Here is a 57,671-nt window from a genome sequence, read left to right on the forward strand (position 1 = left end):
GAAGTGATCCACCGCCGCACAACTTCGGCAATAACCTTCTGTTTGGCTTTATCGATTTCAGCCATGTTCGGGCCTGCATGCTTAAAAGGACCGAACTGCACCGCGAGCGGATTTGTTCCTTTGAATGATGGGCGGAATGTTTGGTAGAAATTTCTCAGCAGGGGATCGGATTACTGGCTCGCGCGAGGCCCCCCTGCCCTCTCGACCCTATAGAGCGCGCCTCGATCCGCCTTTGGTCCCACAACCCCGGATCGGTCGTCCCGACGTACACCTGAGGCCGAACCAATGGGCTGCCGGGAGGACTATTCGTGGAGGTCGAACGCGACTGACAGTCCGAAGGCCGGGGCCGCAGTGACTATAAGGTAGACCAGCTCATCGTCAGCTTAGCGCGCTGTTTCCGCCCGGGTGGAGCTAGGCTGTCAGTTTAGTGAAGTCGTGGCGCCGCGCGCGAACATGTGCCAGCAAATTCGTTTCGTTTACGACCCCTGATTGAAAGAGATTCAGCGTGGTCGAGACCAGAATCTGACCGTCTATCGAAGTGCTGTACCATTTAGCGTCGGCGGTTATCTGGTCGACAACCCGCTGGCAAATCGCCCGATCTTTAGGTCTAAGGAACTGACTTTTCAGCGCTCGTAGCATCTCGATGCCTTTAAAGGGGAGTCACTTGTCTCCCACGCGACCACGCGTGGGTCTCCCGAGAATGGATACTAAACGCATCTGGACAGAAAATTGCCATTCGTTTGAGCGGTACCGATGCGGGGCGTTGGGTCGATGACGTGGTTGCGATCCCGGCCGCGGTACGGAGGCGGGTCACCGACGACCGCCTCAGGGATACACGCACTTCCTTAGGGGGCGGCCCAGCAGCTTGGGTTAGGGGGCCGCTTGGCCTGACCAGCGAGCGTTCGGGAATGCTCGACTGACTGGTTAGTACATTAGACAAATCTAATGTACTTGAACCATGCGAACGAAGTACGCGGCGGTAAGAAAGTGGCTGGCACGATTCACTTACCGCGCGCTTTTGCCTTGGGTTCTGGCGAGCTTTCTGACGGGTTTGCAGCCAATTTTGCAGATCGCCGATCTGTTACCCACAGGGACTTTTTCCTCGCCACCAAATCGTCACGATCGCCCTCAGCGGTCGCTCGGCTATGCATCGCAGCTGTGGCGTAGTCGGCTCTGTTGGTTCGATAGTCTTCTTTTTGGACAGTCATCGTTTGCTCCCAGTTTCATAGCCCCTCTTTTTGCCCTGGCGGGGAGATTAACTGCCGGTGCATTACGCGAGTCAATCGACTAAACGACCACCCCGCAGTCGCGAGGGGCGGGAATCAAGCCGACAATTTTAACGTTGGAACGGCTTACAATGTGCCGGCAACACAGCCGCCCTTTCGTCGGTGTGCGTTGATCGCGTCCATGTTGCCCTTCAGCTCCCCGATACGAGCATGCGCTGAGGGCGGGACGAAGTCTATGTGCCTTGACGGCGGAATATAATCCTATTTTGTGGATGCCGCACCCTCGCCGACACGAAGCCGTTTCGGTCCTACGACCTTCATCTACGACCGCATAAGATTGTCAACAATCTGTAAAAGTTTTGTTGACAGATAATTGATTTGAGCCTTGACTCACAAAAGTCCGCGTATCGGTCGAGTTCTGTCGCAACAATGCGCGGCCTCCAAAGGGGAAAGAACAATGATCAACAGACGTTCAATAATCACATTCGCCGCACTCGGCGCCGTCTCTGCGCTGGCAATCATGGCCGGCGGCACAATCACAGTGCAAGCCGCCAACAAGGAACTCAAGATCGGCTTTGTCGGCGTGACGAGTGGCGCGGCCGCTGCGTGGGGCACATCCAACGTCCGCTCGATGCAGACGCGCGCCGCCTGGATCAACGAAACCGGAGGTGTGAAGATTGGTGACGAGACCTATGACATCAAAATCGTCACCTTTGACGATCAGAAGGACCCGAAGCGGGCGATCGCCGGCATGGAGAAGATGGCCCAGGAGGGCATCCACTATGTCGTCGGTCCGAATGTCGACGACGGCGCGGCGGCGGTGCGTCCTGTGGCTGAATCCAAGGGCATCATCTATTTTCCCTACGCATTCCCGAAGGAACTCTACACCCCGCCGGCGTCCAACGCCGTGCTCGGCATGATCGCCAACTACCAGTCAGCTCCGGCGATCTACAAATATCTCATGGAAAACAGGGGCGTGAAAAAAGTTGCCTTTGTCGCCGCCAACGAATCCGATCCGCTGAGCCAGCGAGATGGCGGTGTTGCCGCGGCAAAGGCGCTCGGGCTTGAGGTTGTGGCTGCCACGGACGTCTACCAAAACGATACCCGCGACTTCACGCCGGTACTGACGCCGATCGTTTTGCAAAAACCGGACCTGCTGGTGCTTTCGGGTGTCGCGCCCGGCAATGCTCCGCTGCTGATCCGCGCCGCGCGCGAGCTCGGCTACGAAGGTCTGATCTCCACCGAAACGGCGCAGGATGCCAAGGTGCTGGAAGAGGGCGCGGGCGAGTTGGCCAACGGCTTCATCTCAGTCGGCGGCGCATCGACGCCCGAAATCGCGTCCGACATGATGAAGGAGTTCGTCGACCGCTATACGAAAATGTTCGGCGAATACAATGACGAGTCCAACACCAAGGTCTACGCGCTCGAATACATCATCGAGACGCTGAAGGCGAATCCGGCCGCGATCGACAATGTCGAGGAGTTCAAGAAGACGATCGACACTTTCTCGGCGCCCAATCCCTATCTGAAGGGCGATGCCAAGCTGACCTATGTCGGAATGACGTCGTTTGGCCAGAAGCGCCAGCTTTCGGTCCCGATGGTGGTCACGGAATACCGCGACGGCAAGTTCGAGACGCTCTTCGTCGCTCAAGTCGATTGACGCAATTGCACTGAAGCGGATTGCCGCAGAGGCTCGTGCATTCGCCTTGAGCCTCTGAATGGCCGGGAACCATCCTGATGGAACAAGTCATCGCCAACGGGCTTTATCTTGGTGCGCAATACGCCTTGATCGCGCTCGGTCTGACCCTGATCTTCGCTCTGATGAACGTGCTAAACTTTGCCCATGGGCAGATGTACGTTCTCGGTGGCTTCATCACCTACACCGTCTATGGCCAGCTCGGCATGCCTTTCGTCGTCGCGCTCGTCGCGTCCGGGATCACGCTGCTGGTCATTGGAGCGCTGGTCGAGAAATTCCTTTTCAGAACGGTGATTAGGCGAAGCGTGCGGGAGGAAAGTACGATGCTTCTCGCGGCGGCGGTCGCATTCTTCCTCGACGCCGTGATCCTCCTCCTGTTCGGCGAAAAGCAGCGCGGCGTGCCGAAGATCGTCAACGGCGTCTTCGTCTCCGACAGCCTCATAATGCCTTACGACCGGCTGCTGGTCGGCGCACTCGCCATACTGTTCATCGCCTCCTTCGTGCTTTTCATGCAGTACAGCAAGCCGGGACGCGCCATGCGGGCGCTGGCGCAGGACCGGGTCGCGGCACAGCTTATGGGCGTCGAGGTCGACCGCTATTCGATGATCGGCTTTGCGCTCGGCGCGATGCTTGCCGGCATAGTCGGCGGGCTGCTGGTCGCCATCACCGGCGTCAATTCGGGCATCGGCGGGCCGATCTCGATCAAGGCGTTCTTGATGGTGATGATCGGCGGCGCCGGCGTGGTCAGCGGAGCGATCGCCGGCGGCTTCATCCTCGGCATGATGGAATCGGTCGGCCTGACGGTGCTACGCCAATATGGCGACGTCACTTATCTCGTCATCTTCGCCGCGCTGATGGTGTTCCTGAGCATCCGCCCGAACGGGCTCATGGGCAAGCCGTGGGGGTGATCGACATGAAGCGTACACGCAACATCCTCGGCGTCGCTGTCTTCCTGCTGGTCGTACTCATCGGCGTGCCCTGGCTGATCGAGGCGACGGGTCGGCTCGACCTCTACTACACGCTGACTTCGGTCGCGCTGCTCAGCATCGCCAGCGCCGGGGTGTGGGTGACTTTCTACATCGGCCGCATCAATATCGGCCAGGGTGCCTTCGCGCTTATGGGCGGCTATGTTTCGGCCATCCTTGTCGTCCAGTATGGTGTGTCGTTCTGGCTGACACTGCCGCTGGCTGGGCTATTCTGCGCCGCTGCAAGCGTGCTGATCGGGCTGCCCATCCTCAGGCTTCGCGGCGTCTATTTCGCCATGGTCACGCTGGTTTTGACCGAAGTGGCGCGGCTGCTCGCACTGGCACTGCCGATCACCAACGGAGCCAAGGGCATGGTCAGCATTCCGCTCCCCGGCGGCATCTCGATATTCGGGCTGACCATCCTTCCGGATTTCGCGACGCTCGCCAATCCGCGTCCCGCCTTCTATCTGGTGTCGGTTGTGCTGATGGTGCTGTGCTTTGCAGCGCTCTACCGCCTAGTCCATTCGCGCATCGGCAAACTCTGCCAGTCGTTGCAGCAGAACGAGGAACTGGCCTCCTCGATCGGCGTCAATATCGCCTATCTGCGCGTCATCGCCTACGCCATCTCCTCGTTCCTCGGCGGTCTCGGCGGCGCGATGTTCGTCGCCATCTCTCAGTCGATCTATCCGTCCAGCTTCACCGTCACCGACTCGGTGAACTTCATGCTGAACTGCTTCCTCGGCGGGCTCGGCTACGTCTTCGGGCCGATGATCGGCACCTTCGTGCTCTATTTCGGCTGGGATTTCCTGTTCGAGACCGGCGAGTTCCAGTTGCTGATCTTCTCGTCGGTGCTGATCGCGCTGATGCTGTTCCTTCCCAACGGCCTGCTCAGCCTCCGGCTGTTCGGCAAGAAGCAGGGCTAGGACCATGACTGACCTTCTCCAGATCAAGGCAGTGACCAAACGCTTCGGCGGGCTGGTCGCGGTCAACAATGTTTCCTTCGCGGTCCGCGAACGCGAGATCCTTTCCGTCATCGGCCCCAACGGCGCCGGCAAATCGACGCTGTTCAAGCTGATTTCCTCTTTTCTCAATCCGACCTCGGGCGAAGTGCTGTTCCGGGGAGAGCGGATTTCAGGCCTGGCGCCGCATATCGTCGCCCGGAAGGGCGTCGTGCGCACGTTCCAGGAGACGACGATCTTCAAGGGCATGACGGTGCGCGACAATGTCATAATCGCGCATCACCTGCGTTCCAATGCCAGCCTTGCCGGCTTCTATCTCGGCACGAATACCGCACGGCGCGACGAAGATGAATTCGGCCGCTCGGCCGACGAGATCATCGACTTCCTCGGTCTCGGCGCGCAACGGCATGAGATCGCCAGCACGCTGCCGCACGGCCATCTGCGCGCGCTCGGGATTGCCATCGGGCTCGCCACGAACCCGACCGTCCTTCTGCTCGACGAGCCCTTCGCTGGCATGAACCATGACGAAACCGTGCGCGCGGTGGAGATGGTGCGCGGCGTGCGGAAGCGCGGCGTGACTGTCCTGCTGGTCGAGCACGATATGCCCGCCGTCATGAACATTTCCGACCGAATCGTCGTCCTGAACTTCGGTGTGAAAATCGCCGAGGGAACGCCGAAGGAAATCCAGGAGAACGAAAAGGTCATCGAGGCCTACCTCGGCGCCGAAGATGAGACGATCGGATTTTAGCCATGAGCGAACTGCTGAAAGTCTCCGACGTCGAACTCTACTACGACCATGTCTATGCACTGAAGGGTGTGTCGCTCAACGTCAACGAGGGCGAGACCGTCGCGCTAATCGGCGCGAACGGCGCGGGCAAATCTTCGATCCTGCGCGCCATCACCGGCCTGAAGAAGGTCCGCAGCGGCGAGATTCATTTCCAGGGCCACCGCATCGACGGAACGCGCCCTGACGAGCTGGTCAGGATGGGCATCGCCATGGTGCCGGAGGGTCGGCGCGTCTTTTCCTACATGACGGTGCGCGACAATCTGATGATGGGCGCCTTCACCCGCATCGACAAGGCCGAAATCGCAAGGACGCTGGACATGGTGCTCGGGCGCTTCCCGCGCCTGAAGGAACGCTATTCCCAGACGGCGGGTACGATGAGCGGCGGCGAACAGCAGATGCTGGTGATCGGGCGGGCGCTGATGGCCAAACCGAAGCTTCTGCTGCTCGATGAACCCTCGCTCGGCGTCGCGCCGAAGCTCGTTCAGGACATCGCCCGCTCCATCGTGGCGATCAATCGCGACGAAAAGGTCAGTGTTCTCTTGGTCGAGCAGAATTCGCGCATGGCGCTGCGCATCTCGCAGCGCGCCTACGCACTGACGACCGGAAAGATCGCGCTGGCCGGACATTCGGCTGAGCTGCTTGGCGACGACCGGGTCAAGAAACTCTATCTCGGCGGCGAAATATGAAAGCGCAAATGGACGTACTCGTCGTCAATCCCAACACCACTGCGTCCATGACCGAAAAGATCGGCGAGGCGGCGCGCCTTGCGGCTTCGGCCGCCACCAGGATCATCGCCGTCAATCCGAAGGACGGGCCGCCGAGCGTCGAAGGCTATTTCGACGAGGTCTTCGCCATCCCGGGAATGATCGGCGAGATCCTGAGACATCCGGCGGCGAGCGCCTGCGTCATCGCCTGCTTCGACGACACCGGCCTCGACGCAGTACGCTGCGTCGGCGAGATGCCGGTGGTCGGCATCGGCGAAGCGGCGTTTCACATGGCGAGCCTGATTGCCGGCAAGTTCAGCGTGGTGACGACGCTGTCGCGTTCGGTGCCGGCGATCGAGCACAATCTGGTGCGCTACGGCCTCGCCAGCCGCTGCGCCAGGGTGCGGGCAAGCGACGTTCCCGTTCTGGAGCTCGAAGTGCCCGGCTCCAACGCCCGCCATCGAATTTCGGAGGAGATCGAGCGCGCCATCCGCGACGACCGGGCCGAAGCGATTGTGCTGGGATGCGCCGGCATGGCCGACCTCGCCGCCGCGCTCAGCCGCGAACATAGCCTTCCCGTGCTCGACGGCGTCGCCTGCGCAGTAAAACTCTGCGAGAGCCTCGTCGGCCTTGGCCTGTCGACCTCAAAGCGCGGCGGCTACCAGGTTCCACTCGAAAAATCCTTCGCCGGAATCTTTGCGCCCTTTTCGCCCTCCGGCCGTGTATCCTGATGCGTGCAAAATTGTTGACATTCCCACACAGGATGTTCGATGTGCGGCCGGAAACGCGGTGTTCGTGCCGCTATGCGATCCGGCCGCCGGGACAATGAGACGATGGACCTGCTTGGGCCAAAGCCACGGGATGGCGACAAGCCGACGATGCGCTGGTTTCCGGTCTATGCCGGCCTGCGCGACGCCATCGTCAGCCACCGCCTCGCACCGGGCACAAAACTACCCGAGGACGAACTCGCCTCGATCTATTCGGTGAGCCGCGCGGTGATACGCGCGGCGCTGCAGGCGCTGTCGCATGACCGCTTGGCTCGGCTCGAGCCGAACCGCGGCGCGTTCGTCGCCCAGCCGACCAAGCAGGAAGCGCGCGAGGTCTTCGAGGCGCGGGCGCTGATCGAGCCCAAGGTCGCGGCGCTTGCCGCCGAAGTGGCAAAGCCGGCCGAGATCGCGCAACTGCGGCTTCATCTCGAAAAAGAGCACGAGGCCCTGCATGCCGGCCGCGACAGCGACGCCATCATGCTGTCGGCAAAATTCCATGTCGGCATAGCCGAAATCGCCGGCCATTCTATCCTGACCGGTTTCGTCAAAGACCTGCTGTCGCGGTCGTCGCTGATCATCGCGCTCTACTGGCGCCGCCGCGACACCACCTGCGAAAGCCACGCCCATCACGCCCTCGTCGATGCCATCGAAAAGCACGACGCACAAAACGCGTCCGACCTGATGCGAAGCCATCTCGTCGAACTTCTGTCCGGCCTTGATCTATCGCTTGGCGAGAAGAAGCCCGAGAGCCTGTCGGACATCTTGCGCTGATCTGCGCTGTCAAACTCTTCGCCAAGCTTCGCATTGCAGATGTCGTCGCGATGCTGGACGAATATCGGATCACCCGCAACCGACACCGGCCAACGAAGCTCGCGCGTAAGTGGCCGCTCTCAAAGCTAGTAAAGCCGAAGTGCCATACTTGATCGCCCCCGATCGGGCGCTCACGGCGAAGCCAGGATGCACGTCACCCCGCAATCCTGACTTGGCGCCTACCCCTGAAACGTCCCAATGCGACATTTCTACTTGCCAGCAACGCGACATTCGAACTTGGTTGCAACATGATCCCAGGTTGATTGGCGATCCTGCCCCCGGTCCACCCGGTTCCGAAACGGCACTATGCGCCATCTTGGGACGTTCAATGCGGCGGGGAACTTCGCGATCCGACCCTTCTTCCCGACCTTGACAGCCAAGTGCAATATGCGCCAGTTGCGTCTTCGGTCGTTGCAAGCCGTTGACACGATATGATTCAGCATTGTTGGGCGGTAGCCCGAGGATTGAATCCGATATTCGCCTCGCTGGAATGTCTAATGCGACTCCGTCATGATCCTTCCGGCCCCGTCGAGCGACGCTGCCAAAGCCGGTGACGCCAATGCAGGTGATGAGGTCAGGCTAGATCAGTGCAGCAGATCCGCCCGGCGACTTTTCTTTTTGCGGCCCGAGCCCTGCGGGACATGGGCGACGGCTTCGTGGCCGTTCTGTTGCCGGTATATCTCCTCGCATTAGGCTTCGCGCCTCTGCAGGTCGGCATCATTGCAACCGCATCGCTGCTTGGTTCAGCGCTCTTGACCATCGCCGTCGGACTCCTTGGTGCCCGACACGATCACCGCCAACTCCTGCTTGCCGCCGCCAGTCTGATGGTCGCCACGGGTGTGGCCTTTGCTGTGGTCCACGACTACGCGCTGCTTTTGGTGATCGCCTTCGCAGGCACCATCAACCCGTCGGCCGGCAGCGTCAGCGTATTCGTGCCCTTAGAGCATGCCGTGCTCACACGCGAAGTCACCGACGCCGCGCGGACCAAGATGTTCGCGCGCTACAGCCTTGTGGGTGCGCTCGCAGCCGCGGTTGGCGCGCTCGCTTCGGCGACACCTGATCTTCTGGCTCCAGCCGGCCTCGATCAACTCACCGGCATCAAGGCGATGTTCGTGCTCTATGCGTTGCTGGGCCTGCTCGGCGGTCTCCTTTACGCGCAGATCCCGCAGCGCCGTCCAACGTCGGACTCCGGCAGCACGTCCGCGCTTGGCCCCTCGCGGAATATCGTTTTCAGGCTTGCGGCCCTTTTTAGCCTTGATGCCTTTGCAGGCGGCTTCCTCGTCCAGTCGTTGCTTGCCCTGTGGCTTTTCGAAAAATTCGACCTGTCGCTTTCGGAAGCGGGCTTTTTCTTCTTCTGGTCCGGCGTCCTTTCGGCGTTCTCATTCCCCGTTGCCGCCTGGCTGTCGCGGCACATCGGACTCATCAACACGATGGTGTTCACACACATTCCGTCCAGCATCGCCCTGATGCTGGCGGCGCTTGCGCCGACGCTCCCTCTGGCGCTCGCCCTGCTGCTGATCCGTGCCGCGCTTTCGCAGATGGACGTCCCGACGCGCTCATCTTACGTCATGGCGGTCGTCACGGAGGCGGAGCGGGCAGCAGCCGCGAGCTTCACATCGGTACCTCGCAGTTTGGCTGCCGCAGCCAGTCCCGCCCTGGCGGGCGCTCTGTTCGCTGCCTCGTTCCGGGCATGGCCCCTCCTGATCTGCGGCACACTCAAAATCATTTATGATCTGCTGCTGCTGATGCAGTTCCAGAACGTCAAGCCGCCAGAGGAACGCTGATATTTGGGTTGCTTGACCCACCGGGAGGGATCAATCGGGAAGGCAAATGTTGGAAAGGTGATCGATCACTTCGGCTCTGACTCCGGACTTGTCGAATGCCTAATGTGACCCGACATCCTCGACGCGAGGCCTGCAGACCATCACCCGCCAGCGCAGCAGACAACGAAAGTCTCCGCTGGGTTCGACCGATCAGGCCGGCCGTGCTTTGTAAAAGCGGCACCAACCATCGGGGCTGATTTCACCCGCGACAATCTCGGATGCATTCGGCTTCAGGAAATGGGAGCACCCGGCCCAGCGGCGACGTTTGTTTGGAACATCCTAATAAAGCGCCACAGGCTTTGGGGTTGTTTCGGCGCCGCGCCGCAGGCTGACCTGTCATGCAGGAAGCAAGCCCACCTGCACCTGCAATCGCCCGCGCCGGTCATCGACACCTTAAGAAGTTTCCGGCGAGACAGCGCTTGGCCTGTTGTGCCGACCCGCAATTACCTCACCACGATCTTCTTTAATGATCTTTCCTCCCAATCGAACCCAAAGAAGCGCCGAGTGCTGATCAGATCGATTGAGGTACTCGATCAGATCACTCTTTTCCTGATCGGTCAGAGCAAGGCCGAGATAGCCGTCATAGTGCTCCTTCTGCGCAAGACGTCGATCGGTTCCACTCCTCCTGCCAGGGGCCGATCAAGTTTAAGGACCCGACGTCTCCACCCGGCTCCAGGTCTATTTCTATAAAACCGTGCGTCACCGTCCTGCTTCCTTGATCCCTTGCCTTCCCTTACAATCCCTTCCGGATACAGAGGAGTTCCGCCATGAGCGAAGACGCCGTCAACATGTCGATCCGCAAGTTCCTGAAGGAAGTCGGCGTCACCTCTCAGCGCAAGATCGAGGAGACGGTGCGCGAAGGGCAAATCGGCGGCAAGAAGCTGAAGGTCCGCATGACGCTGACGGCGGAAGGCACCGGCCTTAACCACGTGGTGGACGGCGAGATCGAACTTCCATAAGCCGGGCGAAGCGACCTAGCGAGACGGCCGAGGCGGCCGAAAGCGTCGAGACGGATCAGCGGTTGGAATGGCGTCTGGCCGGGTGGATGTAGTACCGCTCACCCCACGCTCTTGCGACTCTAACGGAACGCGAAACACCGATCCTTTCCAGTCGTTGGTTCAACGAATCTATGGAGGCGCCCGACGAGGATATGCGGTTGTCGAGGAACCGGGCCGACGTGTCGTCGCGGAGGAACTTGATCGGAACGGCGATGTGCTACCCCTGGGTTGACGCGGCGGCGTTCGCCCGCCGCGCCGTTACGTGAAGCGGCCGGGCGACCGTCTCCAACGCCGGTTGCCCGTTTGAAACTCGAGCGCGGCCGCAGCATCGATTTGATCTGTCGCCGGCGCGCAGCGTCTCCAGCGCCTCCAATTTGCCGTGCAACCATTTCCAAGGCTGGCAGGCTAATTTCGATGGGGCGCACCTCGTCCACTCTGGCGCCCGATCCCATATCGCGTTGCCCAACGACGAATGGTCCTGTCATCGCGGCCAGCATAGTCGGCGGCTGATTTGATATCCCGCACTTCATCGGGCCGCATCAGGATGGATCGAGGGGGGCGCCTTGTTTCTGGCGCTGTTTTGACAGGGAGCGCGTTGGTCATTCGGCCCATCGCGCCTGTCGCGGCTGCAAAGACGGCCGGACCATATTGGCAGCGCTCATCACTGATAGAGGAACGGCGGCACCCCGCTCGCCCGATATCAGGGAACGATATCGCCCCCCATGTATTAGAAACTGATGGACACTATGGAACCCCACGGCCACGGGATAGCGGCCGATATTTTGACATCGGAAGTTGCCATTGCCGGGCAGCGCATCCATCGGACCGAGCTCGCGCTTCAACGCACTGAAGAAATGCTGGCCAAGAATCTCGCGCTGCGCAGCAGGATACGAGCTGCGGTCGAGGCCGCAGACCGCTTGGTGAAGATCGATCCCCCCAGCTTTGAACGGCGTCGCCCAGGTTGAACTGGGCCGGCGCTTCATTCGTCGCGCCCCACCGGCCACCGGCGCCACCACTCAAGCACCGCGGCAACCATGTCCACAGACGGCGAGCGCGGTTCATCGTGGGCGGACTGGTGCTCGGCCAGGAACCGATCGTCGTCCATGCGGCCGATGGCTTCAGCGACGTGGGCCAGCGATTGGTCGATCCAGGCCGCGGCGGAGCGATCGGTCGACGTCATGCCGACGGCTCGGTGTCGGGGATGCTCGGGGCGGCAGTGGGTAGTGGTACACTCGCCGGAAAGGTCGGCAATTGGCGCGTTGTGCCGGTTCGGAACCGGGTGGACCTGGGGAGAATCGTCAATCAACCTTGGGTCTGTTCCACTTCTCCGAAGCTGACGTTCGCGGTGCGGCCCGGAATGCCACCGAACCTGCCGACATCATAGCCACGCCTCGAGTAGAGGCTTCGTCTCGAGCACCTCGGCACGGTTCCGTTCGCGCGATAGAAGCAGCGGTTGGCGATTGAGCAGCATGGAATCGCCGAATTCATGCGCGCGGTATCGATACGCGGTGAAGGCTGCGGAGGCCTTAGCGAGCAGAGCATCATCGGCAAAGGCGCGCAGGAGCTCGAAATGGCTTTCGCCGGGCTGGTGGACGCCTGTGAGAATCGCATCGACCACGCGAAGCCACGTGCCCCGCGCGATGCGCCCTGTCGCAATGCCATTTCCGGCACGCACATTGCCGCCGGGATTGGCGGCTGCTTCAAGTGCGCGCACTACGCTTGTGCCGATCGCAATGATGCGGCTGCCGCGCAGCTTCGCCCGCGCGACCTGCGCCGCGGTGCGCCCAGGGATGCGGTATGGCTCGTCGAAGGGAAGGCGCGAGTCGAGCGCGGGATCGCCGGTGGAAGACACGCCCGCAGCATGCGTGAGTGTTGCAAAGCCAACGTCGTGCCGACGCCAGGCTTGGAGCGTGCGCCAGTCGAGCGCGAAGCCTGCCGACGGCGCCTCGAACGCGACCGGCCCGGCGGCAATCTTCGTCCAAACATCCCACAGTGCCAACGGCTGGGGAACATGCGCGTATTGGATCGGCCGGCCGTGCTGCGCCAGTCCTGCAAGCACCGCTGCGCGGTTGCCTGGGAAGTGCAACTCGAGAAGGCGTGGATGGTCGAGAAGGCGCTCGACGACGGCGTCAAGCGAGCCGAGCCGGAGGCGATCGCCTGGTGACAGCGGAGGTGGAGGCAGCCGGTCTTCCGTGCGCGTGCGGTGATCGCCCGAGCCGAAGGCAATCGCCACGAAACGGGTTGGATCGGGAAGTGACAGCCAGCCCGCCAGGCGGATCTCGATCGCCTCACCGCTTGGGACATGCGTGCCGTGCAAGCTGGCAGGCAAGGTCGCGGCGTCATTGGCGACGACCTGATCGCCGGGACCGAATAGCGTCGCGATTCCAGCGCGCGGCAGGTCGCGCATCGTGCCGTCCGCCTCGACGACCAACAGCCTGGCTGCGCGCCGATCGGAACGATCGGCGGCAATCATGCGCATGCCCCGGCGTGAAGCGTAGCGCGGACCTGTAACGCGTCGATCATCTTTTCGATGATCTCGGCAGCAGCCAGTTCGGGGCGTTTCAATGTAGACGGATCGGCGTCAGGAAGCGCTAGCGCGTGCAGCGGGGTGTCCATGTCGCCAGGGTCGGGTGCGAGGAGCCGTATGCCGTCGGCTTTCGCCTCCTCCTCCCAAATCGCCGTCAGATGGGCAAGAGCGGCCTTGCTCGCCCCATACGCGCCCCAGCCGGGATAGGCGTTCACCGCCGCGTCGCTGGAGATGTTGATCACCATCGCGCCACGGCCCTCGCGTGCGGACGCGGCAAGCGCACCGAACAGGGCCTTCGTCAGCCGGAACGCGCCGACCAGGTTGACCGCGAGCGCCACTTCCAGCTCCTCGCACTCAGTATCGGCGAGGAGCGCCAGAGGGACAGGGCCGAGGCTCGAGGCATTGTTGATCAGGACGTCGAGCCCGCCGAGGCTGGCAGTGACCTGTAGTGCGATCGAGTAGGTGTCCTCCTTCTTGCCGACGTCGCCGACAATGCCGTGCGCGCCCGTCTCGTCAGCGATGCGTTCGACATTCGCGGCGGTGCGAGCGACGAAGGCCACGCACGCACCCTGCGCGGTCAGCTGCCGCACAAGCGCCATTCCGAGCCCGGAGGTGCCGCCCGTGACCGCCACGCGAAGTCCTTGAAGATCAATATTCGACTGCATTGCCGGTGCTCCTTCAAGCTTTATGGCCCTTGCTACAAGTTCAAGTTAACTTGAAGTCAAGCGGGAATCGTGCTTTCGTTCATGCATGGATTCCATGCTGACCATCACCGACGTGTCGCGGCGCAGCGGCGTCGCCTCATCGGCCCTGCGCTTCTACGAGGAGCGCGGGCTGATCGCGTCCGAGCGGGCCGGCTCGGGACACAGACGCTATCCGCGATCCGTGCTGCGCCGGATCGCCTTCATCGTCTTCGCGCAGCGAATTGGGCTGACGCTGGAGGAGATCGGCGCCGAGCTCGCCAAGTTGCCAGCCGATCGCGTGCCGTCGCGTCGGGATTGGTCGCGGTTGTCGGGCCAGTGGACTAAGCGCATCGACCAGCGCATCGCGGAGTTGCAGCGCCTGAGGTCCGGGCTTACCGAGTGCATCGGTTGCGGCTGTCTGTCGATGGACCGGTGTAGCCTTGCGAACCCTGCCGATATGGCAGGACGCAAGGGGCCGGGGCCGAGGTATTGGCTGGGGTGAGTTGGCAGCGTGCCTGTCACTATTGCAGGACTCGGCAGCGCAAGACTTCGCCAAGTGCGAGACGCTGCGGCCCGGTAAGGTTCAGCGGCGGTATTGTTCGTCGCTGACTTTCTCCATCCGCTCGACGGCCTTGCCATCAAGTGCTTGCGTCGTCCTGCCAGACGGTCGTTCCTTCTAAAAACGCGGCTGCATTTCAGCAGGCCAAGCGAAATAAGGAAATACGTCGAACTGCTCCGGGTGCGGCAGTCATCAACCTCTTCAGTCCCGCCCGAAACGTTTGAGTATTGGAGCCGTTGCGCGTTGGCACAGGCTGATCGGATTGATCCGGCGGTTGGGGAACCTTTCTTGCGGCAACGAAGGACGAAGATGGTGTTTAGGCCATCGGTAATGGTAGCCCGTTCAAAATTTCGCCAATCGTTGGTTGATCGCCCGAACGGTACTGCATTCGGTACCGCATGACCCAAGGCTTTACGTTAAGTATCCGAATTTGTCAGCTTTTTCGGCGCAGTTCGTCCCATCCATCATCGTCGAGTTCGTGGTTGCTCGATCTCGATTTGCTGTCAGGCCGCTTGCCAACGATAGCAAAAAAGCGCCCCCTCAATAGTGGGTGTCGCGATGTAGCGGTCTCCCACTACCAAGAATTTCTCAAGTAAACTTGACAATCGGCTAGCCCTTAAAGCTGGCCGATTGTGTTTCGCGCCATGTTGCAAGCAGCTACCGGTGATTTGCAAGGATTTCCTGCGACACTCGGCAAATCCACGCGACACGCGCGCGACATGGATTGACCTCTTCAGGAACCGGCTTCGAACCTGGCCCTGGCAGCTTGGTTCCTTTCGTTATGCTTGCCACAGAGGCCGCGCGAGCGAACTTGCTGACACGTGGCTACTGGCGCCCAAACTGCCGAAATCAGTCTTGGGGAAAGACCACTACCAGGAGCGATTTGGTACGCATTTCTAGACCAGAACCGTGGAAAGCAAGTCTGCATTTAGACATGTCGGTACGAATCTGTATCTAAGCTCCGATCTGACGCTGAAAAATGCGTTCACCATTGCTTCGCTAGGATCTGAGGAGGATACGATCGCTTGCTGATCGTTAGGGCGCAAGCGGCTGAGAAATGGCTGAGGTGTGCTCGTGCTCTTGCTCCAAAACGGAGGCTGTGAGCATGGCTCAGCTTCAGCAATCGATCCTTCGCAACCGTCTGCTGGCTTCGTTGTCGCCTGACGACTTTGTCCTGGTGCAGCCGCACCTGGAGGCGGTGTCGTTTGGACTGCGCGAACATCTGTTCAGAGCCGATCAAAGGATCACCCATGTCACCTTCCCCGAATATGGGGTTGCCTCAATCGTCGCCGACACCGGGGAAGGACGGTTCGAGGTCGGCATGGTGGGATCGGAGGGCCTGGTGGGTGCCCCCATCGTGCTCGGCGTGGACCGTTCGCCGCACACCTGCCTGGTCCAGGTCGCAGGCGAAGCATTCCGCATTGGGGCGGGCGAGCTACAGGCCGCTATGGACCATAGCCCCGCGCTGCGCGCGCTCCTTCTGCGTTTCGTGCATACCTTCATCGTGCAGGTCAGTCAGACGGCCTATGCCAACGCCGGCTACTCCGTCGAGGAGCGGCTCGCGCGCTGGCTTCTCATGACGCACGACCGGCTAGAGCAGGACGACATGCCCATCACCCACGAATTCATGAGCATTATGCTGGGCGCGCGTCGTCCGGGCGTGACCTTGCAGTGCAGATGCTGGAGGGCGCCGGTGCGATCAGGGCCACGCGTGGTCGCGTCGGGATGAGGGATCGAGCGAAGCTGGAACAGATCGCCGGCCAGTCCTACGGCTCGCCGAGAGGGAATACTCCAACGTATTCCAGTTCCCGATCAAGCGAGAGAGAGATGAGTGGCGGACTTGCGTTACTTCATGAACATTCGTTACCGCGGTCGGCTGATACCCGATCACGAAGGTGACGAACTGGCAAACGTGGAGGATCTGCGCGAGCATGCGCTCGCCACCGCGCACGATCTCGTCTTCCGAACCCGCATGGACAGCCTCTACGACTCGTCCCTCTCATCGCGCAAATTAGACACAACGCGGCGGTTCTGCGACCTGCAGGCGGTGTCCGGGCAGTCGCGGACGAGCCTGTCCTTGCCGTAGCCCTTGGCCCACATGCGGTTGCGGTCTATGCCGCCGGCGGCGAGGTAGTCCATCACCGCATCGGCGCGCTGCTGCGACAGCGCCATTTCACTTGCGCCGGGATCGTCGGCGAAACCCTGCAGCTTGAGCAGCCAGCGCGGATGCTTTGTTAACCAGGCGATCTGGGTGTCGAGGGTGGCCTTGGCGACAGAATCGAGCGCGGCCGAACCTTGCGTGAAATAGGTGCGGCGGCCGACATTGAGGATAAAATCCTCCTCGCTACCCGGCTGCACGTTCTGGAAGCCGGCAACCTCGGTGTTGGTAATGTCAGGCGTGGAAGGGGCGAGCGTGTTGCTGGTCGAGCAGGATGCGACCAGCATCAGCAGGCCGGCAGCGAGCAGCCGGCGCGTGTTTTCAATCATACGGTTCATGAGGCGCCAATCATTCGACAGTGGTGGAAGCGGGCGCCTGGTCGGCGATGTGCGGCAGGACCTGCACCGCGGTGCCGATCGGGCAGCGCTGGTAGAGGTCGATGATGTCTTCCGGGAACATGCGGATGCAGCCGCTGGAAGCGTCGGTGCCGATGCTCCATGGCTCAAGCGTGCCATGCAGGCGGTAGCCGGTGTCAGCGCCGTCGCGGTGCAGATAGAGCGCGCGCGGCCCGAGCGGATTGTTGGACGCGCCGCCTGCGATCATGGGCGGTAGTTCCGGCCTGCGCTTACGCATTTCGGGGGGCGGGACCCAATCCGGCCACAGCGCGCGGCGGTCGATCGTCGCGCGGCCGTACCATTTGAAGCCGTCCTTACCGACGCCGACGCCGTAGCGGATGGCGGTCTTGTTTTCCATGATGACGTAGAGGAAATGGTGGCGGGTATCGACCACGACGGTGCCGACCGGCTCGCTGCTGAAATACTTGACGATCTGGCGATGCCATCTCTTGTCGATCTTGGCGAAGTTGGTCTTGCGATAGACAAAATTGTTGTCGCTGGCGGTACCCGCGAAAAAGGATTTTGCCGCCGCGGCTTGAGCAATATTGCTGGTTGCACCCACCGCGACCAGCGCCAGGCCGCCGAGCACGACACCCCTGCGTGACAAAACCATCGGCAATATCCCCCATGCCAAAAGCCTAGCTCAACCATAGTTGAGAATTACTTCGCCTCAAAGTGGAAAATGCCGCGTTGCTGCAGTCCGCCGGAAGCGGACTGGCGGGAGGTGAATAGCTGCCATTCCAGCACTCCGCTGTACGCGCCCGCCGGTGCCGCAACGAAGCTGCGCCCAGTTAGCGTTGAGCACGAATGTGCATGACGGAGACGAGCCAAATCCCGTCGTCGACTTTGGTGATTCCGAGCCTCTGGCCGGCGAGCGTTGCGCTCGAAGCAGAGCGGTCGCTCTATTCTGCCAGCCTCCTGCATAGCCGCATTCCATCGCGATCGACTGCATCGCTCTCAGAAGGCGCTCGGCGGCGGAAACGGCTAAAACGCCTGCTTTTCGTCGGCAGCTCAGCCGCTTTCCGTCGAAGGGTGAACCCGTTGCCTAGTCCGAAATGGTTACTTGCGCTACAGCTAATGTAGTCACATTCTTGGGCAGTCGGAAGCCGTATGGATCGGCCAGGCGCGAGTATCGTCTTCGCCTGCGTTTCAAGGCAGTCGACCACACGTTTGCGGTGCTCTAAGGGAGAAATCAATGAGATTGGCGATTATTTGTGCGGCAATGGTGATTGCCGTATCCACCGTCGCCGTTGCGCACGAGAAAAAGAGGGTGGTCAACACAGCGTCGGCCTGCGCCGACCTGTCGCGCAGCACGATCAAGAAAACCAGGGAAACAAAGCTGGATCGCAGTTCAACCGGAACTGTCTCCAGCGGGATTTCGAAAGGCAAATCGGAGCCGCGCCTGGGCTATGAAATGGTTAATCCTGCAATCATATCGATCTATTAGCTGCGGAAAAGCAGGCAAGTCTATCGACGTGCAGGCTACGCAGGCTTGATCCTGCGGGACAGAAGTTGCCACTGCCTGCGCTCAATGTTTGATGCGGTCGCGCAGTGCGTACCAAAGCATGCCGAGCACGTGGAGCGGGCCGCTCAGCGCCGTGCCGCCAGGGAACGGCAGCGTCGACAGGATCACCCCTTGCCCGAATAGCCATGCGCAAAATAGACCTCGCCGTAGCGACCGACATGCGGCAGACGCGGTGTCGTCACCTGGCATTTGCATCGAGTCGCAGCCGACTGAAAGTCATATCGGGCGTGGCGCTGTAGCCGAAGGCTGAGGTTGGACTCAGAAAGGCACCTGCGCTCAACGGCCATTCGCCCGGCGGACCCGCCAGATGACATTACCGACGTCATCGGCGACGAGCAGTGCGCCAGTCTGATCGATAGCTACGCCGACCGGACGGCCCATCGCCTCGCCATTACGCCCGATGAAGCCAGTGAGCACATCTGTCGGAGGACCGCTCGGTTTGCCACCACGGAACGGCACGAAGATCACCTCATAGCCGCTATGCACGCTTCTGTTCCAAGAGCCGTGCTGGCCGACGAAGGCGCCGTTGCCGTAGGCCGGACCGAGCCGGGCGCCTTTGGAGAAGGTCAGTCCCAGCGAGGCGGTATGAGAGCCCAGTGCGTAGTCGGGCTTGACCGCCGTCGCCACGAGATCGGGGCGCTGCGGCTTGGCGCGTTCGTCGACGTTCTGTCCGTAGTAGCTGTAGGGCCAGCCATAGAAGGCGCCGTCACGAACCGAGGTCATGTAATCCGGCACGAGGTCGTCGCCGATCTCGTCACGCTCGTTCACGGCGACCCAAAGCTCGCCAGTTTCAGGATTCCAGGAGAGCCCGTTCGGGTTGCGCAGGCCCGAGGCGAAGACCCGAGTACGACGGCTCGACCGATCCACTTCAAGGACAGCCGCGCGGTTCTTCTCCGCGGCTATGCCGTTTTCTCCAACGTTGCTGTTGGAACCAACGGTGACATAGAGCTTGCGTCCATCGGGACTTGCGATCACGTCCTTGGTCCAATGATGGTTGAGGTCCCCGGCCGGCAAGTCGATGATCTTTTCCGGCGACGTGCCGGCTCGGGTCTGGCCGTTGGAGTAGGGGAAAGCGACGAGCGCGTCGGTATTCGCGACAAAGAGCTTGCCTTTGGACAGCGTCATGCCGAAGGGCGAATTGAGGCCTCCCGCGAACGTCGTGCGCACATCCGCAATGCCATCGCCATCTGTGTCGCGCAGGAGCGTGATGCGGTTAGCACTTTTGGTCGCGGCGCCGGCCCGCTTCATAGCCAGGTCCATGAAGACCTTTCTGAGACTAAAGCCTTCGTCATGCTTGGCAGGGGCATTGGTCTCAGCAACCAGCACGTCGCCGTTCGGAAGCACATGCAGCCAGCGCGGATGGTCGAGGCCGGTGGCGAAGGCGTTCACTGTCAGCCCCTTCGCCGGGGTCGGCATACCTTCTTTCTGCCAGCCTTTCGCCTCGGCGATGTTAACAGTCGGGATCAGCGTCGGTCTTGGTTTCGGTAAGGTGGGGTTGGGGCCATAGCCGGTTATTGCCCCGGTTTTTTGCGCCGGCCCGGTTTTTTGCGCCGGAATACCGACGCAGCTCGCCATGACGGCTCCCAATACCGCCACGAGTACGCTTCCTCGGAAGCCGGCATGCATCGGACGTCCTCCGCATGGATCTGTGTCGCGCTCTTTGTGCAAACGGAAGTCAGTGGCTTATTCTTCCAATTGCTTCGAAACAGCGGCGCGTGATCCGAGGGCCAGGAATTCGCGACAGATCTGCTCTCGGTAGAAATATGGCGCGAGGAGATTGTGGCAACCGCCCGAATATCTGTCGCGCGATATGAATCTCACATTCGTATCGCGCGAAATCGATACGGCTTGCGCTTTTCGGTATCGAGTTGCTCATGGGCCAACATGCGTTGGAATGGAACGAGACCGTGAACGGCGGGACCCACAATGACCCACCGATTGCACTGGCTGGTGAAACAGCTGTTGTCGCTGCTTAGCAAGGCGCTGCAAATCTGCTAAAGTCTGCGATGGGAGGAGACGGATATCCAATCGCTGCCGATAGCACATCCAAGTGTAGCGAAGGCGACACCCGGCGCATCACTTCCGCTCGCCTATTCCCTCGCGACGCTCTGCTGGCTCCTGTCGGCCGGCGTCTATATCGCCGCCAAGTGGGTTGCCCCCGAGATGCCGCCCTGGGCGCTCTGCTTCTGGCGGCTGACGCTTGCCTGCGCGATCCTGCTGCCTATCGTCCATCGTCATCACGGGGCGATGCTCGTGCTGATCCATTCCCGGGTGATCGAGGTGCTGGTCATCGGCGCCATCGGGCTGACCTTGTGTCAGGGCATGATCTACACGGGCCTCAACTACACCAACGCGACAACCGCCGGCATCATCATGGCGCTGTCGCCGATCATGACGATGGTGCTTGCCCGCTTCGTGCTCGGCGAGCCCCTCGGTGTCTGGAAAGCGCTTGGAGCGCTGGTCGCTCTGGCCGGGATGGTGGTGATCGTGGCGCGCGGCGACCTTGCCGCGCTGATGCAGCTGCAATTCAATCCCGGCGAGTTGTGGATCGTCGGCAGCGCCTTTTGCTGGGGCCTTTACACCGTGCTGCTGCGTCGCGCCAAATTCGCTATCGAGCTTCTGCCGATGGTGGTCCTGCTGCTGGGAGCCGGCGCGCTGGCCGCACTGCCCCTTTATCTCTGGGAACTGTTTTCCGGGGATCGTTCGGCGCTGCATGCGAACGGCCTGCTGGCCCTCGCCTATGTTGCTGGCCCGGGCGGCGCCCTGATGTACTATCTCTACAACCGTAGCGTCGAGACGCTTGGCGCCGGGCGCGCCAGCATGCTGCTCTATCTGCAGACCGCCTTCGTCGCCGTTCTCGCTTATCTGTTCCTCGGCGAAAGCTTGCACGACTACGATCTCGCCGGCGCCGCCCTCATCATCGCCGGCCTGCTGCTCGCCACCGCGATCAAGCCGAGGCAGCGCACGGTGCGTGTCGCGTAGTGAACCTCAGCACCGCCGCTTCGGCCAGCAACTCGTAAGTCTTTGACAGTCCTTTCGGCCGGTGCAGCCCATGACATTGAAGGCGGCGCGTGTTGGATCGCCATAACATCTTCTCTGCGGGAATACCGCGCCATGGCCGCGTCGAGCGGTGATCAATGCCGTTCAGCCATCATGCCAAAGGGAGACGGCTCTCGTGCCCGCCCATCCTCGAGCTCGAGCATCGAATCGAAATACGTCTTCCAGCGCGTATCGTGGGTCACAACGCAGATCGCGACATTGCGGCTGTCCGCCAGATGCCTGAAAACCTTCATCACCATCTCCGCCCGTGTACCATCCAGTGCGGCGGTAGGTTCGTCGGCTAGAATAACGGTGGGATCGTTTGCCAAGGCCCTGGCGATTGAAACGCGCTGCTGTTCGCCGCCGGAAAGTTGGGAAGGATAATTGGAGCCGCGATGTTCGATGCCCAACGCGGCGAGAAGCCGGCTGGCTCGCGCCTGCGCCTGCTGGCGACCGACATCATTGACCTGCATGGCGATGGCAATGTTTTCGGCGGCCGTGAGAAAGGGGATCAGGTTCGCTTTCTGGAACACAAACCCAAGATGGGTCCGCCTGAAGGCCCGTAGCTCGTTGAGCTTCGCACCGGGACGCGAAATCACCTTGCCGTCGAACAGGACCTCTCCCGTTGTCGGTGTCTCCAGCAGACCGGCGATCATCAGCAGCGTCGTCTTGCCGGAGCCGCTGGGCCCGACGATACCGGTAACACTGCCGGGGCTCAAGGTCAGCGAACCTGCCGCCAACGCGGTGACCGGCGAGCCGCCGCTCTCGTAGACCTTGCTGGCGTTCCGAACCTCCAGCGTGGCGAGGCGGCGCTTCGACATCAGGCCAACACTTCCTGTGCACGGACCGCGAGCGCGCGACGAATCGCAAACCAGCTGGCCGCAAGGCTGAGTGCCATCAGCACGAACGACAACACGCCAAGATCGGATTCGGTCATCAGCACAGTTCTCGGAAATCTCGGATAGATCGTAAACGAGATGGCTATGGCCAGAACGAGGCTGCAAAAGCCGATCAACCCCGCCTGCTGCGCAATCATGCCGATGATCACCCGGTCACGGGCGCCGATCAGCTTCAGAAGTGCTATCTGCGCGACCTTCTCGATTGTCATCGTATAGATGGTCAGTGCTATGACGGCGCAGCAGATCAGCAGCGTCATCGTCGTGAAAGCCAGGATCTGGACGCGGAGCTTGCCGAGGCGGCCGTCCAGTAGAAGCGTTTCCTGGTCCTGCTGCGTGAGGACCTCGACGTCGCCCCAGCGTTTGATCGAGTCACGCACGACCTCCTTGTCAGCGCCCGGGAGAGTTTCGACGATGACCGCAGCGACACTTCCGGTCTCGTCGCCGAGACCCATGCGCGTCTTGCCCTTGGCCGCACGGTTGAGGAGGATCGCCTCGCTGGGCAGCAGTCGGTTGATGACCTGCGCGTCCGGGATGGTGACGAACAACAATCCGTCGCCACCCATGTCGACCTGCCCGGCTGACACGCCGACAATCGTATAGCTATCTCGTCCAAGCCGGATCTCGTCACCCACAACTAGGCCTAAAGTCTTGTCGGCTATGGCCTCGTAGCGATTTGATTGGAAGTACCGGCCGGCGATCAACGGTATCCAGCTGCCACTGTCGCTTGGATAGTCCACACCAGTGACGGACATTCGCAGCGGAAGCCCGTCAATTTCGAACTGCTGGTTGTATTGGATGAACCGCCGCGTTGCCGCCACACCGGCCACACCGGCCACGCGGCGATCGAGATTGGCCGGTACGGCGGAGGATTCGGCGAACGGTCCGGACTTTCCCCCTTCGACGACCCAGAGGTCGGCACCAATGCCGTCGATCACGATCAAGGCTTCGTAGACGATGCCGCGATACATGCCCAGCATGCCGATCGTCGCCGCCATCAGCAGGCCGACGCCGAAAACGGTCAGGATGAACCTCAGCAGGTTATGCCTGATATCTTTGACCGCGAGATTCACCTGCTCAATGCCTGGAGGTTAACCGCTTGGTACTGGAAGCGGCCTGTCGGACTGAGCACGACATCGCCGACCTTTAGGCCGCGCGTGATCTCGATATCGGTGCCGCTGGAGTAGCCCAGCGAAACAGGAGCCCAATAGGCCCGCCCGTCATGTGCAATCCAAAGACCCACCCGTCCCTGGTTTCTCGCCAGGAACCGCTGTGGCACCGCAATGCCCGGTGACGGCGATTCCGCTTGGATGGTGACGCTTGCACGCTGACCCACAGCCCAGTTCGCCGGCACCTCGCGCAATTTAAGATCGACCGTGAACTCGCGCGTCTCTTGATCGACCTGCCGGCCGATCCGCGCAATGGAAGCAGCGTAGGGCCGTTGCGGATCCGATGAGAAGGTGACTTTGGCTACTTGCCCCGGCCGAAGCGACCCCATCGCGGATTCGTCGAAGCGTGCCATGACCAGCAATGACGTCGGGTCGACGATCTGCATCAGTTCGACGCCCGGAGAAAGCAGGTCTCCCACCGTGCGGCTGCGGGAAACCACCACCCCATTGACAGGCGAGCGTATCGAGGTTTCGCCGAAACGGCTCCGTATCTGCTCGACCTCGGCGGAGGCGGCCGCGGCCTGGGCCTTTGCGCGCTCGATGCTAGCGGTCGCTCGCGCCAATGCGGCCTCGGCTTGCTTCTGGGTGCCTTCGAAGAGGTCGAACTCGGCCTGAGAAATCGATTTGCTGGCGAGCAGGCTCTTCCTGCGATCCAGATCTGCCTTTGCAGTACGGGCGGCGATAACCAGCCGGTCACGCTCCAATTCGGCCTCGCGCACGCTCTCCGCAGCGGCCCGGTCGTTGGCGACCGCTGCGGCAAGCTGATACTCGATTTCAGTCGCGTTTAGCGTGGCGAGGATATCGCCGGTCTTTACCTCGTCATTCCGGTCGACGCGAACGTCGGCCAGGAATGCCTGGATCCTTGCCGTCACGACGACCTGGTTGGTTGCACCAAGGAGGCCGGGTCCGGCGATTTCACGCGCGATCAGCCTTCGCTGGGCGACATAGGACTCCACCTGAGCAGGCCAGATATACCAACCAGAAAAAAGCCCGACTGCCGCCAGAACGGCAAACAAGATTAAGATGAAGCGAATCACGTGCCTTTTACCTGCACCGGCTTCCACCGGCCCCGCTGACCCTGAATCGACGCATCACTATATCGCCGCCTGCTCGGCTGCATCGACCGCCGGTTGCCCAGCCAACAGCCGTTCGATGACTTCCCTCAGGATATCTTCTGCTTCTGCACGGTCATAGCCCAATTGGTCGAATATCAAGGTCAGACCAAGACCGTTCGCGGTCGGAAAGGTACGCAGATCCATCTCGCTGGTACGTGGTTTTTCTCGTCGCATGTCAGGCAGGGGCGTCACTTTGAACATGCCGAGATCAAGTTCGCCACTGGCATGGGCCCTTTGAAGCGGGGCCGACTGTGTGGCGCGTGTCCATCTGTCGACTGTTTGGGTGCCGGCGACGAAGAGGGAGGTATAGGAGCCCTTGGCCACGACTTCGTCATGCACGTCTCCGAAGTAGTTCGAATCCATGAAGGGCGCGAACTGGATAGCCTCTTCGATCCCTTCTCCGAGCGAACCGGCTAGCGCTTCGATTGTCTCGAACCGCGACAGCCGCGCACGCACGGGGACGTCCGAGGCGACGAAATTGACATAGTTCTCCAGCCGCCGGTCGTGGCGCAAGGCTGCTGGAACCTGCATCACTATATCGTCCACGCCGCCGCGCGCCCCGATGGTCTGCGCAAAGGCCGCGATGATCATGGCCGTTTCCGTCGTGCCGGCTGCCCTGGCACGCTTGCGCAGCGCATCCTGCTGGTCGCTGGCTATCGAGAGCGTCACGTCCTCGCTAAGGCTGCAATCGATCAGGTTGACATTCGTCCGCCGGCCTTTCGCCTTGCGCCCGAGATTGGGAATTTGCGGCAAGGGCTCGGCGAATACCTTGCGCAGGAATGCGTCTCGCCGTTCGAACGAACCGGGTTTTCCGACATGGTCGAAATCCCGGATGAATCGGTCGATACTCATTTCCACCGGATCAAGAGGCAGGCCGAGATAAGCCTTGACTGTTTCCTCGACGATGAGGCCGAGGGAATAGCCGTCAATAACGAGATGATGTGCCTTGGCGACGATAAGGTCGCTCTCGGAGCCGAACCGGATGACGGTGACCCGGAACATCGGCGCCTGGATATCTATGCCTTCCTGCGCGAGTTCGGTTGCGCGCTCTAACGCTTCGGATTCGTCGGCGACTTGCTCGACCCTGAAGAAATCGGTCGGGGTCCTTTCCAGATACGCGCCGTATCTAGCCCCCTTGCGGAAGAACCGGGTACGCATCACCTCGTGTCGCGCCATGACCGTTTCGATCGCCCGTCTGAGACGATCGGCGTCCATTTGCGGCCGGATCTTGAACTCCTTGCTTACAATGAATGCGGCACGCGCATGCGAAGTCGCGTCTGGATGTTCCTGGAAACGCAGTAATCCCAATTGCGTGCTAGTTACTGCTATCTCTCTTTCGACGTTGGGCACGCCGTTGAGCGGTGAGCGCTCGACATCCTGGCCTCCACTCGGCTGACCAGACCACTCGCGCAGACTCCAGCCCATTGCGATGGGCACCAGGCGGCCTGACGTTTCGAGCTCGGAGGAAAGCTCGTCGAGAAACTGATCGAGTAGCAACCGCGCTGCTGCTTCTTCGACGACGTCGAGATCCACGGTCAGCCGGCAGACAACGCCGGCTTCGCTGGTCGCTGCGGACAATTGTATCTCGTGCGCGGATGCGGGGATCGCATCGAGAGGATGGTCCAAGGCGGCGAGCGCCGTAACTTGACTACGGTCGAGAAAAGCGAAGCCGAATTGGCGCAGCGAAACATGGCGAATGCGCAGATCTTCTTCGAGCGCCAGTTCCAGAGACGACGTATCCATTGACCGATGCGCGTGGCCGTTTGCGTCGGCACGCTCGACCTTCCTCAGCAGATCGTAACCGAGTTCATTCATGGCTCGCAGGACAATCGGATAGGACCCATCCAAGGGGCCTATCAATCCGCTTGGTGCTCCCTGCCCGCGCTCGCTATACCAGCGGTCGACGACGATTGATTGGAGCGAGAGGCGGCTTGCCAAGGCCTTGGCATAGGCGGCCAGAAAGCGCGCGGCCGTCAACTCCGATCCCGATGCGAATGCTGCTGCTGGAAGCGTGATCTCCAGCAACCCGACACGGCCCCTGTTGGTTCCCATACCGACGGGAGACGCGGCACGACTGCGGCCGGGGATCGGTGCGATCGCAGGCGCGTGGTGAAGTATCTCCTTCCAATAGGCGAGGTCGCGACGATACTCGCTCGATCCGGGCATCGGATGAGCTGTGCGCGCATAGTCGGTAAAACTAGGCCCTGCTTCGACCGCTTCTGCTTCGCCTTGCACAAGCTGCGCAAGCAAAAGATGAACCGACAACGTGTCCGCAGCCGCGCGATGAGCCCGGATTTGTAGCTCGTGACCGCCATCCTGCCGCTGCCACGCGCCGATCCGCCATAGCGGACCAGGCAGCGCCACATCGCCCAAACGACCGCCCGGCGAAAGCACTTCAACAATCGGTTGAGCCTCGAAGCCGATCTCCACGGCGCCGGACGCCGATATCGCACCGGTCATCCGGAGCGCGTCGTGTCGCTCGACCAGTCGCGCCAATCTTGTCGCAAGCGCGGCCAGCGACACGCCAGGCTCAATACTCGTCTCGACCAGGATCTGATTGTCCGCCTTTGCGACCGCCGACGACATCGGCAGTCCATCCAGCATCATCGCATTGACCTGGCGGCCAAGAGGCCGGAAGGCTTCCTGCGCTGCAACGCCATCGGAACTCGCTTGTGCGGCCAGGACCTGCAAGGCGGACGCCTTCAGCTTCGCCTCAAAAGCGGAAGCAACGAGGCGCGACAGTCCCGCGATCGTCGGCGCTTGCAGGAACTTGGCGACAGGGATGTCGACTTCGACCTGAGCCTCGACGCGGTTTTTCAGTTCGAACGATGAGAGGGAGTCGAGACCGAGCTCACTGAGTTTGCGGTCATCCGCCAAGGCGCTTGCCTCGACCTTGAGGACTTTCGCCACTTCGCGCCGGATCATGTCGGCGAGCAGGTCGTCCCACGCCTCGCGCGGCGCGGCTGCAAGCTCGGCCTGAATGCGAGACCGCCCTCCGGTTCTGTCTCCAAGCAGCGACGAAATCCTCGGATTCGTCGCTGCGCCGGGGTTCGTGCGTGCGATCGCAGCCCAGTCGATATTCGCAAAGCCGAGATTCTCCGATCTGGCGCGCACAAGATAGGACAGGGCCGCCGCCGCTTCAGAATCCTGAACCGGCTTGATGCCTACGCTATCGAGATAGTTGGTCATTGCTTCCGACCTGGCAACGAATCCACTGCCGGCGATCATGCCCCAGGCGGTGGACGAGCCGGCCAGGTTGCGACCCCTGCGGTACGTGGCGATTGCGTCCAAAACAGAGTTGGCCGCTGTGTAGTTGGCCTGCCCAGACGAACCGATAACCTGCGCGATCGAAGAGAAATTCACGAAGAAATCCAGCGGGATATCGTGTTCGACAACGGCGACGTGCAAGTTCCACCCGCCGGCTATCTTCGGCCTCAGCACACGGTCGATCTTGCCTGCATCGAGCTGCGAGACGAAAGCGTCCTCGATCACCGCGGCGCCATGCACGATGCCGCGCAAAGGAGCGTCACCCCCAGCATATTCGCCGATCAGCCTGCCGACGGCAGTGGCATCGGTCACGTCCAGAGCGGCGCGAACAATGCGCGTGCCACGTTGCTCCATGATCTCGATAGCCACAGCCGCTTCGGCATCTGGAACACCGCTTCGATTGGCAAGGATGATGGTTCCCGCGCCTTTCTGACTGAGCCACTCGGCGATCGCAACGCCAAATCCCTTGAGCCCACCGGTGACGAGGTAGGAAGCCTGAGCGGAGACGGCGAACTGTGCGCCTAGGTCAAGTTCGATGTCCACGGAAGGTTCGTCGAAAGTGACGATCACCTTGCCGATGTGCAGCGCTCGCGAAAGCATGCGCATGGCTTCCGCCGCGCGCGATGCCGGGAAGCGGGTCGCCTCCAGCGGCTTATAGACGCCGGCGGCAACCTTAGCCTCCACCTCCGCCAGCAATTGTCTGAAGAGGCTCTCCTTCTCGACGGGAAGCGTCGAGAGATCGATGACCGAATAGGCGTTGTTGCGATAAAGCGAGCGAAGCCCGATGGGCTTGTCGTCGGCGAGATCGCGCTTGCCGATTTCGACCATCCGGCCGAAGGGCGCCAGGCACTCCAGGCTCTTGTCGATGCCGTTGCCAGACAGCGCGTTCAGCACCACGTCGACGCCGCGGCCACGCGTCAAGGAACGCACCTCGTCGGCGAAATCGAGAGCGCGCGAGTTCATGACCTCATCCACGCCCCATGTCTTCAGGAAGGCGCGTTTTGTGTCGCTGCCTGCGGTGCCGAAGACTCGAGCCCCCACATCATGCGCGACCTGGATGGCGGCGAGCCCGACACCACCCGAAGCCAGATGGATCAGCGCGGTTTCGTCCTGTGCCAATCGGCCGATATGTTTGAGAGCGTAGTGAGCGGTAAGGAAGGCTGTCGGGAGGGTCGCGGCCTCGATCAGATCAATACCATCGGGTACGCGCATGGCGAGATCCGCCCGGAGCTTGGCGAAGCGTCTGAGGTAGCCCTTGCCCATGCCCATGATGCGATCGCCGGGCTTGAGATTGGTCACCCGTTCGCCGACCCTGCGGACGGTGCCGGCGAACTCCAGCCCGAGATTGCGCCAGTATGCCTCGTCATTCTCCAACTCGTCCGGCAAGATGCTGGTGGCCGCCATGATGTCGCGGAAGTTCAGTCCGACCGCGGCGACCTCGACCATGACCTCGTCTGGCGCCAATTCGGGATCGGCGATTTCGCGTAGTACGATGTTGTCGATGGTGCCAGGCCCCGTCATTGTGACGGCGAAGTTGGAAGAATCCCGCGCGGTCTCCAGCGTCCGCCGCAACGGCGCCATTTCGTGCAAAGCCAGTTGCTCCAGCCGCGGGACATAGCGTTCGGCGCCGCGCAGGACGAATTCCGTCTCTGCGGTTTCCTCCAGCACGGCACCCGAAATGCTCACCCCCGACTGCAGCGATGTGGGATCCGCATCGATAAGGCGGATGCCCAAACCTTTGAACTCGTTTGCCATTGTGCGAGCAATGCCGATCAAGGCGCTCTCACTCAGGCCTGAAAGGCTCATCGGCTGGTCACCTTGCACAAGCCGGCTGCCGGACGTGACGACAACCAGTTCGGGCCGCTGTTCGGACGAACTGTGCAGCCGGTCGATGACTTTTCCAAGCGTGATCAATTGGTGCACGATAGGCGTGATCCTGGCGAGAAGCTCGTCCCCGCCTGCTTTGTCGTCGAGTTTTTCGGGGGTGGCGGCGCTGAACAGGATGCCACCTGTCCCACCCGATTTGGTCATGAATGCCCGGATCGTGGAGAGCGCTTCATCCGCATCGAGGTTGAGGAACGGCGCGGGGTTTGCGACCTCGACCGTCGCTCCGCGGCTAACCAACTCCGCCAATGTCGTTTCGAGGCGCTGCGTTCCATCACCCACCACCAACCAGTGGGCGCAACGCAATGAGGGCGCTGCCGGTTTGGCTTCCTGCTTCTCGAAATGCTCCTCGAAAACACTGGACCCCGAGCCGGCACCCTGCTTGGCCCTGCTGCCCCTGACCTTGCCCAGCGCCTTTGTCTGAAGGTTGTCGAGAACGATGAGCGGCTGCCCTTCCGGCGAGAACACACTGAACCGCATCGAGTACGGGTCGAGACCCGGCTGGATATCGACGATCACCTCGGGCGTCAAAGGAGCGCCCAGCAGGATCTTGCGCGCGCCGGTTGGCAGGCGCAACTGATACTGGGCCTTGTCTTCATTAGCCGGCGGCAGCGATTCACCTGGAACCCACACGCCGTCTCGATGTGAAGCCAGGCCGATGCCGGCCTGGAGCACCGCGTCCAGCAATCCGGGGAAGGCGAAATACTGCTTCGCCAAGTTGGGATCCTTGCTTGACAGCCTGGCAACCAGGCGGTCGCCGACAATGTCGAGTGCGTTCACCGACTGGAAATAGGGACCGTATTCAAGCCCGTGCCGTTCGGCGAGACGGTAGAATTCCGTCTTTTCGACTAGGTTCGGGCGATCCAGCAGCAGGTCGGCGGGAGCTGGTGCAAGTTCATATTTGTGGCTGAAGCCATAAGCTTCGGCACGCGTCCTCCAGCCATCCTCCGAACCTCGATGGAACGTGGCGATGCGCAGCCTGCTACCGACCGGATCGAACGTCGTCGTAAACAGTACGACGTCGTCCTCCGCGATGGAAAGCGCTTCGTACAGTTTGAAATCACGCAGTTCCACGGACTCAGAGCCGAAATGGTCGCGCAGTGCGGCCCCCATGATTTCGATGTAACCGACGGCCGGGAAGAGGCAATCGCCGCTGACCCGATGGTCAGCCAGGAATTTGAAGCCTCTGAGCGTGATTTCGTTGGTCCAGGACGGCGCCGCAGTGAAGTCGCGCCATCCAAGCAGTGCGTGCCGGGGTGCCTCGAACAGGAAGTTCTTGGTTTCCTCGGATGTATTCAGCAGGCGCTGGTTGTTCCAGGGTAACTTGGGAACGGCCACGTGGCCACTCAACGATTTCGGCCGGTCGAATTCGACGCCGGCAACATGAAGGCTGCCCTCGGCCCGCGCCAGCGTCCAGAAATCGTCAGTTTTGCGATCGAGCGAGTTCACCGCGGCGGCGTCTACCCCGCGCTCCTGCGAGATGCCTCGGATGAGCGGCGTCAGCGTGCGGTGCGGACCTATTTCCAGGAAAGTATTGATGCCGAAATCGAGGGTGAAATCCAAGGCCTTGGTAAAGCTGACGGGTTGGCGCAAATTGGCCCACCAGTAGTCGGCGTCGAACTTCGTCTCGAATATGCCGGTGACCGTCGAGATGATCGGCAGACGGCCTTCTTTCCAGGCGACCGGACCCAGTTCGCCGAGGAACCATTCCTTGCAGTCTTCCAGATGCGCGCTGTGCCATCCGAAATCCATGGTCATCCGGCGGGCCGTCGCATCGGGATAGGCTTCCGCGACCTTGGCCAGTACGCCAAGCACCGCGTCCTCCATGCCGGAAATCGTTTGCGCGATCGGGCCGTTGTAGGCGGCAATGACAACGCTTTCGTCACCGGGCAGCAAAGGTTCGAGTTGATGGACCGTCAGCCCTATCGTGGCCATTGCACCGCGCCGCTCGCTCTTCAGCGGGATGAGGCCGCGTTTGGCAATGATGCGAGCCGCCGTCTCGATATCGATGATACCTGAAACGTAGGTGGCCGCGACCTCGCCGAAGCTGTGGCCGATCAGAAGCTCAGGCCGCACGCCGGCCTTTGTCCAGCGCTCGTAGAGGGATATCTGCGTGGTGAAGATGGATGCCTGGGTAACGTCGGCATCGTTGATGCGGGTCTTCGTCTCGTCCCGCAGCATCTCCTCGACGGTCGACCAGCCGACCATCGGACGCAGCACCTCGTCGAACATCTCGGCGGTTCGGCGAAACGCACGGTCTTCCTTCAACAGGCGGCGCGCCATGGCCCACCACTGGCCGCCCTGGCCCGAGAAGGCGATGGCGAGCCGACGGTTGGATGCCCTCCCGGTGATGATGGTCGGCCCTTCCACGCTTTGCTCGATGGCTCCCTTAGCTAATGCGCGCAGTTGGGCCTGGAGCGCGGCACGCTCCGGCTCGACGATGAGCGCGGCCCGTTGCGCGAAGTTATCGCGCGTGCTGCTCAAATGGGCGGTGATGTCTTCGACCGGGGTCTTCGCAAGGGAGCCCCCCTCCTCCAGCGCATCGGCCAGACGGCCTGCCCACAGTTCGAGTCCGGCCGTGCTGCCGGCCGAGATCGGGACGGCTATCGGATGGCCCGCTGTCACCGGCCTTGGCGCACGGTTGGCGTTCGCGGACAACCCCCGCCATCCTTCCACTGCGATGGAGGCATTGGTACCGCCAAAGCCGAAGGAGTTGACGACGGCCAGGACCGGCCGGCCGTGATGGTCGATCGGCGTCGGCGTCGTTGCTACAGCGATGTTGAGCGCGTCGAACGGAATGCTCGGATTCGGGCGCTCGAAATTCCGGTTCGGCAGCACGATGCCCTTTCCCGCCGTCAGCACCGTCTTGATGAAACCCGCAATACCGGACGCTGATTCGAGGTGGCCGAGATTGGGCTTGAACGATCCGACATAGGCCGGCTTTGACCGTGAATTCACACCGAACACGCGGCCGATGGCAGCCGCCTCGATCGGATCGCCGACCGGCGTGCCTGTCCCATGGGCCTCGACATAGTCGACATCGGCCGGATCGATGGCGGCGCCTTCCACCAGCGCCTCCAGCATCGCTTGCTGTGCTTCCCCGCTCGGCGAGGTCAGGGTGGGCGTATACCCGTCCTGATTGACCATCGAATGACGGATCACGCCATAGATCCGGTCGCCGTCGGTAATTGCCCGGTCAAGAGGCTTCAGCAAAACGAAACCGCAGCCTTCGCCGCGCACGAACCCGTCCGCCCTTTCGTCGAAGGTGTAGATACCGCCGGTCGGCGAAAGCATGTTGGCGCTGGAGAATGCGATAAACGGGCCTGGATCGAGCATGCAGTTGACGCCGCCGGCGAGCGCCGTCTCACAGGTGCCGGTGCTCAGGTGGCGCACCGCTTGGTCGATGGCAACGAGCGCCGACGAGCATGCCGTGTCGACGGCGATACTCGGCCCTTTCAGATCGAAACGGTGGGATATTCGGTTGGCCGCGATCGAGAACGCCGAACCGGTGCCGGCAAAAATATCCCCACCACCGACACGTCCGCGGCGCAGGTTCTGCGCGAAATCGTTGGTCGAGATTCCGATGAACACGCCGGTGCGCCCGCGGCGCAGGTCGGCCAATGTGCGCTCGGAATCCTGGATGGCCTCGAAGGCCACTTGCAACGCCAGGCGCTGCTGCGGGTCCATCGATGTCACCTCGCGGGGCGACATGTCGAAGAAACTCGGGTCGAAGCCGAAAACGTCGCTGGCAAGAAACCCACCCCAGCGCGTCCGCATCTTTCCCCGGGCATCGGGCTCCGGATCATAGAAAGCATCGACATTCCATCGATCCGCCGGGATATCGACGATGCCGCAGTTCTTCTCCAGGAGAAAGTTCCAGTACGAGTCCGCGTCCTGGATTCCTCCAGGAAACCGGCAACCAATTCCGATAACTGCGATTGGCTGTGTTGATTCAATGACCTGCTGAGGGCCATCGCCCCCACGATGAATGTTCATGCCCAGACCCCCGCCTAGTATACACCGTGGGTTGCCCAACCCACGGCGCACTTAAAGTCACGGCGTATTTAAGTGCATGTCCTAACGGAAGCTCCAAGAGCAAAACTCGCCAAGTTAGCATTTTTATCGCAAAATGTGTCTTTTAAGCCGATTTGATTACTTTTTAGGCCAATTTGATTAGTTTTTAGGCCGATGTGGCTGCCTTTGAAGAGAACCCGTCCGCTCGATCCTCGTCGCCAAAAACAGGCGTTCCCCGAGGCCCGTTCCGGAGCGTCAACGCAATCCCAAGTCGAAATCGAAGCGGCGTGCGACGACCTGAGGACTGCGTGCACTCCAGGCGACGGCGGCCACGTGGTGCGCGCTTGGGCGGAACTCAATGAGCCTGAGGGGTTCAACCAATTCCAGTGGCGGCGAGAGGATATAGGCCTCGCCGCTCCCGTCCATCCCAATCTCGAGTCCCACCCCGGCGAGGCCGACGCCGGCAGCCTTGAGCACGGCTTCGCGACAAGTCCAAAGCCGGCAGAACATGAGGCGGCGGGCCTCTGGCGCCAGTGACTCAAGTTGTGCGATCTCGCCGGGCGCGAACAGAGAACGGGCCATGGACATCTCGCCGCTCCGCGGGGCGACGCGCTCGACATCGACGCCGACTTGCCCGGCGGCAGCCACGGCCACAAGGGCAAGATCCCCCGAATGCGAAAGGTTGAAGGCGAGGCGCCCGTCCGCAAGGAACGGCTTTCCCTGTGGGGTCTCCCGCAGATCGAGCTCTCCCGGCGCTCGGCCGGTGTACATGGATAGCACCCGGCGTAAGCCGGCATGAGCTGCCAGATGGCGCCGCTGATCCTGCTCGAAAACAAACCGTCCGCCCCTGGTCAATTCGGCTGGATTGAGCACGGCCATGTCCGACTGCGAAAGGGGAGCATCGAGAGCAACCCGCCACACATGGACGTCGATCCCGAGAGCCGGCACCATCCGCCCACCGCCGTGCGGCAAGACAACTCCGCTTTGCTTCATCGTACAGTTCTCCCGGCCGGGCGAGAGGCAGGGCTCGGCCTGCTGCAGCAATACGGCATTGACGACTGCTCCCCAAGCTTTGCCCGTTAACACCATAAACCTACGCGATTCTTGTAACACCTCTCGGCACGCTCATCATCGGCCACGCTCTAACGCGCCAGAGTGAACCAGTCCAAAGGCCGGAGGGACTTGGCTGCGATGCGGGTGCGCACCGATTTGGAACAACGAGCCTCAGAGTACCAACCGAAGCGGAGTCAGGTCATTGAAGCCGGCTGTTGTGGCGCAGCACGAGGCCGACCGCGCCGAGCAATGCGTCGTTCTTCGTGTGCTTGCCAACGATGATCCGCGTGCGCAGCGCCGGGGCCACATCGCGGGACTTGATCAGCGTATGGCGTTCATATGACGCGATCAGTGGCGCCAGGAGAATGTCGCCCGCCAAGGCCATGCGGCCGCCGATGATGATGAGCGGCGGATTGAGCACCGAACCGATCAGGCCAAGGCCACGGCCGGCGAACTCGGCGGTGTCCTCGATCATCCGCAGCGCCCTCACGTCGCCCTGCTCGGCCATCATGATCACATCGTCCATCGTGACCGGCCGCCGAACGATGCGCGAAATCTGCTCGAGCGGCCGGGCAAAGCTGGCATAGAGCTCCAGGCATCCGCGATTGCCGCACCGGCAAAGGTCGCCGCCGGGATCGATGCTGATGTGCCCGAATTCGCCGGCGCCGCCGGCGATGCCGCTCACCAGCCGGCCGTGCTGGACAATGGCCCCGCCGACGCCCAGATCGACCTTGAACAGCACGAAATCGTCGTGGCCGACGGCCGCACCCCACATCAGCTCGGCAATGGCCGAGCAGTTGCTCTCATTGTCGGCGAAGATCGGCTGTTCGAGGACCGGCCCGAACACATCGCGGATGTTGACCCCGGCCCAGGTCGGAACAATACTCGCGCGCAGCACCACTCCTTCGCGGCTGACTGGGCCCGAGACGGAGACCCCAACCCCCAGGAGCCCCGCCATCGGCAGACCGTTCTCTTCGTAGCATCGGGCAATTACTGACTTGGCGAGCTGGGCCGCCTGTTGCGGCTGGTAGTCCAGACCCATGGGGATAGTTTGTTCGGCAACGAAAGAATGCGAGACGTCGGCGACGACGCACCGCATCTCGTCGAGGCCCAGGTGGATGCCGACGCAGGTGCCCGCAGCGGGATTGAGCGTCAATGCCGTGGCCGGTCTGCCAATGCCCCTGGCCGCGTCATGATGGGCCGAGGATTCGATCACCATCCCTGACTTTCTCAAGCCGTTGAGCGCGGTTGAAACCGTCGACCGCGCCAAACCGGTAATGCGGGTAATTTGCGACGCGGAAAGCACGCCGCGCTCGCGCAAGCATCGGACGATCAGGCTCTCCGGCGACGCGGACGGCCTGTCGATCAGCCAATTTCTAAGCGAAGGTTTGTTCATGATGAGCACAAAGCATGTTGACTGATAGCTCAAATATGTCATCTTGGAAAGAATGGAGATTACTGCATCTCACAGGCCACGACCTCAAATCGCAGGCCACAAGCGGTCGATACGAACCGTGCATCACATATGGGAGTGAAACGATGAAATACCTGAGGACGGCCTTTGCGGCCGCTACCGCCTTCACCTTGATTACCGGAACAGCGCTCGCGGAGCCGAAGACCAACCTCTTGCATCAATGGGCCACCGGATCGGACGCCCAGGCTATCGCCAAGCTCGGCGAGATGTTTACCGCCAAGGGTGGCACCTGGCAGCAGACCTCCATCGCAGGCCATACGGCCAATACATTGGCCAAACTGCGTGCCGATGTGATCGCCGGCAACGCACCTCCCGCTGTGCAGCTAAAGGGCCCCGAGATCGCCGAATGGAACAAGACGGGCATGACAGCCAATCTCGACGACCTGGCGAAGGCGGAAAATTGGGAGAAGGTCGTCGCTCCCGAATTGCTGCCGGTGATGAAGCCGACCGGGAATTGGGTGGCAGCGCCGATGAACATCCACCGCATCAACTGGCTGTGGGCATCGCCGAAGGTCATGAAGGATGCGGGCGTCAACGAGATGCCGAAGACATGGGCGGAGTTCAACGCCGCCTGCGACAAGATCGTGGCCAGCGGCAAGATCTGCATTTCACACTCAACCGCCGACTGGACCGACTCGACGGTCTTCGAAGTGGTCGTGTACGGTCAGGACCTCGATCTCTACAGGAAAGCTTTCGTCGAGGGCGACGTTGATGCCATGCGCAGCGACGGCATGGTCAAGGCCTTCGAGCAGTTTCGCACCATGACCTCGAAGTACATGGACCCCGGCATGAACGGGCGTGACTGGGATACCATGTCGCATCTCGTCGGCCGCGGCGAGGCCGCCTTCCACATCATGGGCGACTGGACGATCGGCCTGCTGACGGCCGGCGGCTTCAAGGAGGGCACCGACTATGTCTGCGCCCAGGCGCCGACCGATTGGGGCAAGCCCGGCTTCATCTTGAATTCGGACTCGGTCGTGTTCTTCAAGCAGAAGGACCCGGACTACATCGAGGGACAGAAGCTGCTTGCCAGCATCATCCTGTCGCCCGAATTTCAGACCATTTTCAATCAGACCAAAGGGTCCATCCCGGCCCGCCTCGACGTCGATCTTTCGAACGGCTTCAATCCCTGCCAGCAACTCTCGCAAAAGGATCTGCAAGCCTCGATCGCCGCCGGCACGCTCGTCCGTTCGATGGCGCACAACATGACGGTGCCACAAAAGGTCCGCGGCGCAATAATGGACAGCATCACCGAGTTTGTAGCAACGCCGGATATGAGTGCGCAGGACGCGGCCAATGCGATGGCGGATGCGGCCGAAGCGCAGAAGTGACGCTGCCGATGATGGCCGGGGGCGAAGCGCCTGGCCAGACCTCGCCGGAGCAGCCCGATGTCCACCCATGATCTGATTGTACCAGCCGCAGCTGCCGCCTCCCGTCCGTGGCGCGAGCGCCTGGGCACGATGGTGCCCATTCTGGTGCTGGCGCCGTCGATTGCAGCGAGTTTCATCTATGTTTTCGTCTTCACATTCTGGACGCTCTACATCTCGCTGTCCAATTCGTCGCTGTTGCCGACCTATGGATTCGTCGGCCTGGACAACTACGCTTCGCTTTGGGCAAACCGGCGCTGGAACATCGCCTATACGAATCTCTTCCTGTTCAGCGGCTTCTATATCGTTGGCTCGATGGCGGTTGGCCTGCTGCTTGCGATCGCGATCGACCAGCGCGTCCGCGGCGAGGCGGTTTGGCGCACCATCTTCCTTTATCCGTTGGCGGTGTCCTTCATCGTCACCGGTACGGTGTGGAGCTGGCTGTATAACCCTGTCGACGGTATCCAGGCCTTCGTTCGCGGGCTTGGCTGGACCGACTTCAGCTTCGCCCTGACGGCCAACCGCAACACCGCGATCTATGCGGTGATCATAACCGGTATCTGGCAGTCGTCCGGCTTCGCAATGGCACTTTTCCTGGCCGGTCTGCGGTCGGTCGATCCGGATCTCGTCAAAGCCGCGCAAATCGACGGCGCGTCGGTTTTCCGGACCTATCGGAGGGTCATCCTGCCAACCATCGCTCCGATATTTCTGGCGGTGGCGGTCATTCAGATACAATTCGCCATCAAGACCTTCGACCTGGTGGCGGCGTTGACGCGGGGCGGGCCGGGCGTGTCCACGACCTTCCCCGCCATCTATGTCTACGACCTGATGTTCCAGCGCGGCCAAATCGGCGAGGGTGCCGCCGCGGCGATGATGATGCTCGCGGCGGTCGCGGTAGTGCTGGTGCCGTACTCCTTGTGGATCGTCTGGCGCCGGCGGGCGGAGGGCCGCAATGGCTGAAGTTGCCCCCAATGCCCGTTTTGATCCGGAGGAAGCCGCTGCCACGCGCCGGCATTTCTGGAGCCGCTTCCTTGTCTATGCCGTGCTGACGCTTTTCGCGGTCGTCTATCTTGTGCCATTGCTGGTGGTGATCTTCAACTCATTGCGCGAGCAGTCGGAGATTGCCCGCAACGGCCTCATCTCCGTACCGCGCAGCTTCCGGTTCGATGCGTGGGCGCAGGCCTGGGGATCCTACTGCGTCAGCGGTACCTGCGAGGGCATGAAGCGCAATTTCTTCAACTCGCTGGCGATGACGATCCCCGCCACCATCATCTCGACCATTCTCGGCGCCATGAACGGCTACATCCTCTCCAAATGGCGCTTCAGGGGTTCCGAACTGATCTTCAATCTGATGCTGCTTGGCGTATTCATGCCCGGCCAGATTTCGCTGATGCCGTGGGCGTTCCTGCTCGGCAAGCTCGGCCTGACCAATTCCACATATGGGCTGGTGCTTATCCACGTCGTCCAGGGCATCTCGTTCACCACCCTGTTCTGCCGCAATTTCTACGTCAGCATACCGGACGACCTGATCAAGGCGGCACGCATCGACGGCGCCGGCTTCTGGCGGATCTTCCGCAAGATCATCCTGCCCCTGTCGCCGCCCATTCTGATTGTCACCGTCATCTGGCAGTTCACCGGCATCTGGAACGAGTATTTGTTCGGCGTCGTCTTCACATCAGGCCAGCAGCAGCCGATTACCGCGGCACTGGTCGCGCTCACGGCCGGCGGCACGACCGCGCGTGCTTACGATGTGATGAGCGCAGCCGTGCTGATCGGCGCGTTGCCACCGCTGCTGATCTATCTGTTCGGTGGAAAATACTTCGTGCGCGGCCTCACCCAGGGCGCCATCAAATGAGGCGTCGCCCATGTCCGCGTTGATGATCCGCAACCTTCACAAGAGCTACGGCTCGCTCGAGATTCTTGCCGGCATCAATCTCGAGGCTAAGACCGGAGAATTCGTCGCCCTTGTCGGCCCGTCGGGCTGCGGCAAGTCAACCTTGCTCGCCATGATCGCCGGCCTCGAAACCGTCACGTCGGGCGAGATATGGATCGGCGACCGGCTGGTTAACTCCGTGCAACCCAAGGACCGCGACATTGCGATGGTGTTCCAGTCATACGCCCTCTATCCCACCATGACGGTGCGCCAGAACATCACCTTCGGCATGGAAAGCCGCGGCGTGCCAAAAGCGGCGCAGGCGGAAGCTGTCCAGCGGGTTGCCGCGCTCCTTCAGATCGAACAGCTGCTTAAACGCAAGCCCGGCCAGCTCTCGGGCGGCCAGCGGCAGCGCGTCGCGATGGGGCGCGCCCTCGTACGCGACCCGAAGCTGTTTCTGTTCGACGAGCCCCTGTCCAACCTAGACGCCAAGCTGCGCGTCGATATGCGCACCGAAATCAAGAAGCTTCACCATCGCGTCGGCAAGACCACGGTGTACGTCACCCATGATCAGGTCGAGGCGATGACGCTTGCATCCCGCATTGCGGTGATGAACCAGGGCTCGGTACAGCAGTTCGACACGCCGAAGCGGATCTACGACCGGCCGACCAACATGTTCGTTGCCGGTTTCATGGGATCGCCGGCGATGAATTTCATCCCCGCCCGGCTTACCGGCTCGACCAGCATCTCGGTACGCGCCGCTGACGGCAGCGACGCCAGCCTTGCTCTTGCCGCGCCGATGTCCGCCGGTGCGCCAAAGGACGTCGTGCTCGGTATCCGGCCGGAACACATCTACCGTTTCACGACCGGTCTGAAGTCGCGCAAACCTGCTGTGGCGTCCATGCAGGCGCCGGTCGAACTGGTCGAGCCGACCGGGGCCGAGACGCTTGCCGTGCTCAGGCTGGGTGACCTGGAGATCACCGGCCGTTTCGAGCCGGACGACGCTCCCGTCATGGGCGAGACGATAACGCTGGGCATCGATATGTCGCGCGCCTGTCTGTTCGATCCAACAACCAAGGCGCTTCTGTAATCGATGTCCGTACAATTCGCGACCTATCCGAGCTTGACCGATCGGGTCGTGCTGATCTCCGGCGGCGCCTCCGGCATCGGCGCCGATATGGTCCGTGCCTTCGCCTCGAATGGCGCCCGGGTAGCCTTTCTCGACGTGCAAGACGAGCCAGCGGAGGCGTTGGTGCGCGAGCTCGCTGGTGCCGCCGGGCAGGCTCCCATATATCTCCATTGCGATGTGACCGACGTCGATGCGCTAAAGGCGTCGGTAGAAGGCGTGCGCGCGCGGCTTGGTCCGGTCGCCGCCCTGGTGAATAACGCCGCCAATGATCAACGCCATCCCATCGACGCGGTAACGGCCGACTATTGGGACCGCAGCTTCGACGTCAATCTGAGGCATCACTTCTTCGCCGCGCAGGCTGTGCATCCGCATATGAAGGAACTCGGCTTCGGCTCGATCATAAACTTCTCTTCCATCGCCTGGCGTTTCGGAGCGGACCAGATGGTGGCCTATGCCACCGCCAAGGGGGCTGTGGTGGCGCTGACGCGTGCTTTGGCGCGGTCGTTCGGACCGGATAACATCCGCGTCAATGCGGTCGAACCCGGCGCCGTCATGACCGAGCGGCAGCGCGAGCTGTGGTTCAAGACGCAGGAGGCAGTCGACCAGACGGTGCAGCGGCAATTGATCCGCCGCGTCCTGCTGGGCGAGGAGATTGCACGCACAGTGCTCTTCCTGGCAGCCGACGACAGCCGCATGATCACCAAACAGTCCATTACCGTCGATGCCGGTCTGCGCTAGTGACGCTTCTCCGCTCTCCATTGGAACCGCCAAGCTGATGCTTCGTCTCGGCCTCAACCCCTACGGACTGACCTATCATCTCGGACTGCAGGGCCGCGGCACGCCCCGGCACAATCCGGACGGCGTGGGGCTGGAAGGCTTCATTACGCTGGCGCAGGAACTAGGCGCACGCACGCTCGAGATCTACGAACCCTGGTTGACCGACTTGACTGACGCCGAAATCGTCGCCCTGCGCAGGCGTCTTGCCGCGCTGGACATCGTCCCGGTGGTGAGCGGCGGACTGCTGGTGGCAGGTCCGCTGGACAATGCCTTTCGGGCTGCGCGCCTGCTCGAGGCGACGACGATCCGTATCGCGCTGACGCCTGTCCTGTGCGGCGACCGCAATGCGTGGGGTCCGAAATGGAGTGAGTTCAACGCAACGATTCGCGCTGCCTTGACGGAATGGGGGCCGCGTGCGGCGGCCGAGGGCTGGATGCTCGGCATCGAGAACCACCAGGACTTCGGCAGCGACGAACTGGTTGCGTTCTGCGAACTCGGCGGGCCGGGCGTCGGCATCACCTACGACACCGGCAACACCTTTCCTGTCGGCGAGGCGCCGCTTGCCTTCACGCGCCGGATCGCGCCCCATGTCCGCCATGTTCACCTCAAGGATTATCGCATTCAGTTCACGGATGAGGGCTACCGTCTGGTCCGCTGCGCGATCGGCGACGGCGCCGTGCCATTCGCCGAACTGGCAGCCATCCTTGGCGAGCACCACGACACGCTGACGGCAGTGCTTGAGCCAGGCGCGCTGGAGGCCCGTCACGTTCGCTGTTTCACCGACGACTGGTGGAACGGATATGGGCCGAAGACCGCCCGCGAGTTCGCCGCCTGCCTGAGTGCTGCGCGCCTGAACCGCCTTGCGGACGACGCCGACTACCGCACGCCATGGGAGCGCGATGATGACGGTGCGCTCGTTTCGTACGAGCTCGACATGATCCGGCGCAGCGCCGCCAACATGAAGAAGTTCGATTTCATTGCAATGGAGAAATCAGCATGACTGCCCGAGAACTCAGCGGCCTGACCGCCTTCGTAACCGGCTCGGGACGCGGCCTCGGCCGCGTGATGGCCGACCGCTTGGCCGGACTTGGCGCAAACGTCGCGGTCCACGACCTCGATTGGACCCGGCCATCTCAATATGGCGAATTCGCGGATCTCGGCGACTCTGCTCGGGGCTTGGAGAAGCATGGGACGCGGGTGACCGCAGTCACCGGCAATATAGGCGACAAACAAGCTGTCGCCGAAATGAAGAGGAAGATCGAGGCCGATCTCGGCGACGTGCACATTCTGGTCAACTGCGCCGGCGGCGACATCGGCGCCAAGGGCGTAAAGCCCAATCCCAACAACGCACTCGATATCGACTACGAAGACATCAAGGTTCTAACCGAGAACAATCTCATCGGCACGATGCTGGTCTGCCAGGCGTTCGTTCCGCCGATGGTCAAGCGCGGCTCAGGCTCGGTGATCAACATCGCCTCGGCGGCAGCGCATATCGGATGCTCGCCCGAGGTGGTCTACTCGACGCTCAAGGCGGCTGTTGTCCATTATACGCGCTGCCTCGCCAAGGAATTGATCGACGATGGCGTACGCATCAATGCGGTGAGCCCTGGCGCCACCAAAACGGCACGCTTCCAGGCGAGCCGCGTGGTCGATCCGCAGCGTATGGACTCGAGCAAGAAATCGCTGAACCGGTATGCGGAGCCGGAAGAGATCGCCGAAGCGGTGGCCTTCCTCGCCGGTCCGCGCGCGCGCTTCATCAACGGGCAGGTAATCCGCGTCGATGGCGGTTTCACGATCTTTCCAGGTTAAGCCGCGACAGTTCACATCGGCTGCCTAGCTAAGCCTCGCCATCGAGCGTGTCACATAGCGTCACCGGGGTCGACCAGACCCAACCGCGCTTACGTTCGAAGTTTCGGTCCGTCGTGCGTCCGCATAAGCGGGCCGCTGCTATTTAACGCCCACGCTTTCAGGCCAGAGCGCCTGGATTTCCTTTGGCAGCGCATCCCGCACCTTCGCGGACTGGCCGAGGTCGATATGGCGTGCAAGCACACGCAGCACCGAGCGTGCCGCATCCTCGGGATCGACAGGACGGGTCGATTTCAATTCATCGGCGATGTGTTGCAGGAACTCCTCGAGCGAGCGTGTCTTGTCGGGCATGTCGGCGGGCCGATAGCGATCATAGTAGGCGCCGCGCACGAGCAGCGGCAGTTCCGCTCCCAATTTGGCCGCCAGTCCGATCTGCAGCCGGTCCCGAAGGGTTCGCAGAACGGCGCCCAATGTATGCCAGGCGACGTGTCGATCCGGACCAAGATCCGCCATGATCTCGTCAAGCCAGATGTTTGTTATCTGCAGCGTTTTGTCAAAAACGTCCAAGCCGGTTGCACTCATCGTCGCCTCCTCGAAAGGTTCTGCGGGCGAAACGGCGACCCGAGATAATTGTTTCGCGGTCCTGTGAAAATCGCCTGGCAAAGCGGCGGAAAGCGGTTTCGGTCGGAGAGCCTGTCGGGGTTGGTCTGCTCGACACTCTGCATCTGCCGGATTTCGGCGATCTGTCGGAAGCGGCCATTTTCCACCACTCACCGCGGCCGGATTGTCCCCTTTTTCATCCCACCGTACCGGCTCCCGGTAGGCGATTCCCTTGAAACGGATATCGCGCACTGCCGCCAGAACGTCGCGCCGGCTCGGATATCCCTTGGATACAGTGCTGGCGTCTTTGAATTGCCGATCGGTCCGAAGCGCGCTGCATAGCGCGGCAAACTCGGCCGAACCGGCCACCCTGCCCGGTCGGGCGTGGCGGAAAGCACGAGAACGCCTTCGCCCACACTGAGCTTGCGCTTATCGGTTCCGAACGCCGTCAGCAATGAGACCAGTCCTCACGTTGCCCGAACCCAGCTCTTGCCGGACATCTCTTGACTGATTGAGCGGCCCGCGCCGACAATGTTGGGAAGCTGGTGGGATGTCGACCAAGGTGTTCGGCACCACTTGGCGAAAGCTGCGAAAGGGCTGTCATGGATTGGAAGCTGGAACTGGTCCCGGTCCCCGTATCGGACGTCGACAATGCCATCGCCTTTTATGTTGGGAAGGTCGGCTTTCACCTCGATCATGATCACACGGTAAGCGACGAGATACGTTTCGTGCAATTGACGCCGCCCGGTTCGGCCTGTTCGATTGCCATGGGCAAAGGCATCGTCGACAGCACCCCGGGATCCATACGGGGGCTGCAGCTGGTTGTGCCCGACATCGATGAGGCGCACCGGCATCTGGCCGCCCAAGGCATCGAGGTCAGCGATATCAAGGATTTTCCCTGGGGCAGATTTGTCTTCTTTGAGGATCCCGACGGCAACACCTGGTCTGTCCAGCAAATTCCACCTCGCAGCTGAGGCGGCGCGCTGCGGCAGGACGATGCTCGACCCAGACAGCGATGACCAAAAGAAAAGGCCGGACTGTTGAGCCCGGCCAAGCGTGAAGGTCTGTAACCTCCAGAGGGGAACGCGCCGGACGCAATGGGAGGAGACATCCGACGCAACCCGCATATGGGTCTCTACTGGTGACGTTTCAATGACATGCAGTGGACCAATGTCGCTTCGCCATAGAGCCAGGAAGGTAAAGCATTCGAAGGGACCGGTGGATCGCGCCGCCTGGTGGACACAAAGGTCGCCGAATTGCAGGCGGCTCCTTGCATAGGGACTTCAGTCTGTAGGCCTGTCGACCAAGGTCGTGCACAGCCGAACTTTGGTCCGAGGCTGCTATCGCAAAAGCCCGAAACGCGAGAGTTTCAGGAACCGAGTTCAGAAGAGCCCCGTTGCGATGCCGACTGTTACAGGAGGCCGCTATGGATTCGAGCGTTCACCAGGCGCGTTGGCTGCTTTTTCCGTTATTTGGCCTGTGTTTCGGGATCGCAGCCATTGGATTTATTGTTGGCTGACGATGAGAACTCGGCGCCCCCGCCGAGAGACGCAACGAAGCGAAGGCAAAAGACTTGCGCAGTAAATAGTCCCTTCCTGCGCCAGCGAGACCCACCAGTTACCCTCGTGGGACTGGTGGGTCTTGACCTTACCGATACAAACCATTGTTTTAAGCATCGCACGAATTCGAACAGGAGGCAGCACGAAAGGTCCGTATGATTAAGGGGATTTCCGCCATGCGACTGGCAAGTTCATTGATGACGACCCGGAGACTAAGGACCGGATCTTCGCGAGGACGTCATGTCGGCATTTCTGTAGTCGTTTTGACCTTCGTTCTCGTCGTGAGCCCCTATCGCGTCGTGTTCGACGGACTATCGCAGCCGCTCGGCCCGCTGGCTGCCTGGGCCAAAGACGGCGGGAACGGCAACGGCAATGGCGGGAACGGAAATGGGAATGGGGGCGGCAATTCCGGCAATCCGGGTGGAAACTCCGGCAATTCGAACTCGAACGCCGGTGCCGGCAAAGGCAAAGCAAAGTCGCAGGACGACAATCTCCCTGATCCCGCCGCTGCGGTAACCCCGGGCAGCAGGCCAAAACTCTTTATCAATGCAACCACGGGAGACCGGATCGAGGTGAGTGGGCCGAGCATTGGCGTGGTGCATTCGAACGGCCTCAGCGAGCGCGTTGATAGCGGCCAATATGAAATGCGGGATGCCAAGGGCCGTACCATCATTCGGCGCCTGGCGACGCGTTCCGATCGGGACAGGTTACTTGAAATGATCAACTGAGGCCGGTTCACATAGCCGCCTGTGCGGCAATCTCGGCTCAAGCATGATCGCGAACAGGCGAATGCCGCCGCTCAGTCGCATCGCGTAAAGTCATTGCGGCTTCGGTCCTGTTGCTGACGTTGAGCTTGGCCAGGATTCGCGTCATGTGGTGCTTTATCGTTTTCTCATGCAGGTTCAGCCGAAGCCCGATCCGCTTGTTGCTCAGTCCCGCGGCAACCAGCGTCAGGATCTCCCTTTCGCGGCTGGTGAGTTCGGCAAGTCCGTCGGCTTTCGCCGGCTCATTTGATTGAGCCGACAGATCGGCCAACAGGCGTGCCGACAATTGTGGACAGACATATCGTTCGCCCGACGCTACCGTGCGCAGGATCGTAGCCAACGTCCTCGATCCGACCCCCTTCAGAACATAGCCCCTTGCCCCGCTCTGCAATGCGGTCATCACGTGCTGGTTTTCTTCCGAAACGGTCAGCATCACGATTTTCAGTGCCGGATGGCTCTCCAGGGCCGGTCCGATCACGCTGAGGCCGCCTCCGGGCACCGAGATGTCCATCAGCAGAATGTCGGGCCGCCGGTCTTTGACTATCCGCAAGGCATCATCCCTGCTGCTTCCTTCGCCGACGATCTCGAACCCGCCGATCTGATCGAGCGTGCGCACAACGCCTTCCCTGAACAGCGGGTGGTCGTCAACGATGGCGAGCCTGATGGCTGCTGTCATGTCTGCCCCATTTCAACGATGTTGAGAGCCATTTTCACGATCGTGCCACTTTGTGAGGACGTCACGGTAAACTGGCCCCCGAGGCTTTCCACCCGCTCGCGCAGCCCAACGAGCCCCAGCCCCTCGGGACGCACGATTTGTGGATCAAAGCCGGGGCCGGCGTCGGACACTTCGATACAAACGCGTTCGCCGTCGAAATGTTTCTCGACCGACTGACCTTCACCTCCGGCATGACGGAATCCATTGTTCAGCGTCTCCTGGACGAAGCGGAAGATACAGATCCTGGCCGCCGGCGACAGCGGTGTATGGCCGCCGGTCATCGATAATCTTACTTTGACGCCGGTTCGTTCTTCGTGCGCCTGTACGGCAATCTGGAGAATTTCACCCAGTTCGGCATGCTCTATATGCGGCAGGACAAGGCCCTTGCTGATGCTCCTGATCTCGCGCATGGCATCGTCCAAATGTGCTTTGATGGCCCGCAATTCCTGCGCACGCCTCGATTGCGACGTAGCAGGATCGGCAATGACCGGGCTATCGATCCCCAGCGCCGCGAGAGCAACCAGTTGCGCGGGGCCATCGTGCAAGTCCGCGCCGATGCGCCTGAGATAGCGTTCGTTGAGTGCGGTGGCACGCTGCGAAGCGCGCTGCACCCGCAGCCTCAAAAATCTGTTTTGAGCGAGCAGATCGGAAAGCTCGGCAATGCGCTGCTTCAACGAGCGGCTCTGCGAACTGATCGTGCGGCTGCCACGGAACACGATTGCCGACAGCCCGAGAAAGAAGGCCGCTGTGACCGCGGCAACGTCCAGCCAGGTTCGAATGAGTGCCTGATGCAGGTTTCTTTCAAAATCAGTGGCGACTTCGTAGAATTCCGAAACGGCCACCACTTCCCCCGACCATGGCTGCAGCACCGGATTGTAGATCTCGAGGAGATGCAAGCCGCTGGCTCTTTCGGCCTCGCTGTCCGGATCGTCGAGCCTGTCGAATTCCGAAACCATTTGGCCGGCGAATGCCGCCCGGAGATTGTCGCTGGGTTCAAAGCGCTTGCCGATCAATGTCTTGTCGGTCGAATACAGGATGGTTCCGTCGCGACGCCAGAGCTTGAAGGATTCGAGCCTTGTGCCGAGTGCCCCTTGTCCCAGCGTTTCATCGAGCGCATGGGCTACGCTCTCGTCGAGGACTTCGCTCTTGCGCATATCCGGAAGCAGCGGTGCAATAACGCTGTCCACGTAAAGAGCCGTAGCGGAAGCCGAATTCTGCGTGACCACGGTTTCTATATGGTTCGTGACTGAAATCCCCACCACCACCATGGCCGACAGGGAGAATAGACCACCCGCGAGCAGGAACTGCGTGGCCAGCGACAGCGCATTCCAGCGGTCGACGAGGCTTGTCAGCCTGTGTGGCCTGGTATTCCGAATGGCCCGCTCGGCAGCACGCCGCGCCAGTGGCGCGATTCTGGAGAGCCGGCTAATCCGCTGTCGAACGTCGCTAAAAGACGCCATCCTAGGTGTGTAACCGATCAATCGCGATGGAACTAGGGCCTGATGAGAGGGCGAACAGCGCATCCGACGCTTTTTTGCGCAAATCGTCTCATTGGGTCGTTCGGTAAAGCTCGGACGCAGCCTGCTTCAGCGCCGCCCGCCCGTCCGGCCTCAGATACATCATGTGCCCGCCTTCCAGCACCTCGCTGCGAATGGGCTTTGCGCCGGCAAGCGAAGGAATTTGACCAAGCAGGTAGCGCGAGCCCATGTACGGCGTCACCAGGTCGCTGTAGCCGTTGACGATCAGCACGCCGAGGCTGGGGTTCAGCGTGCGCGCCTGCTGAAGGTCGTCCATGACACCCGCATAGCCCTGACGCGTCGGGCTCGTTCCATAATCCCAATTGCCGCTGACTTCGCGGTTGAGAAGCCGATAGCTAATATCCGTACGGAAGTTCAATTCATCACGCACATATCCGACGAAAGCGGAGGTAAGCGCCGGCACGCTTCGGTCGAGCACCGGATCGGGACCCTCGACTCCCAGGCTCTCTGGCGCTACGTCCGCCGTTGCGATGTTGCCGTCATAGGCGCTGAGAACATTGCCCTTTGCCCGTGCAAACTCCTTGGCGAACAGCCCTATGGGAATGCGTGCAAAGTGCCGCTGGACGAGATCGAGCGGCAGACCGGTGATTGCGGCGACACGCTGGCTCGCCAGGCGTCCACCCTGCTCCAGCCCACCGGCTAGCGCGGCCAGATATTCGCCGAGCGCATAGCGTTCGACTTCCGCCAGCCGCGCCTGCAGGGCCGGGCCGGAAACGCCTTCGCTGTGCAGGCGAACTGCCGCCAGCGACGGCAGTTCCAGCGCCCAGTGGAGCGGCTGGAACTCGTCCGGACGCACCAGCGTGAATTCGAGCGCCGGCGAAATCAGCACGACGCCGCTCGGGCTGATGCCGATGTCTTCCTGAAGCTTCCTGGCGAGCAATGCTGCTCGAAAGCCGCCATAGCTTTCACCAGCCAGGAAGACAGGCGATGCCGTACGGCTGGTCTGCGCCAGATAGAGCCGGATAAACGCGCCTATCGACGCGGCGTCCTGGCTGACGCCCCAGAAGCTGTGTGCTTCCGTGCCGGGCGCTTCACGGCTGTAACCGGTTCCGACAGGGTCCACAAAGACCAGGTCGGTCATGTCGAGCCAAGTGTCGGGGTTGTCGAACAGCCTCTGCGGCGGCGGCAGGAAACTTCCATCGGCCGCTGTCGCCAGAACCCGCGGACCGAGCGCGCCCAAATGAAGATAGGCGGAAGCTGCTCCCGGACCGCCATTGAAAACGAAGGTGATCGGGCGACGCGGATCCGGTCCCGTTTCTTTCCCGGCGTGCAGAGCATAGGCGACATAGAAAATCTCGGCGGTGATATCGCCTTTGCCGGACGGTAATGACAGCGTGCCGGCCCTGGCGTCGTAATCGAGCGTCCGTCCGGCAATGACGATCGAATGATCGGAAGTCTGCGGCGGTGGCAGGAGCGAGAGAACCCCGCCTGTGGGCGGCGGCCGCTGGGCCGTCTCCGCATGACCGACCCCAGTTCCGGCAACCAACAGCAGAAGAGCGAGGGCGATTTCTTGCAGCTTGATAGGCATGACGTCTCCGGAGCAATTGGCTGGAAACTAGCACACCGTCGGCCGAACCAAAGTCACAGCACCGTGCGCCAGTACGTCTGACAAGAAGGGATCGGTTTGGGAAATCCGATGCCCAGGCGGAAGATAGGGCGCGAGGGTCACGGCGGCAGCCTCAACCTCTTGCAGCGGATGCGCGCGGCGGAATGACGTACCAAACGACTTCGTGAATTTTCTGCCGGTTGACTCGATTGGCTCACTTCCTAGGTTGGCATTCGGGGCTCCCGTGCAATCCGAAGTTGGTATGACATCTTTCCACACCCGAAAGCTTGCCCTTCTCCTTCTATCGGCAGGCGCCGCCATCCTGTCATCCTGCGTCATGCCAGACGACACGTCGAGCACCGCGAGGGAAGACGCCACGGCGGCGGCAGCCCGCAAGGAGATGGTTGGCCTTAGCGAGGCGGACGTTCGAATGTGCGCCGGCTTTCCGACCGCCACTGCCGATGTCGGCAAATCCGGCCAGATCTGGACCTATCAGCGGGTCGTTCAACGCGGCAATCTCAACATTGTGGTTCCGACCGTGGCCATTGGCCCGGTCCCTGCGCTCGGAGGTTCCGTTAACGTCGCCCCCGGCGGCTATTGCAACACGCAAATTCGAATGGTTGACGGTCGTGTTGCCGAGGTTGCCTACGCCGGCGACAACAACCTGCCGAACAACCGCGATGCGCTCTGTGTCAGCACGGTGGACGCCTGTGTCGCCTATGCCCGTCAGTATCATCCAAGCAGGGCAATGGGCCGAACAAGATAGCGGGATGAGTGGCATTGCCGCCGACCTAAACGTCTGGGGTTTCTGGATCTCGATCGAGCATCACTGATTCGAACTGATGTTCCCCGCTCTCAACCGCCGACCCGTCTCCATCGCGAATAGTGGAGAAATAGCGGTCGGTTCCGACCTGCCCGCCCTTGAGGGCAATTTCCAGCCCGTCGATCGCCTTTATGCGCGAATGCGCCACACAAAGCGGCGAGCCCGGCGATGCCGGCAGCGGCATTCGCACCGTCAGCGCGTCGACGCCCATCTGGCCGAGTGCATGGCTCGACGTGTCGCCGCCGGCGATGACCACGCGCGGCAGCTTCTCTTGAAGCGTCAGTTCGCGGAGAAGCTCGCCAAGGCCGCGCCCGAGCTTATGGCGGGCGCCTTCCCTGAGATCGATTTCAGCACCGCGGTCGGCCGCAGGTCCGAGCGCGGTGTAGAGGATGATGCTCCGCCCGGCCCGTAGGCTGGAGCGGCCGGTTGCGACCGCGCGCGCAATAGCGTCGTTCGAAGCCTCGGAAACCAGTTCGACCGGGTCGAGCTCGATCCCGTCGAAGCCTTCGGCCAGGGCATGCCGGATCTGTCGTTCCGTCGTCGGCGAGCAGCTCCCCGAGACCACGGCGATCCTGTCGGCAGCGCCCGGCGGCGAAAAGGCGGGTTTGGCATCCACGATTCGGTTCGATGCCCATTCGACCAGCAAGGCATATTCGATGCCCGAAGAGCCGACGACGAAATAACTGCCCGGCTTGCGAGCGCGCCAAATCTCCTTGCCGGCAAGCGCTTGGGTTTCCAGGCTGTCGACATCGACAAGCACGATCCCTGTGCCATCCTCCACAAGCCGGTCGAATGCTTCCGACCGTGACGCAGACTGCAGCGTTGCCAGGTCGATCAGGCCCGAGCTGAGGTCTGTCTGGCGCGACAGATGGATCAGCAGGTCGGATTCGTCCATCGGCGTGATCGGATGGCGGCTCATCACAGGATGGCGGTCGATGCGGAAATATTTTTCGCGATAGGCCGCGAACAGATGGCCGAAGGCGGTGTAGCGCTTCAGCTGCGGCGCGCCGACCACCAGCGGCACGCCGTCTTGCCGGAAAACCGAGCAGCCGATCTCGATCGCCCGGCCGATGCTGCCGATCGCCGGGCTGGAATCGAAGGTCGAGCAGACCTTGTAGTGGCAGATCTCGGCGTTAAGGGTCTTCAGCCAGGCGAAGGCATCTCGCAGATGCGTGTCCATCCACTGCGGCGTCTCGCTGCGGCTGGTGCCGGCCAGCCCGACGGCGCGGCAATGCGCAAACTGCGAAAGCAGCGCCTCGTCCGGCTGGCGCATGAACAGCACGGTCGGCACGCCGCCGAGCTCGAGCGCCTCCATCACGTCGGTCGAGCCGGTCAGGTCGTCGCCATAATAACTCAGAAGCAGGTTCTGCATGGCGTCAGGCCGCCTTGCCGTCGCCGAACTTCTCGATCGACCGCGCCAGCTCGACATGGCTCAAGGCATAATCCGACAACGGAATGTCCTGGACCGCCGCCTGCCAGGCCTGCTGCACGGCGCGCACGCCGGCGCCCGGCCCGTCCGGGTGGCTGACGATGCCACCGCCGCACAGATAGAGAAGATCCACCGTCCGGCCGGTTCGCTGGAACGTTTCAGGCGCCTGCCCTCCCCACTGGCCGGAACCGGCGACCGGCAATGCGCAATCGGCCGGCGAAAAGATCGGCGTGGCCACCGCCTTGAAGGATTCGACGAAGGACCAGTCGGGTTCCCAGTATTTCGAGGCGATGCCGTTGATCTGGAACTGGTCGACGCCAAGCAGGCGCCAGAACTGCTGCCAGACCTTGAAATCCATGCCAAGACCGGGATGACGGGTGAGAATGTCCCAGCCATTGCGGTGGGCATGGAGCACAAGGCTGGAGCGTTTTCGAAGGTAAGCCATGCCGCCGAAACCGATCGAATTGATGTTGACCACGGCGCAATTGCCGCCGGCCTTTGCCACCAGGTCGTGGTTTCGCATCATCTGGTCGGGATCGGCATGTGAGATGCCGAAGGCATACATGACCTTCTTGCCGGTCTTCTGCTCGCGGTCGAGGATCAGCGGCATGATTGCCCTCACCCGCTCCGACAGCGGTGAATAGGCCGGGCTCATCAGCTTCTCGTCGTCCTTGATGAAATCGACGCCGGCTGCAATCAGCTCTTGCACCATTGCGGCCGTCTCGGGCGGGCGGAGCCCCAGCGCCGGCTTGACGATGGTCCCGATGATCGGACGATCCGCGACACCGGTCAGCCTGCGGCTGCCCGTGACGCCGAATTGCGGGCCCGGATGCGCGCCCCGGTACTCCTCGGGTAGCCTCATGTCGACGATCCGGATACCGGACAGGCCCTTGATCGAAAATGTGCCGCCGATGGCGATGGTCATCAACGCCGACAAGTCGGTGCCGATGGCGTCTAGCGGAAACGCGATGTCGACGTCGGCGCGCTTGACCGGGCCATTGCGCGCTTCGGGACCGGTTTCGGGAAGAGACGGCCGATCCGCATCGGGCAGATGCCGTATCGCCAGGACTCGCGCCGCGACCCTGGCCTTGAGCTCTTCGGTCTCGCCGGCCAGCGCGACGAAGGTTCCGGTCGACTGGTCGCTTGCGATCTTGGCCGCCAGCGCCTCGATATTGCCGGGCGTTTCGATGCGATAGGTGAGAACAATCATATTCGCGCGGCCTGCCGGGGTGGTTCGAAAAAGGTTCCTTGGCCCCTGAAATCTGGTATAATGAGTACATAAGCTTTGCAAGCCCTATCCGGCTGGGCAGAGCCGGACGAGCCGGCAGCAGGCGTTCCGGAATTCGCGCCGAAAATGCTAGATAGGGGCCGGTCAAAGGAGTGATTCGCGACGATGAACCGTTCGGAGCCGATCGTCCGGCGCAAGCTTTCCGACGAAGTATTCTTGAGACTGAAGCGCCTGATCACCAGCGGCGAATTGCTGCCGGGTGACGACATGCCATCGGAGCGCGAGTTGATGGAGCGCTTCGAGGTCGGCAGGCCGGCGATCCGCGAGGCAATGCAGGCGTTGAGCAATATGGGCCTCGTCGCGATCTCGCATGGCGAGCGGGCGAAAGTGCTGCAGCTGACCGCCAAGTCGATCATCAAACAGGTCGACGGCGCCGCCAAGATCATCCTGTCGTCGTCGAAGGACACGCTGGAGCACCTCAAAAACGCGCGTATCTTCTTCGAGCGCGGCATGGTCAGGGAAGCCGCGGAGAAGGCAACCGCCGAGGACGTGCAGCGGTTGCGCGCAACGGTTGCAGAGCAGCGCAGCCATCGTGGCGACTCGGAAGCCTTCATATCCGCCGACATGAAATTCCACACCCAGATCTCGGCAATATCCGGCAACCCCATCTATGTCGCCGTCAGCGAGGCAATGCTTGGCTGGCTAAAGGAATACCACACCGAAATGCTGATCTGGACCGGCAAGGAAAAGTTCACGCTGACCGAGCACGAAGAGATCATCGGACGCATCGAAGCCAAGGATGCGGATGGCGCCGAGAAGGCGATGATCAAGCACCTCGAACGCTCGCGTGCGCTTTACGTGATGAACTCCGGCAGCTGAAAACCAAGAGCAAGGTCCGGACCGGCGTAGCGGCCTGCACCTGCTCTCGGCCTACTGACTGACCACAGATCAGCCTGAGCCCGGACCGACGCAGTTTTCTGTTGCCCTCTGAATCCGATGTATTTGCCGCGTGTTTTCATTCAACGATTTCAGCATTTGCATCTTCCCGGCCATGGATTTCCGCGGCCCCGCTTTCATCAGCAAGCCCGCATAGGCCCTCCTGGAGCCCGCGCGCTTGTTCTGGAATTGGCAATTCTTGCAAGGACTATGCTAGGCTTGCCATCCGAGACCGGCACTGGAGTACCGCAATGGCTGTCAGGAGCCTCCACGTTGTGATCTGGCTGCCGTCGAATTTCTATTCGGCCGTCGTCTCGACGCTCGTGGAAATGTTTCAGCTTGTGAATGATGTCTGCCGTTCGCAGGTTCTCTCCTGTGAGTTCGTTTCAAGGAGCGCGCCGTCGGCATCAAGCACCGGAATTTCCTTCCCGACAAAAGCTCAACCATCGCGGAAAATGGATGTCCTGATTCTTGTTGCCATGCCGGGTGTCGAGATTCCGCAGCTTCTGCGCTCGCTCGACGAGGAGAGCGAACATTCAAAACCGCTGATCGCGCTCGCGCAGCAGCAGGACGCAATCATCGCAGCACATTGCGGCGCGTGTTATCTGCTCGCCAATTCGGGATTATTGGACGGTAAACGCGCGACGATATCCTGGTGGCTGAGAGCCGAGGCAAGCCGCCGGTTTCCGCAAGTGCGATGGGACGCTTCCCGGCTCCTCATTCGCCAGGACCGCCTCTACACATGCGGAGGCGGGTTTTCCGGACTCGAACTCGCCAGGGCTTTGCTGATCGATCTGGGCTTCTCGAAGGAAGAGCGGATCATTCGAAAACTTCTGGTTCTCCCGCCGCCGCGCACATTCCAGAGTCCCTACGAATTTTCCCTCGATGGAATTTCGAACGGAGCCAGCCCATTCGAGGACAAGTTGCGTGAGCTCTCGAAAGACAAGATGTCGGAAATCGATCTGAAATTTCTGGCAACCGAATTGGGCATGTCTTCGCGAACCCTGTCTCGCAGGTTTTTCGACGAACTCCAGACAACGCCGGGAAAATGGATCCAGGAAAGGCGGCTGGAGTTGGCAAGGTCCATGCTTGAGGAAACGAAACTGAGCGTTTCAGAAATTTGCTATCGGGTGGGTTATCAGGACGTCGCCTCGTTCAGCCGTCTTTTTTCCAAGACAACTGGAATGGCACCGGGCGAGTTTCGAAAGCAAATCCGGTGACAACTCGGCAGCGGAGTGCTGCGGCTACACGCAACCGCTACGCAAGTGCGGCTACCCATGAGCCTCGGCAAATGACTTCAGCCGATCCGGACGATTGTGTAGGGTGTCATCACAAGATGGTCTCGGCCCGACGTATCGCGCGGAATCTGGCGTGACAGTCGTCCATCCCAAATCTTGAGAGGACCCTGATCGGAGCCGAGCCCGGAGACGTCGACCGGAACATCGACCGGGGTAAGGTTCGCCAACCAGACGATGATCTTGCCTGTCTGGGAACGGCCGGCGAGTGCCAGCACCCGCCTCTCATCGGTCGTTGTCGCCGCCACATGCGCATGGCCGGCCAGATCGCAAAGTCCTTTCACCGCGTGGAAAATCGGCCGGGGTGTACCTTCTTCGACAGGTTCGCCCGACGAGGCCAGCACGCCGAATGGTCCGGTGAAGCTGCAGAGCGTCAGCATTTCGAGTCCGGCCGGCCCAACACGTGCGGCATAGCCGATCGTCCATGCGGCTCCGAACAGCCCGGTATGGCGAGGGTCGCGGTCGGCCATGGCAATGCGCTGACTGTCGGGATTGGCCTTGGTCGCCCCGCCATAGGGGTTCTGGCGCATGGCAATGGTCGACGGCCCGATCCGATAGGGTTTTGCCCCGAAGATCGTCCTCACCGAGGCAGTGATGGAAGGCAGCGCCTCCAACGATTGCATGACGCTGAGATCGTCGGCGGCGTGCACGATCGGGCAGGTGCAATGCGTGACGAAATCGAGCGGGTCGGCCGGCACACGCTTGCGATTGAGTTCGGTGAAATAGCTGAACATGCCGCCGCCGAGGCGGCTGTCGGGAAAGGCGCGCCGCGTCGCGGCATAGACGCCTTCGAGCGGTGGGCCGCGCGGCCCCCCGCTGCCCGGTGGCGTCGACTGCCGGTCGACCGAGGGCGAAACGGCAATGGCCGAAAGCTTGAGCCCGGCCTGCCGCACCCTGTCGGTGACGCCCGAAAGCTCGGCGTCGAGATCGCCGTCGCCGGCAATGACACATTCGAGCGTTGTCCGGACCGGATAGGCGGCGGCGAGCCGGGCGTAGGATCGCAAGGCATCGAGCTCGTGGCCGCGCGTCGGGTCATAGTGGAACATCAATTGCTGCGGGCCAAGCTCGGACAGCACCGACAGCTTGCCCAGCGCCGCCTCGACCTCATCCGGGTAGATGATCACGCCGATATCCGGCAGCACCGGTCCGGCTTGGCCGAGCGTGACACGAATCGGTTCGGCGCTTGCCGCGGCAGCCGGCACTTTCCCGCCACCCTCCATCCGCAAGCTGATGGTCTGGCGGAAGGTCTTGCCGGCAGGCAGCACGTATGGCCATGGCAGCGCGAGCGGCCGGACATAGGTCTTGTAGGAGGCATCCGACCAGTTGCGCTGGTCCTCCATCTCGAAAACGTCGCCTTCCATCCGGCATTCAGCGGTGACGCCCGGCCGGACCTCATGGGTGATCGCCCGCAGGTCTTTGAAAGGCTGCCAGGGATCGATCAGCTCTGGAAGCCTGGTCGCGACCACGCTGCCATCGGTATGCTCGACCGTGACCGGGCTGCCGGCCAAGCCGGCAATCGGATGCAGGATGCAGAAGCCGCAGCGATTGGTTTCGAAATCGCTGTCGGGAAGAGCGCTCACGTCGAAGACCAATTTACCATCGGCGGAGCCCTTGATGGTCGCACGAAAGCCGAGCCGGCTGCCCTCCGGTGCTTGGCAACTTGCCGTATAACTGACGGAAAAAGCCTCGGCATTTTGTTCGATGGCAAGATCGGCCAGTCTCGGCTCGTAGGTGCCCCAGTCGCGATCCCTGACGATGTAGGCGATAGCGCGCAGAACTTCGGTGCCGCCATG

The 57,671-nt window shown here is 61.5% G+C and carries 46 protein-coding genes and 2 pseudogenes (1 of these 48 running past the window's edge); 28 read left to right on the forward strand and 20 right to left on the reverse strand.

Annotated elements, in window-relative coordinates; all coding sequences use genetic code 11:
* Positions 1–1,683 precede the first annotated feature (1,683 nt).
* From NKH83_RS02655 to NKH83_RS02705, 11 genes and pseudogenes are all read left to right on the forward strand, one after another.
* On the forward strand, positions 1,684–2,886 hold the full coding sequence (locus tag NKH83_RS02655; RefSeq protein WP_352478408.1) for an ABC transporter substrate-binding protein: 1,203 nt from the start codon (positions 1,684–1,686) through the stop codon (positions 2,884–2,886).
* 77 nt (positions 2,887–2,963) lie between these two features.
* The gene (locus NKH83_RS02660; protein WP_352478406.1) at positions 2,964–3,830 is read left to right on the forward strand and encodes a branched-chain amino acid ABC transporter permease; all 867 of its coding nucleotides are present in this window, start codon (positions 2,964–2,966) and stop codon (positions 3,828–3,830) included.
* A gap of 5 nt (positions 3,831–3,835) precedes the next feature.
* Positions 3,836–4,810, forward strand: coding sequence for a branched-chain amino acid ABC transporter permease (locus NKH83_RS02665; RefSeq protein ID WP_352478404.1), 975 nt, complete (start codon positions 3,836–3,838; stop codon positions 4,808–4,810).
* A 4-nt stretch (positions 4,811–4,814) separates the two neighbouring features.
* Entirely contained in the window at positions 4,815–5,594 is a 780-nt protein-coding gene (locus NKH83_RS02670) for an ABC transporter ATP-binding protein (RefSeq protein ID WP_352478402.1), read from the forward strand.
* A 2-nt stretch (positions 5,595–5,596) separates the two neighbouring features.
* Positions 5,597–6,319 carry an ABC transporter ATP-binding protein gene (locus NKH83_RS02675; protein ID WP_352478401.1) on the forward strand — a complete coding sequence of 241 codons (723 nt, stop codon included), beginning with the start codon at positions 5,597–5,599 and terminating at the stop codon, positions 6,317–6,319.
* A gap of 8 nt (positions 6,320–6,327) precedes the next feature.
* On the forward strand, positions 6,328–7,068 hold the full coding sequence (locus NKH83_RS02680) for an aspartate/glutamate racemase family protein (protein ID WP_352478399.1): 741 nt from the start codon (positions 6,328–6,330) through the stop codon (positions 7,066–7,068).
* A 102-nt stretch (positions 7,069–7,170) separates the two neighbouring features.
* Entirely contained in the window at positions 7,171–7,875 is a 705-nt protein-coding gene (locus tag NKH83_RS02685) for a GntR family transcriptional regulator (protein ID WP_352478397.1), read from the forward strand.
* A 680-nt stretch (positions 7,876–8,555) separates the two neighbouring features.
* Positions 8,556–9,698 carry an MFS transporter gene (locus NKH83_RS02690; RefSeq protein WP_352478440.1) on the forward strand — a complete coding sequence of 381 codons (1,143 nt, stop codon included), beginning with the start codon at positions 8,556–8,558 and terminating at the stop codon, positions 9,696–9,698.
* An 806-nt stretch (positions 9,699–10,504) separates the two neighbouring features.
* Positions 10,505–10,696: a DUF6494 family protein gene (locus NKH83_RS02695; protein WP_023679340.1), complete on the forward strand. Its 192-nt coding sequence runs from the start codon at positions 10,505–10,507 to the stop codon at positions 10,694–10,696.
* Positions 10,697–10,874: 178 nt separating this feature from the next.
* Positions 10,875–10,995: pseudogene (locus NKH83_RS02700) on the forward strand (AAA family ATPase); the annotation flags it as partial.
* Between the two features lie 477 nt (positions 10,996–11,472).
* Complete coding sequence (locus tag NKH83_RS02705) at positions 11,473–11,700, forward strand: hypothetical protein (RefSeq protein WP_352801999.1); 228 nt, start codon at positions 11,473–11,475, stop codon at positions 11,698–11,700.
* 14 nt (positions 11,701–11,714) lie between these two features.
* On the opposite strand, the gene NKH83_RS02710 is transcribed toward NKH83_RS02705, so the two are convergent.
* From NKH83_RS02710 to NKH83_RS02720, 3 genes are all read right to left on the reverse strand, one after another.
* Positions 11,715–11,915: a hypothetical protein gene (locus tag NKH83_RS02710; protein WP_352478394.1), complete on the reverse strand. Its 201-nt coding sequence runs from the start codon at positions 11,913–11,915 to the stop codon at positions 11,715–11,717.
* A gap of 198 nt (positions 11,916–12,113) precedes the next feature.
* Positions 12,114–13,214, reverse strand: a complete 1,101-nt coding sequence (locus NKH83_RS02715) for an S-adenosylmethionine:tRNA ribosyltransferase-isomerase (protein ID WP_352802001.1) — start codon at positions 13,212–13,214, stop codon at positions 12,114–12,116.
* On the reverse strand, positions 13,205–13,927 hold the full coding sequence (locus tag NKH83_RS02720; RefSeq protein ID WP_352478390.1) for an SDR family NAD(P)-dependent oxidoreductase: 723 nt from the start codon (positions 13,925–13,927) through the stop codon (positions 13,205–13,207). The genes NKH83_RS02715 and NKH83_RS02720 overlap by 10 nt, the downstream gene beginning before the upstream one ends.
* A gap of 94 nt (positions 13,928–14,021) precedes the next feature.
* Here NKH83_RS02720 and soxR point away from each other — a divergent pair, with 94 nt between their 5' ends.
* From soxR to NKH83_RS31585, 3 genes are all read left to right on the forward strand, one after another.
* Positions 14,022–14,447 (forward strand): redox-sensitive transcriptional activator SoxR, encoded by a 426-nt coding sequence (gene soxR, locus NKH83_RS02725; RefSeq protein WP_502895522.1) that lies wholly within the window; start codon positions 14,022–14,024, stop codon positions 14,445–14,447.
* A gap of 1,162 nt (positions 14,448–15,609) precedes the next feature.
* Positions 15,610–16,233, forward strand: coding sequence for a Crp/Fnr family transcriptional regulator (locus NKH83_RS02730; RefSeq protein ID WP_352478388.1), 624 nt, complete (start codon positions 15,610–15,612; stop codon positions 16,231–16,233).
* Between the two features lie 123 nt (positions 16,234–16,356).
* Entirely contained in the window at positions 16,357–16,590 is a 234-nt protein-coding gene (locus NKH83_RS31585; protein WP_502894195.1) for a DUF6894 family protein, read from the forward strand.
* On the opposite strand, the gene NKH83_RS02735 is transcribed toward NKH83_RS31585, so the two are convergent.
* Together NKH83_RS02735 and NKH83_RS02740 are read right to left on the reverse strand one after the other, a co-directional pair.
* Complete coding sequence (locus NKH83_RS02735) at positions 16,488–17,000, reverse strand: OmpA family protein (protein ID WP_352478386.1); 513 nt, start codon at positions 16,998–17,000, stop codon at positions 16,488–16,490. The two genes, NKH83_RS31585 and NKH83_RS02735, sit on opposite strands and share 103 nt — an antisense overlap.
* A 10-nt stretch (positions 17,001–17,010) precedes the next feature.
* Positions 17,011–17,670 (reverse strand): L,D-transpeptidase, encoded by a 660-nt coding sequence (locus tag NKH83_RS02740; protein ID WP_254817044.1) that lies wholly within the window; start codon positions 17,668–17,670, stop codon positions 17,011–17,013.
* Between the two features lie 582 nt (positions 17,671–18,252).
* Here NKH83_RS02740 and NKH83_RS02745 point away from each other — a divergent pair.
* Positions 18,253–18,504 carry a hypothetical protein gene (locus NKH83_RS02745; protein ID WP_352478384.1) on the forward strand — a complete coding sequence of 84 codons (252 nt, stop codon included), beginning with the start codon at positions 18,253–18,255 and terminating at the stop codon, positions 18,502–18,504.
* An 81-nt stretch (positions 18,505–18,585) separates the two neighbouring features.
* On the opposite strand, the pseudogene NKH83_RS02750 reads toward NKH83_RS02745, so the two are convergent.
* Together NKH83_RS02750 and NKH83_RS02755 are read right to left on the reverse strand one after the other, a co-directional pair.
* Positions 18,586–18,764, reverse strand: a pseudogene (locus NKH83_RS02750) (FAD-dependent oxidoreductase); the annotation flags it as partial.
* 94 nt (positions 18,765–18,858) lie between these two features.
* Positions 18,859–20,208 (reverse strand): PQQ-dependent sugar dehydrogenase, encoded by a 1,350-nt coding sequence (locus NKH83_RS02755; RefSeq protein ID WP_352802004.1) that lies wholly within the window; start codon positions 20,206–20,208, stop codon positions 18,859–18,861.
* 396 nt (positions 20,209–20,604) lie between these two features.
* On the opposite strand from NKH83_RS02755, the gene NKH83_RS02760 reads away from it, so the two are divergent.
* The gene (locus tag NKH83_RS02760; RefSeq protein ID WP_352478438.1) at positions 20,605–21,564 is read left to right on the forward strand and encodes a DMT family transporter; all 960 of its coding nucleotides are present in this window, start codon (positions 20,605–20,607) and stop codon (positions 21,562–21,564) included.
* 152 nt (positions 21,565–21,716) lie between these two features.
* On the opposite strand, the gene NKH83_RS02765 is transcribed toward NKH83_RS02760, so the two are convergent.
* The 6 genes from NKH83_RS02765 to NKH83_RS02790 form a co-directional block, all read right to left on the reverse strand.
* A complete protein-coding gene (locus tag NKH83_RS02765) occupies positions 21,717–22,442 on the reverse strand; it encodes an ABC transporter ATP-binding protein (protein ID WP_352478380.1) in 726 nt (241 codons plus the stop codon).
* Positions 22,442–23,590, reverse strand: coding sequence for an ABC transporter permease (locus tag NKH83_RS02770; protein WP_352478379.1), 1,149 nt, complete (start codon positions 23,588–23,590; stop codon positions 22,442–22,444). Before NKH83_RS02770 ends, NKH83_RS02765 begins: the two co-directional genes overlap by 1 nt.
* The gene (locus NKH83_RS02775; protein WP_352478377.1) at positions 23,587–24,723 is read right to left on the reverse strand and encodes an efflux RND transporter periplasmic adaptor subunit; all 1,137 of its coding nucleotides are present in this window, start codon (positions 24,721–24,723) and stop codon (positions 23,587–23,589) included. Before NKH83_RS02775 ends, NKH83_RS02770 begins: the two co-directional genes overlap by 4 nt.
* A 57-nt stretch (positions 24,724–24,780) precedes the next feature.
* Positions 24,781–33,948 carry an SDR family NAD(P)-dependent oxidoreductase gene (locus NKH83_RS02780; protein ID WP_352802006.1) on the reverse strand — a complete coding sequence of 3,056 codons (9,168 nt, stop codon included), beginning with the start codon at positions 33,946–33,948 and terminating at the stop codon, positions 24,781–24,783.
* A 273-nt stretch (positions 33,949–34,221) separates the two neighbouring features.
* Complete coding sequence (locus tag NKH83_RS02785) at positions 34,222–34,959, reverse strand: 4'-phosphopantetheinyl transferase family protein (RefSeq protein ID WP_352478373.1); 738 nt, start codon at positions 34,957–34,959, stop codon at positions 34,222–34,224.
* Between the two features lie 259 nt (positions 34,960–35,218).
* Entirely contained in the window at positions 35,219–36,457 is a 1,239-nt protein-coding gene (locus NKH83_RS02790) for an ROK family transcriptional regulator (RefSeq protein ID WP_352802008.1), read from the reverse strand.
* 101 nt (positions 36,458–36,558) lie between these two features.
* Here NKH83_RS02790 and NKH83_RS02795 point away from each other — a divergent pair, with 101 nt between their 5' ends.
* Genes NKH83_RS02795 through NKH83_RS02825 form a run of 7 tightly spaced genes read left to right on the forward strand, consistent with a single transcriptional unit; the run spans position 36,559 to position 43,448 of the window.
* The gene (locus NKH83_RS02795) at positions 36,559–37,824 is read left to right on the forward strand and encodes an ABC transporter substrate-binding protein (protein WP_352647474.1); all 1,266 of its coding nucleotides are present in this window, start codon (positions 36,559–36,561) and stop codon (positions 37,822–37,824) included.
* A 57-nt stretch (positions 37,825–37,881) separates the two neighbouring features.
* A complete protein-coding gene (locus tag NKH83_RS02800; protein ID WP_352802010.1) occupies positions 37,882–38,820 on the forward strand; it encodes a carbohydrate ABC transporter permease in 939 nt (312 codons plus the stop codon).
* Complete coding sequence (locus tag NKH83_RS02805) at positions 38,813–39,715, forward strand: carbohydrate ABC transporter permease (protein ID WP_254817037.1); 903 nt, start codon at positions 38,813–38,815, stop codon at positions 39,713–39,715. The genes NKH83_RS02800 and NKH83_RS02805 overlap by 8 nt, the downstream gene beginning before the upstream one ends.
* A 10-nt stretch (positions 39,716–39,725) precedes the next feature.
* Positions 39,726–40,823 (forward strand): ABC transporter ATP-binding protein, encoded by a 1,098-nt coding sequence (locus tag NKH83_RS02810; protein WP_352802012.1) that lies wholly within the window; start codon positions 39,726–39,728, stop codon positions 40,821–40,823.
* A 3-nt stretch (positions 40,824–40,826) separates the two neighbouring features.
* Positions 40,827–41,600 carry an SDR family NAD(P)-dependent oxidoreductase gene (locus NKH83_RS02815; RefSeq protein ID WP_352802014.1) on the forward strand — a complete coding sequence of 258 codons (774 nt, stop codon included), beginning with the start codon at positions 40,827–40,829 and terminating at the stop codon, positions 41,598–41,600.
* Between the two features lie 37 nt (positions 41,601–41,637).
* Positions 41,638–42,639 carry a sugar phosphate isomerase/epimerase family protein gene (locus NKH83_RS02820; RefSeq protein WP_352802016.1) on the forward strand — a complete coding sequence of 334 codons (1,002 nt, stop codon included), beginning with the start codon at positions 41,638–41,640 and terminating at the stop codon, positions 42,637–42,639.
* Positions 42,636–43,448: an SDR family NAD(P)-dependent oxidoreductase gene (locus NKH83_RS02825; RefSeq protein ID WP_352802018.1), complete on the forward strand. Its 813-nt coding sequence runs from the start codon at positions 42,636–42,638 to the stop codon at positions 43,446–43,448. Before NKH83_RS02820 ends, NKH83_RS02825 begins: the two co-directional genes overlap by 4 nt.
* 138 nt (positions 43,449–43,586) lie before the next feature.
* Here the strand turns inward: NKH83_RS02825 and NKH83_RS02830 are convergent, their stop codons facing one another.
* Complete coding sequence (locus tag NKH83_RS02830) at positions 43,587–44,027, reverse strand: DUF2267 domain-containing protein (RefSeq protein WP_352802260.1); 441 nt, start codon at positions 44,025–44,027, stop codon at positions 43,587–43,589.
* Between the two features lie 620 nt (positions 44,028–44,647).
* On the opposite strand from NKH83_RS02830, the gene NKH83_RS02835 reads away from it, so the two are divergent.
* Positions 44,648–45,019, forward strand: coding sequence for a VOC family protein (locus NKH83_RS02835; RefSeq protein WP_352506268.1), 372 nt, complete (start codon positions 44,648–44,650; stop codon positions 45,017–45,019).
* An 848-nt stretch (positions 45,020–45,867) separates the two neighbouring features.
* Complete coding sequence (locus tag NKH83_RS02840) at positions 45,868–46,332, forward strand: hypothetical protein (protein ID WP_352702887.1); 465 nt, start codon at positions 45,868–45,870, stop codon at positions 46,330–46,332.
* Between the two features lie 37 nt (positions 46,333–46,369).
* Here NKH83_RS02840 and NKH83_RS02845 read toward each other — a convergent pair whose 3' ends face one another.
* The 3 genes from NKH83_RS02845 to NKH83_RS02855 form a co-directional block, all read right to left on the reverse strand.
* Positions 46,370–47,044 (reverse strand): LuxR C-terminal-related transcriptional regulator, encoded by a 675-nt coding sequence (locus NKH83_RS02845; protein WP_352802020.1) that lies wholly within the window; start codon positions 47,042–47,044, stop codon positions 46,370–46,372.
* Positions 47,041–48,543 carry a sensor histidine kinase gene (locus NKH83_RS02850; RefSeq protein WP_352802022.1) on the reverse strand — a complete coding sequence of 501 codons (1,503 nt, stop codon included), beginning with the start codon at positions 48,541–48,543 and terminating at the stop codon, positions 47,041–47,043. Before NKH83_RS02850 ends, NKH83_RS02845 begins: the two co-directional genes overlap by 4 nt.
* 88 nt (positions 48,544–48,631) lie before the next feature.
* Complete coding sequence (locus tag NKH83_RS02855) at positions 48,632–50,149, reverse strand: S10 family peptidase (RefSeq protein WP_352802023.1); 1,518 nt, start codon at positions 50,147–50,149, stop codon at positions 48,632–48,634.
* 280 nt (positions 50,150–50,429) lie between these two features.
* Here NKH83_RS02855 and NKH83_RS02860 point away from each other — a divergent pair, with 280 nt between their 5' ends.
* Positions 50,430–50,933: a hypothetical protein gene (locus NKH83_RS02860; RefSeq protein WP_352802024.1), complete on the forward strand. Its 504-nt coding sequence runs from the start codon at positions 50,430–50,432 to the stop codon at positions 50,931–50,933.
* Positions 50,934–50,958: 25 nt separating this feature from the next.
* Here NKH83_RS02860 and NKH83_RS02865 read toward each other — a convergent pair whose 3' ends face one another.
* Positions 50,959–52,362, reverse strand: coding sequence for a four-carbon acid sugar kinase family protein (locus NKH83_RS02865; RefSeq protein ID WP_352802025.1), 1,404 nt, complete (start codon positions 52,360–52,362; stop codon positions 50,959–50,961).
* 4 nt (positions 52,363–52,366) lie between these two features.
* A complete protein-coding gene (oiaX, locus tag NKH83_RS02870) occupies positions 52,367–53,629 on the reverse strand; it encodes a 3-oxo-isoapionate-4-phosphate decarboxylase OiaX (RefSeq protein ID WP_352802026.1) in 1,263 nt (420 codons plus the stop codon).
* 183 nt (positions 53,630–53,812) lie between these two features.
* Between oiaX and NKH83_RS02875 the strand changes: the two genes are divergently transcribed.
* Together NKH83_RS02875 and NKH83_RS02880 are read left to right on the forward strand one after the other, a co-directional pair.
* Entirely contained in the window at positions 53,813–54,526 is a 714-nt protein-coding gene (locus tag NKH83_RS02875; protein WP_023720267.1) for a transcriptional regulator NanR, read from the forward strand.
* A gap of 308 nt (positions 54,527–54,834) precedes the next feature.
* Complete coding sequence (locus NKH83_RS02880) at positions 54,835–55,803, forward strand: GlxA family transcriptional regulator (RefSeq protein ID WP_352802027.1); 969 nt, start codon at positions 54,835–54,837, stop codon at positions 55,801–55,803.
* A 77-nt stretch (positions 55,804–55,880) separates the two neighbouring features.
* Here NKH83_RS02880 and apnL read toward each other — a convergent pair whose 3' ends face one another.
* On the reverse strand, positions 55,881–57,671 hold the 3' portion of the coding sequence (gene apnL / locus NKH83_RS02885) for a D-apionate lactonase (protein ID WP_352802028.1). Its footprint extends 117 nt past the window's final position; only the last 1,791 of its 1,908 coding nucleotides appear in the window; its start codon lies off the right edge, out of view; its stop codon occupies positions 55,881–55,883.

Source organism: Mesorhizobium sp. M0909, assembly GCF_040319515.1.
Lineage (GTDB): Bacteria > Pseudomonadota > Alphaproteobacteria > Rhizobiales > Rhizobiaceae > Mesorhizobium.

Excerpts from the sequence above, each read along its gene's own strand:
- NKH83_RS02655 (WP_352478408.1), top strand. The coding sequence starts at position 1,684 with ATGATCAACAGACGTTCAATAATCACATTCGCCGCACTCGGCGCCGTC.
- NKH83_RS02660 (WP_352478406.1), top strand. The coding sequence starts at position 2,964 with ATGGAACAAGTCATCGCCAACGGGCTTTATCTTGGTGCGCAATACGCC.
- NKH83_RS02665 (WP_352478404.1), top strand. The coding sequence starts at position 3,836 with ATGAAGCGTACACGCAACATCCTCGGCGTCGCTGTCTTCCTGCTGGTC.
- NKH83_RS02670 (WP_352478402.1), top strand. The coding sequence starts at position 4,815 with ATGACTGACCTTCTCCAGATCAAGGCAGTGACCAAACGCTTCGGCGGG.
- NKH83_RS02675 (WP_352478401.1), top strand. The coding sequence starts at position 5,597 with ATGAGCGAACTGCTGAAAGTCTCCGACGTCGAACTCTACTACGACCAT.
- NKH83_RS02680 (WP_352478399.1), top strand. The coding sequence starts at position 6,328 with ATGGACGTACTCGTCGTCAATCCCAACACCACTGCGTCCATGACCGAA.
- NKH83_RS02685 (WP_352478397.1), top strand. The coding sequence starts at position 7,171 with ATGGACCTGCTTGGGCCAAAGCCACGGGATGGCGACAAGCCGACGATG.
- NKH83_RS02690 (WP_352478440.1), top strand. The coding sequence starts at position 8,556 with ATGGGCGACGGCTTCGTGGCCGTTCTGTTGCCGGTATATCTCCTCGCA.
- NKH83_RS02695 (WP_023679340.1), top strand. The coding sequence starts at position 10,505 with ATGAGCGAAGACGCCGTCAACATGTCGATCCGCAAGTTCCTGAAGGAA.
- NKH83_RS02705 (WP_352801999.1), top strand. The coding sequence starts at position 11,473 with ATGGACACTATGGAACCCCACGGCCACGGGATAGCGGCCGATATTTTG.
- NKH83_RS02710 (WP_352478394.1), bottom strand. The coding sequence starts at position 11,915 with ATGACGTCGACCGATCGCTCCGCCGCGGCCTGGATCGACCAATCGCTG.
- NKH83_RS02715 (WP_352802001.1), bottom strand. The coding sequence starts at position 13,214 with ATGCGCATGATTGCCGCCGATCGTTCCGATCGGCGCGCAGCCAGGCTG.
- NKH83_RS02720 (WP_352478390.1), bottom strand. The coding sequence starts at position 13,927 with ATGCAGTCGAATATTGATCTTCAAGGACTTCGCGTGGCGGTCACGGGC.
- soxR (WP_502895522.1), top strand. The coding sequence starts at position 14,022 with ATGCTGACCATCACCGACGTGTCGCGGCGCAGCGGCGTCGCCTCATCG.
- NKH83_RS02730 (WP_352478388.1), top strand. The coding sequence starts at position 15,610 with ATGGCTCAGCTTCAGCAATCGATCCTTCGCAACCGTCTGCTGGCTTCG.
- NKH83_RS31585 (WP_502894195.1), top strand. The coding sequence starts at position 16,357 with ATGAACATTCGTTACCGCGGTCGGCTGATACCCGATCACGAAGGTGAC.
- NKH83_RS02735 (WP_352478386.1), bottom strand. The coding sequence starts at position 17,000 with ATGAACCGTATGATTGAAAACACGCGCCGGCTGCTCGCTGCCGGCCTG.
- NKH83_RS02740 (WP_254817044.1), bottom strand. The coding sequence starts at position 17,670 with ATGGTTTTGTCACGCAGGGGTGTCGTGCTCGGCGGCCTGGCGCTGGTC.
- NKH83_RS02745 (WP_352478384.1), top strand. The coding sequence starts at position 18,253 with ATGAGATTGGCGATTATTTGTGCGGCAATGGTGATTGCCGTATCCACC.
- NKH83_RS02755 (WP_352802004.1), bottom strand. The coding sequence starts at position 20,208 with ATGCATGCCGGCTTCCGAGGAAGCGTACTCGTGGCGGTATTGGGAGCC.
- NKH83_RS02765 (WP_352478380.1), bottom strand. The coding sequence starts at position 22,442 with ATGTCGAAGCGCCGCCTCGCCACGCTGGAGGTTCGGAACGCCAGCAAG.
- NKH83_RS02780 (WP_352802006.1), bottom strand. The coding sequence starts at position 33,948 with ATGAACATTCATCGTGGGGGCGATGGCCCTCAGCAGGTCATTGAATCA.
- NKH83_RS02785 (WP_352478373.1), bottom strand. The coding sequence starts at position 34,959 with ATGAAGCAAAGCGGAGTTGTCTTGCCGCACGGCGGTGGGCGGATGGTG.
- NKH83_RS02790 (WP_352802008.1), bottom strand. The coding sequence starts at position 36,457 with ATGACATATTTGAGCTATCAGTCAACATGCTTTGTGCTCATCATGAAC.
- NKH83_RS02795 (WP_352647474.1), top strand. The coding sequence starts at position 36,559 with ATGAAATACCTGAGGACGGCCTTTGCGGCCGCTACCGCCTTCACCTTG.
- NKH83_RS02800 (WP_352802010.1), top strand. The coding sequence starts at position 37,882 with ATGTCCACCCATGATCTGATTGTACCAGCCGCAGCTGCCGCCTCCCGT.
- NKH83_RS02805 (WP_254817037.1), top strand. The coding sequence starts at position 38,813 with ATGGCTGAAGTTGCCCCCAATGCCCGTTTTGATCCGGAGGAAGCCGCT.
- NKH83_RS02810 (WP_352802012.1), top strand. The coding sequence starts at position 39,726 with ATGTCCGCGTTGATGATCCGCAACCTTCACAAGAGCTACGGCTCGCTC.
- NKH83_RS02815 (WP_352802014.1), top strand. The coding sequence starts at position 40,827 with ATGTCCGTACAATTCGCGACCTATCCGAGCTTGACCGATCGGGTCGTG.
- NKH83_RS02820 (WP_352802016.1), top strand. The coding sequence starts at position 41,638 with ATGCTTCGTCTCGGCCTCAACCCCTACGGACTGACCTATCATCTCGGA.
- NKH83_RS02825 (WP_352802018.1), top strand. The coding sequence starts at position 42,636 with ATGACTGCCCGAGAACTCAGCGGCCTGACCGCCTTCGTAACCGGCTCG.
- NKH83_RS02830 (WP_352802260.1), bottom strand. The coding sequence starts at position 44,027 with ATGAGTGCAACCGGCTTGGACGTTTTTGACAAAACGCTGCAGATAACA.
- NKH83_RS02835 (WP_352506268.1), top strand. The coding sequence starts at position 44,648 with ATGGATTGGAAGCTGGAACTGGTCCCGGTCCCCGTATCGGACGTCGAC.
- NKH83_RS02845 (WP_352802020.1), bottom strand. The coding sequence starts at position 47,044 with ATGACAGCAGCCATCAGGCTCGCCATCGTTGACGACCACCCGCTGTTC.
- NKH83_RS02850 (WP_352802022.1), bottom strand. The coding sequence starts at position 48,543 with ATGGCGTCTTTTAGCGACGTTCGACAGCGGATTAGCCGGCTCTCCAGA.
- NKH83_RS02855 (WP_352802023.1), bottom strand. The coding sequence starts at position 50,149 with ATGCCTATCAAGCTGCAAGAAATCGCCCTCGCTCTTCTGCTGTTGGTT.
- NKH83_RS02860 (WP_352802024.1), top strand. The coding sequence starts at position 50,430 with ATGACATCTTTCCACACCCGAAAGCTTGCCCTTCTCCTTCTATCGGCA.
- NKH83_RS02865 (WP_352802025.1), bottom strand. The coding sequence starts at position 52,362 with ATGCAGAACCTGCTTCTGAGTTATTATGGCGACGACCTGACCGGCTCG.
- oiaX (WP_352802026.1), bottom strand. The coding sequence starts at position 53,629 with ATGATTGTTCTCACCTATCGCATCGAAACGCCCGGCAATATCGAGGCG.
- NKH83_RS02875 (WP_023720267.1), top strand. The coding sequence starts at position 53,813 with ATGAACCGTTCGGAGCCGATCGTCCGGCGCAAGCTTTCCGACGAAGTA.
- NKH83_RS02880 (WP_352802027.1), top strand. The coding sequence starts at position 54,835 with ATGGCTGTCAGGAGCCTCCACGTTGTGATCTGGCTGCCGTCGAATTTC.